Source organism: Sabulicella rubraurantiaca (genome assembly GCF_017355885.1).
Classification (GTDB): domain Bacteria; phylum Pseudomonadota; class Alphaproteobacteria; order Acetobacterales; family Acetobacteraceae; genus Roseococcus; species Roseococcus rubraurantiacus.
Genome location: NZ_JAFEUU010000020.1, coordinates 1 through 53,475, shown reverse-complemented (window position 1 = coordinate 53,475; position 53,475 = coordinate 1). Strand labels below are relative to the sequence as shown.

General features: G+C 69.9%; 58 protein-coding genes, 2 tRNA genes and 1 pseudogene (1 of these 61 only partly in view). 15 read left to right on the top strand and 46 right to left on the bottom strand.

What is annotated here, in order from left to right:
• The 5 genes from JTJ31_RS21750 to JTJ31_RS21730 form a co-directional block, all read right to left on the bottom strand.
• A protein-coding gene (locus JTJ31_RS21750) for a tripartite tricarboxylate transporter permease (protein WP_207540849.1) crosses the window boundary here: on the bottom strand, positions 1–1,446 show its 5' portion. It extends 54 nt beyond the left edge of the window; only the first 1,446 of its 1,500 coding nucleotides appear in the window; its start codon is at positions 1,444–1,446; its stop codon lies off the left edge, out of view.
• Position 1,447: 1 nt separating this feature from the next.
• Positions 1,448–1,912 (bottom strand): tripartite tricarboxylate transporter TctB family protein, encoded by a 465-nt coding sequence (locus tag JTJ31_RS21745; protein WP_207540848.1) that lies wholly within the window; start codon positions 1,910–1,912, stop codon positions 1,448–1,450.
• Between the two features lie 10 nt (positions 1,913–1,922).
• The gene (locus JTJ31_RS21740; protein ID WP_207540847.1) at positions 1,923–2,903 is read right to left on the bottom strand and encodes a Bug family tripartite tricarboxylate transporter substrate binding protein; all 981 of its coding nucleotides are present in this window, start codon (positions 2,901–2,903) and stop codon (positions 1,923–1,925) included.
• Positions 2,904–3,068: 165 nt separating this feature from the next.
• Complete coding sequence (locus tag JTJ31_RS21735; RefSeq protein WP_207540846.1) at positions 3,069–4,661, bottom strand: 2-isopropylmalate synthase; 1,593 nt, start codon at positions 4,659–4,661, stop codon at positions 3,069–3,071.
• A 226-nt stretch (positions 4,662–4,887) separates the two neighbouring features.
• Complete coding sequence (locus JTJ31_RS21730) at positions 4,888–5,265, bottom strand: hypothetical protein (RefSeq protein WP_207540845.1); 378 nt, start codon at positions 5,263–5,265, stop codon at positions 4,888–4,890.
• Between the two features lie 126 nt (positions 5,266–5,391).
• On the opposite strand from JTJ31_RS21730, the gene JTJ31_RS21725 reads away from it, so the two are divergent.
• From JTJ31_RS21725 to JTJ31_RS21715, 3 genes are read left to right on the top strand one after another with little or no spacing between them, the layout of a single operon-like run.
• On the top strand, positions 5,392–6,360 hold the full coding sequence (locus JTJ31_RS21725; RefSeq protein ID WP_207540844.1) for a Bug family tripartite tricarboxylate transporter substrate binding protein: 969 nt from the start codon (positions 5,392–5,394) through the stop codon (positions 6,358–6,360).
• A 2-nt stretch (positions 6,361–6,362) separates the two neighbouring features.
• The gene (locus JTJ31_RS21720) at positions 6,363–7,343 is read left to right on the top strand and encodes a hydroxyacid dehydrogenase (protein WP_236020524.1); all 981 of its coding nucleotides are present in this window, start codon (positions 6,363–6,365) and stop codon (positions 7,341–7,343) included.
• Between the two features lie 27 nt (positions 7,344–7,370).
• The gene (locus tag JTJ31_RS21715; protein ID WP_207540842.1) at positions 7,371–8,030 is read left to right on the top strand and encodes a cytochrome b/b6 domain-containing protein; all 660 of its coding nucleotides are present in this window, start codon (positions 7,371–7,373) and stop codon (positions 8,028–8,030) included.
• A gap of 4 nt (positions 8,031–8,034) precedes the next feature.
• Here JTJ31_RS21715 and JTJ31_RS21710 read toward each other — a convergent pair whose 3' ends face one another.
• Positions 8,035–8,490 (bottom strand): cytochrome c, encoded by a 456-nt coding sequence (locus JTJ31_RS21710; protein ID WP_207540841.1) that lies wholly within the window; start codon positions 8,488–8,490, stop codon positions 8,035–8,037.
• Positions 8,491–8,551: 61 nt separating this feature from the next.
• Positions 8,552–9,469, bottom strand: a complete 918-nt coding sequence (puuE, locus tag JTJ31_RS21705; protein ID WP_207540840.1) for an allantoinase PuuE — start codon at positions 9,467–9,469, stop codon at positions 8,552–8,554.
• A gap of 93 nt (positions 9,470–9,562) precedes the next feature.
• On the opposite strand from puuE, the gene JTJ31_RS21700 reads away from it, so the two are divergent.
• Together JTJ31_RS21700 and JTJ31_RS21695 are read left to right on the top strand one after the other, a co-directional pair.
• Entirely contained in the window at positions 9,563–10,036 is a 474-nt protein-coding gene (locus tag JTJ31_RS21700) for an OmpA family protein (RefSeq protein WP_207540839.1), read from the top strand.
• Between the two features lie 71 nt (positions 10,037–10,107).
• A complete protein-coding gene (locus tag JTJ31_RS21695) occupies positions 10,108–10,536 on the top strand; it encodes an OmpA family protein (RefSeq protein WP_207540838.1) in 429 nt (142 codons plus the stop codon).
• Between the two features lie 49 nt (positions 10,537–10,585).
• Here JTJ31_RS21695 and ilvC read toward each other — a convergent pair whose 3' ends face one another.
• From ilvC to miaA, 5 genes are all read right to left on the bottom strand, one after another.
• Positions 10,586–11,602 (bottom strand): ketol-acid reductoisomerase, encoded by a 1,017-nt coding sequence (gene ilvC, locus JTJ31_RS21690; protein WP_207540837.1) that lies wholly within the window; start codon positions 11,600–11,602, stop codon positions 10,586–10,588.
• Positions 11,603–11,646: 44 nt separating this feature from the next.
• Positions 11,647–12,669 carry a zinc-binding metallopeptidase family protein gene (locus JTJ31_RS21685; protein ID WP_207540836.1) on the bottom strand — a complete coding sequence of 341 codons (1,023 nt, stop codon included), beginning with the start codon at positions 12,667–12,669 and terminating at the stop codon, positions 11,647–11,649.
• Positions 12,670–12,724: 55 nt separating this feature from the next.
• On the bottom strand, positions 12,725–13,228 hold the full coding sequence (ilvN, locus tag JTJ31_RS21680) for an acetolactate synthase small subunit (protein ID WP_207540835.1): 504 nt from the start codon (positions 13,226–13,228) through the stop codon (positions 12,725–12,727).
• Positions 13,228–15,030, bottom strand: coding sequence for an acetolactate synthase 3 large subunit (locus tag JTJ31_RS21675; protein ID WP_207540834.1), 1,803 nt, complete (start codon positions 15,028–15,030; stop codon positions 13,228–13,230). The genes ilvN and JTJ31_RS21675 overlap by 1 nt, the downstream gene beginning before the upstream one ends.
• 61 nt (positions 15,031–15,091) lie before the next feature.
• Positions 15,092–16,033: a tRNA (adenosine(37)-N6)-dimethylallyltransferase MiaA gene (gene miaA, locus JTJ31_RS21670; RefSeq protein ID WP_207540833.1), complete on the bottom strand. Its 942-nt coding sequence runs from the start codon at positions 16,031–16,033 to the stop codon at positions 15,092–15,094.
• Between the two features lie 29 nt (positions 16,034–16,062).
• Here miaA and serB point away from each other — a divergent pair, with 29 nt between their 5' ends.
• Positions 16,063–16,956 (top strand): phosphoserine phosphatase SerB, encoded by an 894-nt coding sequence (gene serB, locus JTJ31_RS21665; protein WP_207540832.1) that lies wholly within the window; start codon positions 16,063–16,065, stop codon positions 16,954–16,956.
• Here serB and JTJ31_RS21660 read toward each other — a convergent pair whose 3' ends face one another.
• The 3 genes from JTJ31_RS21660 to hflK all read right to left on the bottom strand — a co-directional run bounded on the left by JTJ31_RS21660 (position 16,957) and on the right by hflK (position 20,895).
• A complete protein-coding gene (locus JTJ31_RS21660) occupies positions 16,957–18,528 on the bottom strand; it encodes a DegQ family serine endoprotease (RefSeq protein ID WP_207540831.1) in 1,572 nt (523 codons plus the stop codon).
• A gap of 148 nt (positions 18,529–18,676) precedes the next feature.
• Entirely contained in the window at positions 18,677–19,681 is a 1,005-nt protein-coding gene (gene hflC / locus JTJ31_RS21655; protein ID WP_328805796.1) for a protease modulator HflC, read from the bottom strand.
• A gap of 5 nt (positions 19,682–19,686) precedes the next feature.
• Positions 19,687–20,895, bottom strand: coding sequence for an FtsH protease activity modulator HflK (gene hflK, locus JTJ31_RS21650; RefSeq protein ID WP_207540829.1), 1,209 nt, complete (start codon positions 20,893–20,895; stop codon positions 19,687–19,689).
• A 127-nt stretch (positions 20,896–21,022) separates the two neighbouring features.
• On the opposite strand from hflK, the gene JTJ31_RS21645 reads away from it, so the two are divergent.
• Positions 21,023–22,123: an Mrp/NBP35 family ATP-binding protein gene (locus JTJ31_RS21645; protein WP_207540828.1), complete on the top strand. Its 1,101-nt coding sequence runs from the start codon at positions 21,023–21,025 to the stop codon at positions 22,121–22,123.
• Here the strand turns inward: JTJ31_RS21645 and JTJ31_RS21640 are convergent.
• The 12 genes from JTJ31_RS21640 to sppA all read right to left on the bottom strand — a co-directional run bounded on the left by JTJ31_RS21640 (position 22,113) and on the right by sppA (position 30,335).
• Positions 22,113–22,622, bottom strand: coding sequence for a 2'-5' RNA ligase family protein (locus JTJ31_RS21640; RefSeq protein WP_328805795.1), 510 nt, complete (start codon positions 22,620–22,622; stop codon positions 22,113–22,115). The genes JTJ31_RS21645 and JTJ31_RS21640 overlap by 11 nt on opposite strands.
• Positions 22,619–23,491, bottom strand: a complete 873-nt coding sequence (locus JTJ31_RS21635) for a PfkB family carbohydrate kinase (RefSeq protein ID WP_207540827.1) — start codon at positions 23,489–23,491, stop codon at positions 22,619–22,621. The genes JTJ31_RS21640 and JTJ31_RS21635 overlap by 4 nt, the downstream gene beginning before the upstream one ends.
• Positions 23,488–24,075 (bottom strand): HD domain-containing protein, encoded by a 588-nt coding sequence (locus JTJ31_RS21630; RefSeq protein WP_207540826.1) that lies wholly within the window; start codon positions 24,073–24,075, stop codon positions 23,488–23,490. The genes JTJ31_RS21635 and JTJ31_RS21630 overlap by 4 nt, the downstream gene beginning before the upstream one ends.
• On the bottom strand, positions 24,075–24,377 hold the full coding sequence (locus tag JTJ31_RS21625) for a YciI family protein (RefSeq protein WP_207540825.1): 303 nt from the start codon (positions 24,375–24,377) through the stop codon (positions 24,075–24,077). The genes JTJ31_RS21630 and JTJ31_RS21625 overlap by 1 nt, the downstream gene beginning before the upstream one ends.
• Before the next feature lie 10 nt (positions 24,378–24,387).
• Positions 24,388–25,326 carry an FAD-dependent thymidylate synthase gene (gene thyX, locus JTJ31_RS21620; protein ID WP_457852419.1) on the bottom strand — a complete coding sequence of 313 codons (939 nt, stop codon included), beginning with the start codon at positions 25,324–25,326 and terminating at the stop codon, positions 24,388–24,390.
• The gene (gene trpA / locus JTJ31_RS21615; RefSeq protein ID WP_207540823.1) at positions 25,323–26,153 is read right to left on the bottom strand and encodes a tryptophan synthase subunit alpha; all 831 of its coding nucleotides are present in this window, start codon (positions 26,151–26,153) and stop codon (positions 25,323–25,325) included. The genes thyX and trpA overlap by 4 nt, the downstream gene beginning before the upstream one ends.
• An 8-nt stretch (positions 26,154–26,161) precedes the next feature.
• A complete protein-coding gene (gene trpB / locus JTJ31_RS21610; RefSeq protein ID WP_207540822.1) occupies positions 26,162–27,400 on the bottom strand; it encodes a tryptophan synthase subunit beta in 1,239 nt (412 codons plus the stop codon).
• Between the two features lie 58 nt (positions 27,401–27,458).
• A complete protein-coding gene (locus JTJ31_RS21605) occupies positions 27,459–28,082 on the bottom strand; it encodes a phosphoribosylanthranilate isomerase (RefSeq protein ID WP_207540821.1) in 624 nt (207 codons plus the stop codon).
• Entirely contained in the window at positions 28,079–28,792 is a 714-nt protein-coding gene (gene pyrF, locus JTJ31_RS21600; protein ID WP_207540820.1) for an orotidine-5'-phosphate decarboxylase, read from the bottom strand. Before pyrF ends, JTJ31_RS21605 begins: the two co-directional genes overlap by 4 nt.
• Positions 28,789–29,067, bottom strand: coding sequence for a lipopolysaccharide assembly protein LapA domain-containing protein (locus tag JTJ31_RS21595; protein ID WP_207540819.1), 279 nt, complete (start codon positions 29,065–29,067; stop codon positions 28,789–28,791). Before JTJ31_RS21595 ends, pyrF begins: the two co-directional genes overlap by 4 nt.
• Entirely contained in the window at positions 29,068–29,370 is a 303-nt protein-coding gene (ihfB, locus tag JTJ31_RS21590) for an integration host factor subunit beta (protein WP_207540818.1), read from the bottom strand.
• 74 nt (positions 29,371–29,444) lie between these two features.
• Positions 29,445–30,335 carry a signal peptide peptidase SppA gene (gene sppA, locus JTJ31_RS21585; RefSeq protein WP_207540817.1) on the bottom strand — a complete coding sequence of 297 codons (891 nt, stop codon included), beginning with the start codon at positions 30,333–30,335 and terminating at the stop codon, positions 29,445–29,447.
• 74 nt (positions 30,336–30,409) lie between these two features.
• On the opposite strand from sppA, the gene JTJ31_RS21580 reads away from it, so the two are divergent.
• Positions 30,410–30,484, top strand: a tRNA-Thr gene (locus tag JTJ31_RS21580).
• 8 nt (positions 30,485–30,492) lie between these two features.
• Here JTJ31_RS21580 and JTJ31_RS21575 read toward each other — a convergent pair.
• From JTJ31_RS21575 to JTJ31_RS21550, 6 genes are all read right to left on the bottom strand, one after another.
• Positions 30,493–31,200, bottom strand: coding sequence for an ABC transporter ATP-binding protein (locus JTJ31_RS21575; protein WP_207540816.1), 708 nt, complete (start codon positions 31,198–31,200; stop codon positions 30,493–30,495).
• A complete protein-coding gene (locus JTJ31_RS21570; protein WP_207540815.1) occupies positions 31,197–31,943 on the bottom strand; it encodes an ABC transporter ATP-binding protein in 747 nt (248 codons plus the stop codon). Before JTJ31_RS21570 ends, JTJ31_RS21575 begins: the two co-directional genes overlap by 4 nt.
• Positions 31,940–32,812 (bottom strand): branched-chain amino acid ABC transporter permease, encoded by an 873-nt coding sequence (locus tag JTJ31_RS21565; protein WP_207540814.1) that lies wholly within the window; start codon positions 32,810–32,812, stop codon positions 31,940–31,942. Before JTJ31_RS21565 ends, JTJ31_RS21570 begins: the two co-directional genes overlap by 4 nt.
• Positions 32,809–33,681: a branched-chain amino acid ABC transporter permease gene (locus tag JTJ31_RS21560; protein ID WP_236020516.1), complete on the bottom strand. Its 873-nt coding sequence runs from the start codon at positions 33,679–33,681 to the stop codon at positions 32,809–32,811. The genes JTJ31_RS21565 and JTJ31_RS21560 overlap by 4 nt, the downstream gene beginning before the upstream one ends.
• On the bottom strand, positions 33,678–34,793 hold the full coding sequence (locus tag JTJ31_RS21555) for an ABC transporter substrate-binding protein (protein ID WP_207540813.1): 1,116 nt from the start codon (positions 34,791–34,793) through the stop codon (positions 33,678–33,680). The genes JTJ31_RS21560 and JTJ31_RS21555 overlap by 4 nt, the downstream gene beginning before the upstream one ends.
• Before the next feature lie 76 nt (positions 34,794–34,869).
• On the bottom strand, positions 34,870–36,534 hold the full coding sequence (locus tag JTJ31_RS21550; protein WP_207540812.1) for a catalase family protein: 1,665 nt from the start codon (positions 36,532–36,534) through the stop codon (positions 34,870–34,872).
• Between the two features lie 148 nt (positions 36,535–36,682).
• Here JTJ31_RS21550 and JTJ31_RS21545 point away from each other — a divergent pair, with 148 nt between their 5' ends.
• From JTJ31_RS21545 to JTJ31_RS21525, 5 genes are read left to right on the top strand one after another with little or no spacing between them, the layout of a single operon-like run.
• Complete coding sequence (locus JTJ31_RS21545) at positions 36,683–37,987, top strand: ABC transporter substrate-binding protein (protein ID WP_207540811.1); 1,305 nt, start codon at positions 36,683–36,685, stop codon at positions 37,985–37,987.
• The gene (locus tag JTJ31_RS21540) at positions 37,987–38,922 is read left to right on the top strand and encodes a branched-chain amino acid ABC transporter permease (protein WP_207540810.1); all 936 of its coding nucleotides are present in this window, start codon (positions 37,987–37,989) and stop codon (positions 38,920–38,922) included. Before JTJ31_RS21545 ends, JTJ31_RS21540 begins: the two co-directional genes overlap by 1 nt.
• Positions 38,919–39,845: a branched-chain amino acid ABC transporter permease gene (locus JTJ31_RS21535; RefSeq protein ID WP_207540809.1), complete on the top strand. Its 927-nt coding sequence runs from the start codon at positions 38,919–38,921 to the stop codon at positions 39,843–39,845. The genes JTJ31_RS21540 and JTJ31_RS21535 overlap by 4 nt, the downstream gene beginning before the upstream one ends.
• Positions 39,842–40,603 (top strand): ABC transporter ATP-binding protein, encoded by a 762-nt coding sequence (locus tag JTJ31_RS21530; protein WP_207540808.1) that lies wholly within the window; start codon positions 39,842–39,844, stop codon positions 40,601–40,603. Before JTJ31_RS21535 ends, JTJ31_RS21530 begins: the two co-directional genes overlap by 4 nt.
• Positions 40,590–41,243, top strand: coding sequence for an ABC transporter ATP-binding protein (locus JTJ31_RS21525; RefSeq protein ID WP_207540807.1), 654 nt, complete (start codon positions 40,590–40,592; stop codon positions 41,241–41,243). Before JTJ31_RS21530 ends, JTJ31_RS21525 begins: the two co-directional genes overlap by 14 nt.
• An 89-nt stretch (positions 41,244–41,332) precedes the next feature.
• On the opposite strand, the gene alaS is transcribed toward JTJ31_RS21525, so the two are convergent.
• From alaS to JTJ31_RS21475, 8 genes and pseudogenes are all read right to left on the bottom strand, one after another.
• Complete coding sequence (gene alaS / locus JTJ31_RS21520) at positions 41,333–43,978, bottom strand: alanine--tRNA ligase (protein WP_207540806.1); 2,646 nt, start codon at positions 43,976–43,978, stop codon at positions 41,333–41,335.
• A gap of 93 nt (positions 43,979–44,071) precedes the next feature.
• Positions 44,072–44,275, bottom strand: coding sequence for a hypothetical protein (locus JTJ31_RS21515; RefSeq protein ID WP_207540805.1), 204 nt, complete (start codon positions 44,273–44,275; stop codon positions 44,072–44,074).
• Between the two features lie 169 nt (positions 44,276–44,444).
• A complete protein-coding gene (gene recA, locus JTJ31_RS21510; RefSeq protein ID WP_207540804.1) occupies positions 44,445–45,473 on the bottom strand; it encodes a recombinase RecA in 1,029 nt (342 codons plus the stop codon).
• A gap of 317 nt (positions 45,474–45,790) precedes the next feature.
• Positions 45,791–46,842: pseudogene (locus JTJ31_RS24810) on the bottom strand (EscU/YscU/HrcU family type III secretion system export apparatus switch protein).
• 3 nt (positions 46,843–46,845) lie between these two features.
• Positions 46,846–47,613: a flagellar biosynthetic protein FliR gene (locus tag JTJ31_RS21495; protein ID WP_207540801.1), complete on the bottom strand. Its 768-nt coding sequence runs from the start codon at positions 47,611–47,613 to the stop codon at positions 46,846–46,848.
• Complete coding sequence (locus tag JTJ31_RS21490; protein WP_207540800.1) at positions 47,610–47,882, bottom strand: flagellar biosynthetic protein FliQ; 273 nt, start codon at positions 47,880–47,882, stop codon at positions 47,610–47,612. The genes JTJ31_RS21495 and JTJ31_RS21490 overlap by 4 nt, the downstream gene beginning before the upstream one ends.
• Before the next feature lie 19 nt (positions 47,883–47,901).
• Entirely contained in the window at positions 47,902–48,606 is a 705-nt protein-coding gene (flgC, locus tag JTJ31_RS25505; protein WP_457852418.1) for a flagellar basal body rod protein FlgC, read from the bottom strand.
• 19 nt (positions 48,607–48,625) lie between these two features.
• Entirely contained in the window at positions 48,626–48,964 is a 339-nt protein-coding gene (locus tag JTJ31_RS21475; protein ID WP_207540798.1) for a hypothetical protein, read from the bottom strand.
• 463 nt (positions 48,965–49,427) lie between these two features.
• On the opposite strand from JTJ31_RS21475, the gene gltX reads away from it, so the two are divergent.
• Together gltX and JTJ31_RS21465 are read left to right on the top strand one after the other, a co-directional pair.
• A complete protein-coding gene (gene gltX, locus JTJ31_RS21470; protein WP_207540797.1) occupies positions 49,428–50,828 on the top strand; it encodes a glutamate--tRNA ligase in 1,401 nt (466 codons plus the stop codon).
• 38 nt (positions 50,829–50,866) lie between these two features.
• A complete protein-coding gene (locus JTJ31_RS21465) occupies positions 50,867–51,613 on the top strand; it encodes an EAL domain-containing protein (protein ID WP_328805794.1) in 747 nt (248 codons plus the stop codon).
• Here the strand turns inward: JTJ31_RS21465 and JTJ31_RS21460 are convergent.
• The 5 genes from JTJ31_RS21460 to JTJ31_RS21440 all read right to left on the bottom strand — a co-directional run.
• Entirely contained in the window at positions 51,604–52,134 is a 531-nt protein-coding gene (locus tag JTJ31_RS21460) for a gamma carbonic anhydrase family protein (protein WP_207540796.1), read from the bottom strand. The genes JTJ31_RS21465 and JTJ31_RS21460 overlap by 10 nt on opposite strands.
• Positions 52,135–52,391: 257 nt before the next feature.
• Positions 52,392–52,928, bottom strand: a complete 537-nt coding sequence (nusG, locus tag JTJ31_RS21455) for a transcription termination/antitermination protein NusG (protein WP_207540795.1) — start codon at positions 52,926–52,928, stop codon at positions 52,392–52,394.
• A gap of 17 nt (positions 52,929–52,945) precedes the next feature.
• The gene (secE, locus tag JTJ31_RS21450; RefSeq protein ID WP_207540794.1) at positions 52,946–53,137 is read right to left on the bottom strand and encodes a preprotein translocase subunit SecE; all 192 of its coding nucleotides are present in this window, start codon (positions 53,135–53,137) and stop codon (positions 52,946–52,948) included.
• Positions 53,138–53,230: 93 nt separating this feature from the next.
• Positions 53,231–53,307: transfer RNA gene (locus tag JTJ31_RS21445), tRNA-Trp, on the bottom strand.
• 39 nt (positions 53,308–53,346) lie between these two features.
• Positions 53,347–53,475 (bottom strand): EF-Tu C-terminal domain-related protein (locus JTJ31_RS21440; RefSeq protein WP_457852414.1); only part of this gene is annotated, 129 nt, incomplete at its 5' end.

The following is a 53,475-nucleotide window of genomic DNA, read 5'->3' as shown; positions in this document are numbered from 1 at the left end:
CAACGCCCAGGTCACCAGCGTCGCCACGCCCAGCGTCCCTGCGATGGGCCGGCTGAAGAAGGCGAGCCAGTCGCCATCGGCCTTGATCATATTCTGCACGAAGGTCTGCTCCAGCATCTCGCCGAGCACGAGGCCGAGGATGAGCGGCGCGACCGGGATGCCGTGCTCCTCGAGGAACCATCCGAACAGCCCCATGGCGAGCATGAGCGACACGCCATAGAGGCTGTTGGTCATGGCGAAGGAGCCGACGATGCAGAACAGCAGGATCACGGGGAGCAGCAGCTCGCGCGGCGTCCGCAACACTTGCCGCGCCCCCTTGATCGCCGCCCAGCCCAGCGGAAGCAGCAGCAGGTTGGCCAGGATGAAGACGAGGAACACCGCGTAGATGAATTGCGGGTTCTCCAGGAACACGGTCGGCCCCGGGTTCATGCCCTTCATGTAGAGCACGCCGATGACGATGGCGGTGATCGAGTCCCCCGGGATGCCGAAGACCAGCGCTGGGATCCAGGCGCCGGCCAGGGCGGAGTTGTTTGCCGCGGTCGCGTCCACCACCCCTTCCACATGACCGGTGCCGAACTTCTCCTTCTCACGGGAGAAACGCTTGGACACGGCGTAGGAGATCCAGGCCGCGATATCCGCCCCCGCGCCCGGCAGCGCCCCAATCAACGTGCCAATCCCGCTGCCGCGCAGGAAGTTGAACCAGTAGCGGCGCCACACCGGGCCCAGGCCGCGAAACACGTCGCCCACCTGCTCCACCACCGCGCCTCCGGCGCTGCGCACCGTCACCGCGTTGCGCAGCAATTCCGAGATAGCGAACATGCCGATCATGGTGGCGACGAAGTTGACCCCCTGCATCAGCTCCACCTCGCCAAAGGTGAAGCGCGGCACGCCCGCCGAAGGGTCGATGCCGACCGTGGCGAGAAGCAAGCCGATCAGCAGCGAAAGCACGCCCTTCACCGGATCCGCGTTGGACAGGAACACGGCGCAGGTCAGGCCCAGGCACGCGAGCCAGAAATATTCGTAGGAGGAGAAGTTGATCGCCACCTCGGCCAACAGGGGCGCGCAGAGCACCAGCACCGCGACACCGATCAACCCGCCCGCGACCGAGAAAACGAGGTTCACCCCCATGTTGAGATTGAGCTGGCCGCGCCGCGTCATGGCGTAGGATTCGTCGGCATAGGCGGCCGAGGCCGGTGTGCCCGGCATGCGCAGCATCGCGCCCGGGATGTCGCCCGCGAAGATCGCCATGGCGGTGGCGGTGACGATCGCCGCCAGCGCCGGCACGGGCGGCATGAAGAAGGTGACGGGCACCAGCAGCGCCGTCGCCATGGTCGCGGTCAGGCCGGGCATGGCGCCTACGAAGAGTCCGAACACCGCCGAGGCCAGGATCACCCCCAGCACAAAGGGGTCGAAGACCAGCGCGAAGGCCTGCAGGATCGCTTCCATGCTACAGCACCGCGTCCAGCCAGCCGCGCGGCAATGGCACGCGCATCATCCCAGCGAAGAACCAGTGGACGGCCAGGGTGACGCCGGCCGCCACGGGCAGCGCCACGATGGCCCGCGCCCGGAACCACAGGAACAGCCCCAGCAGCAGCGCGAAGGCGATTGGGATGAACCCCACTTGCTCCGACAGGAAGATGTAGACCAGCGTCGCCCCCGGCACGGCCAGGAAGGAGACGAGGCGCGTCGGGTCGCGCATCCAGTCCTCGACGAGCAGGAAAGGCGCACGCTCCCGCAAGCCGCGCAGAAGGAGCACCGCGCCGCACAGCGCGATGCCGGTGGCGAGGATGCGCGGGAAGAGACGCGGCCCGTAGGCCTGGCCGGGGAAGTCCGGGAAGAACCCGGTCATCCACCAGACCCATGCTGCGAGGCCGAGAAGCAGCGCCCCCAGCACCGCGTCGTTCAGGCGCAACGCCGCGCCCTCAGCCGCGCGCCAAGCCGGCGGCGCGCATTGCCTCGCCCATGCTGCGGTCGGATTCGGCCATGAAGCTGCCGAAGCCCTCGGCGTCGCGCCAGACCGTGCCGAAGCCGCGGCTCGCCATGAACTCCTTGTATTCGTTGCTGTCGTAGGCGCGCTTCAGCGCCTCGCCGAGACGCGTGACGACCGGGGCGGGCATGTTGCGCGGCCCCGCGATGCCGCGCCACGCGCCGGTGGAGTAGTTGATGCCCAGCGTCTCGTTCAGAGTCGGCACTTGGGCGAATTGCGGGTTGCGCTCCGGTGCCATGATGGCCAGGGACCGGGCGCGGCCAGCATCCAGCATCGCCCGCGCCTCGGGCACGGAGCAGGTGACGATCTCAATGCCGCCCGCCGCAAGTTCCTGCATCGCCGGCGCCGCGCCGTTGGAAGGAACCCAGCGCACGTGGTCACCTCGCAGTCCCATGGCCTGCAGCCAGCCCACCAGGGCGAGGTGCCAGATGCCTCCCTGCCCGGTGCCGCTTGCGCGGAACGTGCCGGCAGGGCGCGACTTGATGGCCTCGGCCAGGGCGCGGATATCCGCATAGGGCGCGTTCTGCGCCACCTGCACCCCGGGCGGGTCCTGGTTCAGCAGCGCGACGGGGGTGTAGGAGCTCGGCTTGAGTTCCGTCAGCCCCTGCCAGTGCATCATCGCGATCTCGACGGTGAGCATGCCGATGGTGTGGCCATCGGGCGGCGCGGTGGCGATGGCGGAATGGCCGACCACCCCGGACCCGCCGGTGCGGTTCACCACGTTCACCGGCTGTCCCAGGTCGCGCTCCAGCAGGGAGCCGATGATGCGCGCGGTGGCGTCGGTTCCGCCCCCTGCGCCCCAGGGCACGATCAGCTGGACCGGACGGGACGGGTAGCGGCCCTGCGCGAGGGCAGGCGTGGCAAGCCCGACGCCGGCAATGGCGGCAAGCAGGGCGCGGCGGCGCGTGGGCACCATGGCGTTTCTTCCTCCCTGGCGCGGCTTGGCGCCGCGTCCAGGGGGAAGGCTAGGCCCTCCGATGCCGCCGCATCAAGCGCGCCGAGCCTGATCCACCGAGGTGAGATCATCGAGGCGGTGAATCAGACTCGCAAATCGCTTGGCGCGGTCAGCACGCTGACTGCGCTAGGCGCTGGCCTTCTGCGGCAGGACCGAGGGCGGCTCCGTCCGCTCGCGCTTCACCAGCAGCTTGTTCAGCGCATGCACATAGGCGCGGGCCGAGGCGACGACGGTGCAGGTATCGGCCCCCTGCCCATCCACCAGCTTGCCCTTCTCCTCGAAGCGCACGGTGACGCGCGCCTGGGCGTCGGTGCCGCCGGTGATGCTCTGCACGGCATAGAGCTTCAGGTTGATCTCGTGCGGCCAGGCCTGGCGCAGCGCGTTGAAGGTGGCGTCCACCGCCCCGTCCCCGATCGCCATTCCGTCGCGCCGCTCGCCATCCACCTCCAGGGTGATGGTCGCCATCGGCTTGGTGCCCATGCCGGTGGAGACGTTCAGCCCCGTCAGCACGATGCGCTCCGAGCCGCGATGGACCTCCTCGTCTACCAGGGCCGCGATGTCCTCGTCGTAGACGACCTTCTTGCGGTCGGCGAGGTCCTTGAAGCGCTTGAAGGCGTCGTTCAGCTGGTTGTCGCCGACCTCGTAGCCCAGCGCCTTCAGCCGGTCGCGGAAGGCGGCGCGGCCGGAATGCTTGCCCAGGATCAGCGAGTTGGTGGTCCAGCCCACGCTCTCGGGCGTCATGATCTCGTAGGTGGAGGCGTCCTTCAGCACGCCATCCTGGTGGATGCCGGATTCATGCGCGAAGGCGTTGCGGCCGACGATGGCCTTGTTGGGCTGCACGTCGAAGCCCGTGGTGGCGGCCAGCAGCTTCGACACCTTGAGCAGCTTCGTGGTCACGATGTTGTTCTGCACCGGCACGGCGTCGTGGCGCGTGCGCAGCGCCATCACCGCCTCCTCCAGCGACGCGTTGCCCGCGCGCTCGCCGATGCCGTTGATGGTGCATTCCACCTGTCGCGCCCCGGCGCGGATCGCCGCCAGGGTGTTGGCGACGGCCAGGCCGAGGTCGTTGTGGTTGTGGGTGGAGAAGATCACCTTGTCGGCGCCCGGCACGCGCTCGCGCAGCATGGTGAAGATGTGCGCCATGTCCTCCGGCACGGCGTAGCCCACCGTGTCGGGGATATTGACGGTGGTCGCGCCGGCCTTGATCGCGGCCTCGACGCAGCGGCACAGGAACTCGTGCTCGGTGCGGGTGCCGTCCTCGGCCGACCACTCCACGTCATCCGTCGCGTTGCGCGCCATGGTCACGGAGGCGGTGACCAGGGCCAGCACCTCATCTGGCTCCATGCGCAGCTTCACCCGCATGTGCAGGGGCGAGGTGGAGACGAAGGTGTGGATGCGCTTGCGGGCGGCGGGCTTGATGGCCTCGGCGGCGCGCTGGATGTCGGCGGGGGCGGTGCGGGCCAGGCCGCAGACCACCGGGCCGTCCTTGCTGAAGCGCTTCGCGATGGCCTCGACGCTCTCGAAGTCGCCGATCGAGGCGATGGGGAAGCCCGCCTCCATGACGTCCACGCCCAGATCGGCCAGGGCCTCGGCCATGCGGATCTTCTCCTCCAGATTCATGGAGAAGCCGGGCGATTGCTCGCCGTCACGCAGCGTGGTGTCGAAGATGATGATACGGTCGTCGGCCAGGGTGCCGAAGGAAGGATGGGTGATGGGCATGGGCTCAGCTCTCGTTGGGGTTTCCGCTTGTGTCTCCCCCGGGTGGAGCGGGCCGCCGCACGCGGCTTCGCGTCACGCCCGGGGGCGGAGAAGTCGAAGCGGAAGAAGGGCGAGCGCGAGCGACCGGGTGAAAGCCCCGGCGGGAAGCACGGAATGTGCGGTCCGCATCGCCATTCCGGCAGCCTAACGGGCCGGCGCTGGGCAATCAACCCCGCTTGCGAAGGGCCTAGCCGGGCAGGCAGGCAATCACCACCGCTCCACCCACCGCCTCGGCCGCCGGGTAAGGGCGGCGCTCGGCCGTGCCTGCCCGAAAGCTGCTGGATTGCCCGTGCTGAAGCATGTGGACGCGGTTGTTCAGCAGGCCGTTATCCGGCTGGAAACCCGTCACGCTCCCCGCCAGCCGGAGCCGGTAATAAACGCCTCGCCCGCTCGTATTGGCGAAGGGGACGAAATACACCTGCCGGGAGAAATCCTGCGGGTCCATCTGGCGCACCACCGGCCCGGCGGAAACGCCTTGCGGGCAGTTCTCCAGCCGCTGGGCCAAAGCCGGCGTGGCGGTGACGAGGGATGCGGCGGCGGCCGCCAGCAAGAGCAAACGTGACATGGCCGCACCATGCCATCGTGTCCAAGCACCGCCCAGGCATCTCGGCCGAAGAGCGTGATCGGCCCCAGCGATGGACAGGGGCGGCGATCGCCCGGCAAGCTTTCCCCAACGACAACGGAGGAAACCATGCGCCGCTTCGCGCTCGCGCTCTGCGCGCTGATGCTCGCACTTCCAGCCGCTGCCCAGAACTGGCAGCCCGACCGCCCGGTGCGGATCATCGTCCCCTTCCCGCCCGGTGGCGCAACCGACCTGATCGCCCGCGTCTTCGCCGAGCGCGCCTCCCGCGACCTGCCGCATCGCTGGGTGGTGGAGAACCGCTCGGGTGCGAATGGAAATATCGGCATGGATGCCGTGGCGAAATCCACGCCCGACGGCTACACGCTCGGCGCCTGCACCATCGGCAATTGCGCGATCAACGCCGCCATATACGCGCGCATGCCCTATGACATCGAGCGCGACCTCGTTCCCGTCTTCTGGTCCGGCTCGGTCATGAACGCGCTGGCCGTGCGGCCCGACCACCCGGCGCAGAACTTCCAACAATTCGCGGAGTGGGCGCGGCGCGAGAACACCCGCGTCAACTTCTCCTCCTCCGGCTTCGGCGCCTCCAACCACCTGCTCGGCGAGTTCCTGAACGGGCGCCTCGGCCTCCGCATGACGCATGTGCCGTTCCGCGGCGGTGCGCCGGGGATGCAGGCGGTGATCGCCGGCAATACGCATTTCTTCTTCGAGAACACCCCGACCCTGATTGGGGCGATCCGCGGCGGGCAGTTGCGTGCCCTCGCCGTCAGCGGACGCACCCGCGACCCCGCCCTGCCAGACGTCCCGACCCTCGAGGAATCGGGTCTGTCCGATGCGGTGATCGAGCCCTGGTTCGGCTACATGGCGCCGCGCGGCACACCGCCCGAGGTGGTGGCGCGGCTCAACGCCCTATTCAACGAGGCCAACAACGATCCGACGGTGCAGGAACGCCTCCGCAGCCTCGGCACAAGGCCGGAAGGCGGACCGCCCGAGCGCTTCGCCCAGCATGTCCGCAGCGAAGTCGCGCGCTGGCGCGAGGTGGTGGAGCGCAACAACATCGAGCGGATCACCGAGTGACCATGCGCCAGGTCCTGCTCTGCCGCGATCTTCATCCCGCCGGCCGCGCCCTGCTGGAAGCGCGGGCCGACATCGCCCTCACCACGCTGCACGACCCGCCCGTGCCGCAATTCCACGCGGCGCTGCGCGAGGCGGAGGCCGTGCTGTGCTGGCTGGAGCGCGTGGACACCGCGACGCTGGAGGCAGCGCCCGCACTGCGCTGCGTCTCACGCTACGGCGTCGGCTTCGACACGGTGGATATTCCCGCCTGCACCGCGCGGGGCGTGGCGGTCATGGTGGCCAATGGCTCCAACGACCTGTCCGTGGCCGAGCACGCCTTGATGCTCATGCTCGCCCTGGCGAAGCGCGTGGTGCAGTTCGACACGCGGGTGAAGTCGGGCGGGTGGTGGCCGGAATCGCTCGGCAAGGGCGGGCCGCTAGCTATGGCTGACCTGCACGGCCGCACCGTGCTGGTGGTGGGATATGGGCGCATCGGCACGCGGGTCGCGCGCTATTGCCAGGCCTTCGGCATGAAGGTGATGGTGCTGGACCCCGGCTACACCCCTGCGCGGCTGGCGGCGGATGGCATGATTCCGGCGCGCGATCTCCACGCCGCCCTCGCGGAAGCCGATGTGGTGACGCTACACTGCCCGCTGACCCCCGCGACGCGCCACCTGATGAATGCGGGGGCCTTCGCCGCGCTCAAGCCTGGCGCGATGCTCGTGAACACGGCACGAGGTCCGGTGGTGGATGAAAACGCATTGCTGGCGGCGCTGGAGGCCGGGCGGCTGCACGGATTCGGGGCCGACGTGCTGGAGGTGGAGCCCTGCTTGCCCGACAACCCGCTGCTGAAGCGGCCCGACGTGATCCTTTCCCCTCACCTCGCCGCCTCGACGGAGGAAGGGCTGGCGCGCATGGCGCGGATCGCGGCGCAGAACATCCTGGACGTGCTGGATGGACGCCCCGACCCTGCGATGATGGTGAACCCCGAACTGGCACGCTAGCATCGACGCGTCACCGAGGGTGCAGGCATGGAAGCAGAACGGCGCGTGCGGATCTGGGATCCCTGGGTCCGCCTGGTTCACTGGGGGCTGGCCCTGCTGGTGCCGCTGGCCTGGGTGACGATCACCCAGCACTGGTTCCGCCTGCACACGATGATCGGCTACGCGGTGCTGACGCTCGTGGTATTCCGCCTGCTCTGGGGCCTCTTCGGCAGCGAGAGCGCGCAGTTCCGTTCCTTCCTCAAGCCCCCGCTGGAGGGGCTGCGCCACCTGTCGCAGCTGCACCGGCGCGAGGCGGATCTCTACGTGACGCACAATGCCGCTGGCGGCTGGGTGGTGGTGGCGTTCCTGTTGCTGCTCGGCGCGCAGGCGTCGCTCGGACTGTTCAGCAACGATGACAGCTTCCAGGCCGGGCCGCTCCGCTTCCTGGTGAGCAAGGAGACGAGCGATTGGCTCACCTCCTGGCACCACTCGATCTACTGGTGGATCGTCGGGCTGATCGCGCTGCACGTCCTGGCGGTGCTGGCGTATCGCGTGCTGAAGGGCCAGGACCTGATCCGCGCGATGATCACCGGAACCAAGACGCTGCCGAAGGAGGTGCGGGGTCCGCGCATCGCGCACCCCGTCCTCGGCGCCGCGCTGCTGGCTCTCAGCGCGGCGCTGGTGACGGCAGCGTCCTACCTGGGCTGACCGCTCAGCGCGCCGGGGCGCGGAAGGGCCGGTGGCAATTGCCGCAAGCCTGACCCGCCGCCTGGAAGGCTGTGGCCGTGGCCGCCCGGTCGCCCGAGGCCGCGGCATCCCGGAGCGCGGCCAGCGCCGCAATCGCCACCTGCTCCGCCCGCTGGAAGCTGGCGAAATCCGACCAGATCGCCGGCAAGGCGCGAGTCTCCAGCCCCGGCGCACCCTGTTGGGTGCCGGCGTGGAACCGCGACGAGAAATCCTTCGAGAAGAATTCCTGCACCTCCGCGACGCGCGGCACGATGGCCTGAGGATCGCCCCGCCCCTGCACGTTCTGCTGGATCGCCTCCATCGCCGCGCCCGCGCGGCGCAGCCCCTCGCGCCGTTCCTGCACGATCTGCGCTGGCGTCTGCGCCATCGCCGCCCCGGCGGCCAGGCCCAGCATCACGAGGCCGATTCCCCACTTCACCATCAGTTCTGCTCTCCCTTGGAGGAGGGAATGATGGAACGGCTTTGCAATGAAAGGAAAGGCCTTAGCGCGGGGGATGCGTCGCCCACCAATGGCGCGCGATCTCCTCGCGCGTCGCCACCCAGACATCGGGGCAGGACCGCACGTGGTCCAGGAAGCGCGACAGGGCACGGGCGCGGCCAGGGCGGCCGACGATGCGGCAATGCAGTCCGACGCTCATCATGCGTCCGCCTTCTTCGCGCAACTGCTCCAGGGCGTCGCGCAGGTGGCGCTCGAATCCGTCCGGGTCACCGAAGCCGGGCGGCACGGCGAACTTCATGTCGTTGTTGTCGAGCGTGTAGGGAATGATGAGCTCGGGATTGCCCGCGACATCCACGTAGTGCGGCAGGTCATCGTCATAAGCGTCGGACTGGTAGAGGAAGCCGCCATGCGCGGCGACGAGGCGGCGCGTGTTGGGGCTGATTCGTCCCGTGTACCAACCCACTGGCCGCTTGCCGCAAAGACGCTCGATCATTTCGACGCAACGGGTGATCTCCTCGCGCTCCATCGCCTCGGGCATGTTGTGATAGTCGATCCAGCGCCAGCCATGGCTCGCCACCTCGTGCCCCGCCTCGGCGAAGGCACGGGCTGCGGCAGGATTGAGTTCCAGGGCGCGTCCGACGCCATAGACGGTGAAGCGCATGCTCCGCTGCGCGAAGAGGCGCAACACGCGCCACACCCCGGCGCGGGCGCCGTAGTCGAACTGGCTTTCCACCGTCCGGTTCCGCGCGCCCAGGAGCGGCTGCCCGCCCGGAACCTCGTGCAGGTAGATCTCGCTGCCCGCATCCCCGTTCAGGACGGTGTTCTCGCCCCCTTCCTCGTAGTTGAGCACGAAGGACAGGGCGACCCGCGCGCCGTTCGGCCAGCGCGGATCGGGAGGGTTCGGCCCATAACCCGCGAAGTCGCGAGGGAAGAAGCTGTTGTCGTCGCCGATGCGGGTCATGGTGGGAGAGTTCCGGCCGCGCGCGCCGGGGTCAAGCGTGACAAGGCGGCGGAAGCGACGCAAAATCCGTGACACATCGGAAAAGAATCCATCATGCGCCTTGCACTCGCCCTGCTCGCTGTGACCGGCCTCGCCGCCTGCGCCCCGGGGGGCGAGGCGCCGGTCGCCGCACCACCTGTCCCGGACGCGGTCGCCGCGGCACCGGCCGCACCGGCGCCCGCTGCGGTTACCCCTGTCCCCGCGCGCCCTGCGGCACTGCCGATCTTCTTCCAGCCCTGGTCGGCCGACATCGACGATCAGGCGGAGGAGGCGCTCCGGGAGTTGGCGGCGCGGGCCAAGGCGCATCCTTCGGGGCGGCTTCTCATCGCCGGATACGCCTCGCCGCGGGGCACGGGAGAGGCCAACGTGCTGCTGTCCCGCCTCCGCGCCCGTGTGGTCTATGACTTCTTGGTGGAGCAGGGCCTGCCGGCCAGCCGCCTGCGCCGTGTGAGCCGCGGCCCGACGCCTGGCATGGAGGACCTGCAAAGCCGCCGTGTCGAGGTGCGCCTCGACGGCGCGAGGAACTGAGGGCGAGTACAACCTTGCCCCTGGCCTCCGTGTTGGAGTTGGGGCAACCCTGACCCAACCGGAGGCCGCCAATGATCCAGAAGCCGCTTTTCGCCGCTCTCGCCGTCACGGCGCTGCTCGCCGCCTGTGCCAACCCGGCGCCGCCCGCGCGTCCTGTGACGTATGCGCCGCCGGTTGCTGCCGCACCCCCGCCGCCCGCCGCACCCACGGGCGATGGCCGGGTGACGCATCTGCGCTTCGATCCGCGGTCGGGCACCCTGCCCGATGAGGCAATGGTCAATCTGGGCCCGGCGGTGGATCGGCTGAACGACAATCCCCGCGCGCGCGTGACAATCACGACTTATGCGAACCGGGATGGGACGCAGGTCGCCCGCTCCCGGGCCCAGGCGATCCGCCAGGCGATGATCGAGCGCGGCATCGCGGCAAATCGCATCCGCATCGTCAATGCGGGCATGGCGCGCGGGGCGGATCCGGAGATGGTGCAGGTCGCGGTCCGCTGAAACGAAAAAAGGCCCGGCGGGTGGTCCCGCCGGGCCTCCTTGCGCCGGATCAGTTCCGGCTCTTGTCTACCAGCGCGCCCTTGGTGATCCAGGGCATCATGGCGCGGAGCTTCTCGCCCACTTCCTCGATGGAGTGCTCGGCCAGGCGGCGGCGGGTCGCCTTGAAGCTGGCCTGGTTCACCTTGTTCTCCAGCATCCAGTCGCGGGTGAACTTGCCGCTCTGGATGTCATGCAGGACGCGCTTCATCTCGGCCTTGGTCTCGGCGGTGATGATGCGCGGGCCGGTGACGTACTCGCCATACTCGGCCGTGTTGGAGATCGAGTAGTTCATGTTGGCAATGCCGCCCTCGTAGATCAGATCCACGATCAGCTTCACCTCGTGCAGGCACTCGAAATACGCCATCTCGGGGGCGTAGCCAGCCTCGACCAGCGTCTCGAACCCGGCCTTGATGAGTTCCACGAGGCCGCCGCACAGCACCACCTGCTCGCCGAACAGGTCGGTTTCGCACTCTTCCTTGAAGGTGGTCTCGATGATGCCAGAGCGGCCGCCGCCGACGGCGGAGGCGTAGGAGAGCGCGATCTCCAGCGCGTTGCCCGAGGGGTTCTGGTGCACGGCCACGAGGCAGGGCACGCCGCCGCCCTTCTGGTACTCGCCGCGCACCGTGTGGCCGGGGCCCTTCGGCGCGATCATGAACACGTCGATGTCTGGGCGCGGCTCGATCAGGTTGAAGTGCACGTTCAGCCCGTGTGCGAAGGCGATCGCGGCGCCTTCCTTCAGGTTGTCGTGCAGGTGCTCGCGATACAGGTCGCCCTGGAGCTCGTCGGGGGTGAGGATCATGACGATGTCGGCCCACTTCGCCGCATCGGCCGGGGACATCACCTTGAAGCCCGCCGCCTCAGCCTTGCGCCAGGAACCGCCGGGGCGCACGCCGATCACGACGTCCTTCACGCCGCTGTCGCGCATGTTCATGGCATGGGCATGGCCCTGGCTGCCGAAGCCAATGACCGCGACCTTCTTCGCCTTGATCAGGTTCACATCCGCGTCGCGGTCATAATACACACGCATTGTCGTTCTCTCTCTCTCCGGTGGTCCGGCGCCGCTTCCTTCACCTATTGAAGGGGCGGTCGCTCCTGAATGATCCGATGGATGAAGCCGAGCTTCTCGGCAACCTTGTCGCTGAGCACGAAGGGGTAGAGGTCGGGCGTGCCCATGCAGCGATTCATCGCGTTCATCGCGACGGTGAGCGGTGTCCAGGCGAGGAGGATGTCCTCCATGCTCGCCTTGTAGGGGTTGAAGTCCACCTCGGCCTCCATCACCCCTTCCTTGTCCAGGCGGGGGCGGACGCGCATGCCGAAGCTCGCCGCCATCTCCAGGCTGTCCACCATATGGAGGTAGTGGGCGAAGGTTTCGGCCCAATCCTCGTGCGGGTGGGCGGCGGCGTAGTTGCTGATGAACTCGCCGCGCCAGTCATCGGACGGGGGCTTGTCGTAATGTGCCTTCAGCGCCGCGGCGTAGTCCTGCGCCTCGTCGCCGAACAGGGTACGGAACTCCTCCGTGCGCCCTTCCCGCTCGACGATGACGGTGTGGTAGTAATGGCCGACCTCGTGCCGCATATGGCCCAGCAGGGTGCGGTAGGGCTCGCGCAGCTCGTTGCGGCGCTTCTCGCGCTCGGCATCGTCGGCCTCGGCCAGGGCGATTGTGACGAGTCCATCGGCATGGCCTGTCATCACCCGGTGCTCCGGCGTGTCGGCCAGGAATTCGAAGTGAAGCTCCGCGGGGTCATGGGGAAGGCGCAGCCGGTCCAGCGTGTAGATCAGGCGGCGCTTGGCGATCTCGATCTTCTGCCAGAGCGGCAGATTGCCCTCGACCGAGATGTCGGGGACGACACTGTTGTGCCGGCAGGCGGTGCAGAACTCGCTCTCGTCCTCCACCGGCAGCATCCAGTTGCAGACCCCGTGGACGGAATTGGCGCAATTCTTCCAGGCCTGGCCATCGGCCATGGCCTTGCCGTCCTTGAAAGCGGACAGCACCCCGCGGTCCGGCAGGTAGCCGAGCGCGGAGCTGCAGGACGCGCAGACGACATTCTCGAAGTGCAGCAGATTGCGGCACTCCTGGCAGGCGAAGAGACGCATGGCGGGCGGTTCCGATGGGGTGCAAGCCGCGAAGTGCGCCATGCCGCCCAAGGTTTCAGGCCGCGAGCGCGGAGCTGCCCCGCGCGATCGCCACCGCCCCCGTCCGCGACACCTCGGCGAGGCCCAAGGGCCGCATCAGCGCCAGGAAGGCGTCGATCTTCTCGGCATTGCCCGTCATCTCGAAGACGAAGCTCTCCGTGGTGGCGTCCACCACCCGCGCCCGGAAGGCATCGGCGAGGCGCAGCGCCTCCACCCGGTGCTCGCCCTTGCCCATGACCTTGATGAGGGCGAGCTCGCGCGTCAGGTGAGGGCCTTCCAGCGTCAGGTCGCTGACCCGGTGCACCGGCACCAGCCGGTCAAGCTGGGCCTTGATCTGCTCGATCACCATCTCGGTGCCCGAGGTGACAATGGTGATGCGCGACAGCTTCCCCGCCTCGTCCACCGGAGCGACGGTCAGGCTGTCGATGTTGTAGCCGCGGCCGGAGAACAGGCCGATGACGCGGGCGAGAACACCGGCCTCGTTCTCCACGAGGACGGCGATGGTGGCGCTGCGCTGCATCAGACCAGCACCTTGCCTTCGTCGGTCACGGACTTGGCGTTGCCCTCGCTGTCCGGCCCCAGGATCATCTCGTTATGGGCCGCGCCGCTCGGGATCATCGGGAAGCAGTTCTCGTCCTTGGCGACGCAGATATCGGCGATGACGGGGCCGGGATGGGCCAGCATCTCGCGAATCACGTCATCGAGCTGGTCCGCCGACTCGGCGCGCAGCCCCTTGGCGTGGAAGGCCTCGGCGAGCCTCACGAAATCCGGCAGGGCGTCGCTGTAGGACTCGGAGTAGCGGCCGCCATGCAGCAATTCCTGCCACTGGCGCACCATCCCCATATATTCGTTGTTGAGGATGAACACCTTCACCGGCAGGCGATACTGCGCCAGCGTGCCCATCTCCTGGATGTTCATCAGGATGGAGGCCTCGCCCGCGATGTCGATGCACAGCGCGTCCGGGTGGGCGATCTGCACGCCCATCGCGGCGGGCAGCCCGTAGCCCATAGTGCCGAGCCCGCCCGAGGTCATCCAGCGATTGGGCTTCTCGAAGCCGAAATATTGGGCCGCCCACATCTGGTGCTGGCCCACCTCGGTCGAGATGAAGGTGTCGCGCCCATCCTGCTTGGTCATTTCGTAGAGGCGGCGGACGGCATGCTGCGGCTTGATGATCGAGCCGGACTGGACGTAGCGGAGGCAGTCGCGCCCGCGCCATTCCTCGATGCGCTTCCACCAAGCGGCCTGCGCCTCCTTGGCGACCGGCGTCTCGTCGGCCTTCCAGGCCTCGATCAGCGCGGCGATCACGCGGCCGGCATCGCCCACGATCGCCACGTCCACCTTCACGTTCTTGTTAATCGAGGAGGGGTCGATGTCGGCGTGGATCTTCTTCGAGCCGGGCGAGAAGGCGTCGAGCCGCCCGGTCACGCGGTCATCGAAGCGCGCACCCAGGTTCAGCATGACGTCGCAGCCATGCATGACGAGGTTGGCCTCGACCGTCCCGTGCATCCCCAGCATCCCGAGGAAGAGCGGGTCGCTCGACGGAAAGGCGCCGAGGCCCATCAGCGTCGAGGTGCAGGGCATGCCAGTGAGGCGCACGAACTCGCCCAGCAAGCGCGACGCCTCGGGGCCGGAATTGATGACGCCGCCGCCGGTGTAGATCACCGGGCGCTCGGCGCGCTTGAGCATCCGCACCGCTTCCAGGATCGTCTCGCGATCCGGCTCGGTCCGGGGGCGGTAGGAGCGGTGTGGCTCCTCCTTGCTCGGCGCCTCCGCATAGGGGGCCGGCTTGATCAGGATGTCCTTGGGCAGGTCCACCACCACCGGGCCGGGGCGGCCCGACTTCGCCACGTAGAAGGCGTCGTGGATGGTGTTGGCGAGGTCCTCGGAGCGCTTCACCAAATAGTTGTGCTTGGTGGCGGGGCGGGTGATGCCCGTCGTGTCGGCTTCCTGGAAGGCGTCGTTGCCGATCAGGTGCGTCGGCACCTGCCCGGTCAGGCAGACCACCGGGATGCTGTCCATCAGCGCGTCCACGAGGCCGGTCACGGCATTGGTCGCGCCGGGGCCGGAGGTGACGAGCACCACACCGACCTTGCCGGTGGAGCGGGCATAGCCCTCGGCAGCATGCACGGCCGCCTGCTCATGACGCACCAGGATGTGGCGGATGGCGTTCTGCTGGAACAGCGCATCGTAGATCGGCAGGACCGCGCCGCCCGGATAGCCGAAGATGACATCCACGCCCTGGTCCTTCAGCGCGCGAAGGACGACCTCCGCGCCCGGACGATGCTCCGTGGCGGCAGGGGTGTGGGCTTGGGTGGCAGACATGGCGGCTCCGGTTCCTTTCACGGCTCCAATGACCGCCAACTAGGCTTCATGCTGCGGCGCGTCAACCGCCTTCGTCAACAAAAGCGAAGATTCTGTCCCGTTCGCTTTGCGAAAATTGCGAGAGACCCGCGACGCGCGCATTGATGCTATGCACCGCCTCGGCGGGTGCCAGGACCTGATGGCGGAACCACGTCGCCTGACGCCTCGTGTAGGCGTTGGTGTTGGCAATGGCGCGCTGGCTCGCCTCCCCCAGGGTCGCCGTGCCGCGCAGCATGGCGGCAAGTTCCGGCACGCCATGGGCGCGCATCGCCGGCAAGGCGGGGTCCAGCCCCTGGGCAAGCAGCCCCCTCACCTCCTCCACAGCGCCCCCGTCCAGCATCGCCACCCATCGCGCCGCGATGGCCTCGCGCAGCAAGGGACGCGGCGGGTCGAGCAGAAGCACACGAAAATCGAAGGGAGCCAGCGGAAGCGCGGGCGCCTCGCGCTGCCAGGCGGCGAGCGGCTTGCCGGAACTCCGCCAGATTTCGAAGGCGCGGGCGATGCGCTGGCTGTCGGAAGGGCGCAGCATCGCCGCATCCTCCGGATGCAGCCGGGCATGCAGGCCCGGCGCGCCCAGCGCAGCCAGCAGCGAGCGCGCCTCCTCCCGAGCCTCGGGCAAAACATCAGGCAGGGCGGCGATGCCCTGGGTAAGGGCGCGCAGATACATCCCGGTGCCGCCACAGAGGATGGGCAGCCGTGCCCTGGCCATGATGTCCAGTGCCGCCTCGCGCCACCACGCCACGCTGCCCGGCGTCGCGGCCGGCAGGACGCCATAGAGCGCGTGCGGCACCCGCGCCTCATCCTCCGGCGTCGGGCGCGCGGTCAGGACCCGGAGCTCGCGGTAGCACTGCATGGCATCGGCGTTGATCACCGTGCCGCCCAGCGCTTCCGCGAGGCCCAGGGCCAGGGCGGATTTTCCCGAAGCCGTCGGACCGGCGACGATAATCGCGCGGGGTTGCCTCATGCCGGGGGCGCCGCCATGGTCCGGCCGCCATGCCGCATGTCCTGACCCTGATCGCGCCCGCGGGCGCCCTCGCCCCCGCTCACCTCGCCGCCGCGCGCGGCGCACTTTGCGCGCTCGGCGCCGCGCTGGAGGCGCCGGAGTGGCTGGCGGAGGGCGAGGCGGCCGACCTGCCCTTCGAGGAATTGTCGCCCGACCAGGCCGTGGCCGCCGCCCGCGCCGCGCTGAACGGCGCACCTGTGGACCTGGTCGCACAGCCCACGGAAGGGCGGCGCAAGAAGCTGCTCCTCGCCGACATGGACAGCACCATCGTCACCAGCGAGACGCTCGACGAGCTGGCCGCGGCGGCCGGGCTCAAGGAGCGCGTCTCCGCCATCACCGCCCGCGCCATGAATGGCGAGCTGGATTTCAAGGCGGCGCTGCGGGAGCGCGTGGCGATGCTGGAAGGCCTGCCCGAATCCGCGCTGGAGGAAACCTGGCAGGCGACCGAGGCGATGCCTGGCGCCACCACGCTGGTCGCCACCATGCGGGCGCATGGCGCACACACGGCACTGGTTTCCGGTGGCTTCACCTACTTCACGGGACGCGTGGCGGAGCGAATGGGCTTCCATGAGCACCATTCCAATACGCTGCTGCTGGAAGGCGGCCAACTCACCGGCCGCGTGGCGGAGCCAATCCTGGACAAGGATGCGAAGCTGGCGGCGCTGAAGCGCCTGGCGGCGGAGCGTGGGCTGAGCCTCGCGGAAAGCTGCGCCGTGGGGGATGGGGCGAATGACCTGCCGATGATCCAGGCGGCGGGGCTTGGCGTAGCCTTCCGAGCCAAGCCCGCCGTCCAGGCCGCCGCGCGCCATATTGTGACGCATGGCGACCTTTCGGCGCTGCTCTTCGCGCAGGGTTACCGGCGCGAAGAGTTCAGCGTGGGCTGATCAGCCAGGGCTGCCCTGGCGCGGGGCCGCGAGGCGCAGCGGTACGAAGCGCTGGCCCTGCTGGCTTTCCACCAGGAACAGGGCGGTGGCGCGGTTCTGCCGGCGCAGGCGCTCGACCCGTTCCTGGATCTCCTGCGGCGTCGTCACCCGCTCCTGCTGCACCTCGACGATCACGTCGCCGGGACGGATCTCCCGCTCCGCGCCGGGGGAGTTGGGCGAGACCTCGACCACCACGACACCACGCTGCTCGGGACGCAGGCGGAAGCGCTCGCGCAGTTCCGGCGTCACCCCCGCGACCCGCATGCCGAGGCCGGAAAGCTCCACCGCCCGGTCGCCGCGCGGCGTCGGCTGCTGCGGCGTGGCGGAGGCCTGCTGCTGTTCGGCGGGCAATTCGCCAAGGGTGACGGTGACCGTCTCCTCCTTGCCGTCGCGCCAGATCACCACGGGCACCTGCGTGCCCACATTGGTATCGGCCACGATGCGCGGCAGGGTCCGCATCTCGCGCACTTCCTGGTTGTTGAAGCGCAGGATCACGTCGCCGCTGCGGATGCCGGCGGCGGCGGCGGGCGCCCCCTCCTGCGCGCGGGCGATCAGCGCGCCGCGCGCGCCGTTTCGCAGGCCGAGGGACTCCGCGATCTCATCCGTCACCTGCTGGATGTTCACGCCGAGCCAGCCGCGGCGCACGCGGCCATTCTCCGCCAGCTGCCGGGCAATGCCCTGCGCGAGGTTGGACGGGATGGAGAAGCCGATGCCGATGGAGCCACCCGTCGGCGAGTAGATGGCGGTGTTGATGCCCACCACCTCGCCCCGCAGGTTGAAGAGCGGCCCGCCGGAATTGCCGCGGTTGATGGCGGCATCGGTCTGGATGAAGTCGTCGAAGGGCCCCTGGCGGATGTCGCGGCCGCGCGCCGAGACGATGCCCGCCGTCACCGTGCCGCCCAGGCCGAACGGGTTGCCGATGGCCAGCACCCAGTCACCCACATCGGCCGTGTCGCTGTTGCCCCAGGGAACGGAGGGAAGCGGCTGGGCCGGGCGGACGCGCAGAACCGCGATGTCGGTGCGCGGGTCGGTGCCCACCAGCTCGGCGCGGAGGCTCGTATTGTCCTGCAGGATCACGTTGATCTCGTCCGCGCCGTCGATCACGTGGTTGTTCGTGATCACGATGCCCGAGGAGTCCACGATGAAGCCGGAGCCGAGCGACTGGGCGCGGCGTTGCGGCTGCTGCGGTCGCTGCGGCTGGACGTCGCCGCCCTGGCCGGGCGGGCGGTTCCGGTTGAAGAAGTCGCGGAAGAATTCCTCGAAGGGAGAACCGGGGGGTGCCTGCGGCGGCTCCGGCGCATCCGGCCGCGTGGTGGAGCGGCCCTGCGGGTTCTGGGTGGTGGAGATGTTCACCACCGCCGGCAGCAGCGAGCGAACCAGGGGGGCGAAGCTCTCGGGGGCGCCACGCGGCGTGACCACCACATTGGGCGTCGGCGGCTGCGCGGCGGCGGTGGCCGGCGGCTCGGGCCGGGGCTGCGCCAGGGCGGGCAAGGCCGCGAAGGCCAGGATGAAGGCGGGAACGACACGTCGCATCGCGTGACCTCGAATGGGGGATCGGGCGTGAGCCCGCCCGAGAGGGAAATAAACCCGCATTGCGGGAGGCACCAGCGGGGGGGGCCCCCCGGGGGGGGGGGGGCCCCCGGCGGGCGCCCCCGTGCGGGGGGGCCGGCCCGGCGAGGGGTCAACGCCCCTCGGCAGGAGTCCCGGCCGGGGCGGGCGAGGCCGGCTCCGGCTGGACGGAAGGCGCGGCGGGGGGTGCCGCCGGCTGAGGGGCAGAGCCAGCGGGAGCGGTACCCCCCCGCGGAAGCGTCGCCGCCGCGGCAGGCGAGGCGACGTTCGGGATCTCCCGGAAAAAGCGGAAGAAATCGCTTTCCGGGGTCAGCACCATGCGGCTCTCGCCATTGGAGAAGACCTCGCGATAGGCCTGCATGGTGCGCCAGAACTGGAAGAACTCCGGGTCGCGGCGGAATGCCTCCGCGAAGACGCGGATCGCCTCCTGCTCACCCGAGCCGCGCAGGATGGCGGCGTTGGCTTCCGCCTCCGCCAGCAGCACCGTGCGGTCGCGGTCGGCCTGGGCGCGGACGCGGGCCGCCACCTCGGCACCCTCGGCACGGGCCTCGCGCGCTACGCGCTCGCGCTCGGACTGCATCCGGTTGAGGATGGCCTGGGTGTTCTCGTCAGGCAGATCGGCGCGGCGGATGCGGACATCCACCACCTCGATCCCGAAGCGCCTCGCCTCCTCGTCCACCTGGCGGCGGATCTCGCCCATCACGCGGCCACGCTCGGCGGACAGCACGTTGACGAGGCCCTCGCTGCCCAGCACGCGTCGCAGCGAGGAGGAGACGATGGAGGAAAGCCGCCCACGGATGCCCTGCTCGGCCGCGCCGACCGTTTGGTAGAACAGCAGCGGGTCGGTGATGCGGTAGCGGGTGAAGCTATCCACGATGAGGCGGCGCTGGTCGCCCAGGATCACCTCCTCGCCCGGCGCGTCGTAGTCCAGGAGACGCCGGTCAAAGGGGATCACCGTCTGCACCAGCGGCACCTTCACGTTCAGCCCCGGCGTCCGCACCACCCGGATCGGCTCACCGAACTGGGTGATCAGTACCTGCTGCGTCTGATGCACGGTGAAGAAGGCGGAGGCCGCAATGAAGAGGACGAGCGCGAGCCCGCCCAGGAGGATGGCCATGCGGTTCATCGCGGCTGCACCCCCGGGCGTGCCTGGTTCAGGACTGGCGCGACGGCGGGCGCCGGCACTGGGGCACGCTGGCCCTGACCCTGCGCGCCGGCGCGGTTCTGCCCCTCGCCGAGCGGCAGGAAGGGCACGAGACCCTGCAGGCGGTCATCCACGAGGATCATGTTGTTGCGGCGGAGGATGTCTTCCATGGTCTCCAGATAAAGGCGGCGCACCGTCACGTCCTGCGCCTGCGAATAGGCCGCGAGCACGGCGTTGAAGCGCCCTGCCTCGCCTCGGGCACGGGCGATCTGGCTGTCGCGGAAGCCGGTGGCCTCCTGCACCATGCGCTCCGCCTCGCCTCGGGCGCGGGGGATGATGTCGTTGCGGTAGCTCTCGGCCTCGTTGCGGAGGCGCTCACGATCCGCATTCGCGCGCTGCACGTCGCGGAAGGCGTCGATCACCGCCGCCGGCGGGTCCACCTTCTGCATCTGCACCTGGGTGATCTCCACCCCTGCGCCATACTGGTCCATGATGGCCTGGGTGCCGCGGCGCACATCCTGCTCGATCTGGGCGCGCGCCTCGGTCAGCGCCGCCTGGATGGGCGTGCGGCCGATGATCTCGCGCATCACGGATTCGGCGGCGGACTTCACCGTGTCCTCCGGATTGCGGGTGTTGAACAGGAACTCGCCTGCATCACGGATGCGCCAGAACACCGCGAAATCGATATCCACGATGTTCTCGTCGCCCGTCAACATTAGGGATTCCGCCAGCACGTCACGCGCCGGGGTGATGCGGCCGCCCTGCACGGGTCCATCCACATTGGATCGGAAGCCCACATCGACGCGGTTGATGCGCGTGACGCGTGGCGTCGTCACCGCCTCGACCGGCCAGGGGATGCGGTAATTCAGGCCAGGCGGGGCGGTGCGATTGAAGGCGCCGAAGCGCATGACCACGCCCAGCTCGTCCGGTTGGACGCGATACACGCCGGACAGGCCCCAGAGTCCGAGCAGCACGACGGCCGCCAGCGCAAGGCCGCGCCCCCCGCCCATGCCGCCGCGCGGCAGCCAGCGTCGCACGGTCTGTTGCGCTTGGCGGATGATCTCGTCCACATCCGGGCCACCGCCGGGCGGTGGGCGGTTTCCGCCAGGGGGCGGATTGCCCCAGGGTCCGCCGCCACCAGGCCGCGGATTGCCCCAGGGGCTCGGTCCGCCGTTGTTCCACGCCATCTGAGTCGCCTACTCCCCTGCGTCTGGGCTTGAGCATAGGGTGCGGCACCTCCCCGGGCGAGGGGTGCGCCACACCGCGCAAGGATGCATATGTGGTGCCTAACGCGTGAAGGAAAGGTCATTTTCCATGCCGAGTCCCCTCCCCGAGGCCGTCCGCGCCGCGCTCCGCGCCGTGGTGGACCCCGCCACCGGGCGTGACGTCGTGTCCTCCGGCATGGTCGAGACGATCAGCGAGCGCGACGGGATGGTTCAGTTCGCCCTCGCCGTGCCGCGCGAAAGGGCGCGGGAGATGGAGCCCTTGCGCCTCACCGCGGAGCGCACGGCGGCCGCCGTGCCCGGCGTGATCTCGGCGACGGTGGTGCTGACGGCGCATCGCGCCGAGGCCCCGGCACAGCCTGCCGCGCCCAAGTCACCGGCCGGCCAGGGCGCGATGCTGCTGCCAGGGGTGAAGCGCATCGTCGCCGTCGCCTCCGGAAAAGGGGGCGTGGGCAAGAGCACGACCGCGGTGAACCTCGCCGTGGCGCTTGCGTCGCAGGGGCTGCGCGTCGGGCTGCTGGATGCCGACATCTACGGCCCCTCCCTGCCGCAGATGCTGGGCACCAACGAGCGCCCGCGCGCCGTGGGCCAGCGCATCATCCCCATCTCGCGCTGGGGGCTGAAGGCGATGAGCATCGGCTTCCTGGTGGATCAGGAGACGCCGATGGTCTGGCGCGGCCCCATGGTGATGGGCGCGCTGGAGCAGATGATGGGCCAGGTGGAGTGGGGCGAACTGGACACCATGCTGGTGGACATGCCGCCCGGGACCGGTGACGCGCAGCTGACCATGTCGCAGCGCGTGCCGCTGGCCGGTGCGGTCATCGTCTCCACCCCACAGGACGTGGCGTTGATCGATGCGCGGCGCGGCGTGCGGATGTTCGAGAAGGTGAACGTCCCCGTCCTTGGCCTCATCGAGAACATGTCCTTCTTCTGCTGCCCGAAATGCGGCGAGCGGACGGAGATCTTCGGCCATGGCGGCGCGCGCGAGGAAGCCACGCGCCTGGGTACCGAATTCCTGGGCGAGTTGCCGCTGAAGCTGGCGATCCGCCAGATGGCCGATGCCGGCACTCCCGTGGTGCTGGCCGCGCCCGACAGCCACGAGGCCCAGGCCTACCAGTCCATCGCTGCACGCCTCTGGGAGAAGCTGGAATCGCCCGCTGCCGCGTCCGGCCCGCGCATCGTCATGGAGTAGCGAAAGGGAATTCGCGGCGGAGTTCCCAGGGCCCGCCGCGATACCACCACAGGCGCAGCGCCACGACGCGCACAGGGCGCGGCGCCCACTCCGTCAGGAGGCGCGCATGCAGCGCCCGCGCCACCTCCGGCGTCGCCTTGTTCTGGATCGTCGCATGCGGCCGCCATCCCTGCTGGTCCTGCGGCGAGAGCCAGGGCGCCCATTCCCACGCCAGGCGCGCGCGCAGCGCCACCAAAGCCTCTGAACGCAATTCCAGCGCCACGCCGCGTCCGAGGAAGCGCGGCACGCCGAGCGTCGCTTCCGGCACGGCTTCGGCAGCGGTGGCTGCGCCCAGTGCCGCTTCGACCGCCGCGAGTTCCGCGCCCGGCAGCGCATGGAACAGCGTGACATGCGCCGGGACGATGTTGCGCTCTGGCGGGAAATGCGCGTCGCGCAGCGTCTGAAGCGCGGATTGCGCCGCCGGGTCGAGCAGCGCCGTCAGGATCAGCGGGTCGCTCACCGGAGCAGCGCGTCGGTTTCCGCCGCTTGCGGCATGGCGGCGGCCGCGCCGGGACGGGTGCAGGCCAGTGCCGCGGCAGCATTGGCGCGCCGCATCGCCGCTGCCATGGGCAGGCCGCAATCGAGCGCGGCGGCCAGCACGCCGCACCACGCATCCCCGGCGCCCACCGTGTCCGCCACGCGCACCGCGAAGGGCGCGGCATGGATCACGCCTTCGGCCGTCGCCGCTTCCGCCCCGCGTTCGGCCAGCGTCACTGCGACATCCGTGCCGATCGCGGCGCGCAAGGCGACGGCATCCGCGCCACCGCCCAGATGGGCGGCCAGGGCAGCGGCCTCGGCCTCGTTCACCACGAGCAGGCGCAGCGCCGCGAGCGCGTCGCGCGGAAAGGCGGCGGCCGGGGCGAGGTTCAGGATGGCGCTCCCGCCCACCTCGCGCGCCAGCCGCAACTGGCGGAGATTTTCCTCCACCGCCACTTCCATCTGCATCAGCACCGTCTCGCCAGGGCGGCAGGGCACGGCGCGGGCCCGGAGATTGGCACCGGGCGAGACGGCGATCTGGTTCCGGCCCTCCGCATCCACCATGACGCAGGCCAAGCCGCTTGGCGCCTCGCCGGTTTCGGCGAGCAGCGCCGTGTCCACCCCGGCGGCCTCCAGCGCGCCGCGCAGCAGGGCGCCATTCGCATCCGTGCCGACGCAGCCGGCGAAGCGCGATGCGGCACCGTCCCGCGCGGCGGCGATGGCCTGGTTCAGCCCCTTTCCACCTGGAAGCGGCGCCCCCGCCTCGCCCAGAAGGGTCTCGCCCTCGCGTGGCAGGCGCTCCATCCGGAACAGCAGGTCTGCGACGGCGGAGCCGAAGACCAGCAGGCTCATGGCAGCAACAGTCCTTCGGCCATGGCGAGGTCGTAGAGCGCCTCGATCATCGGGGCGAAGGGCGCGCCCAGCGCGATGGCCGGCGCCATGCGGACGAGGCTGCGCGCCTTGGTCAGCCCCACTTCCTTCCAGGCCGGCGCGCCACATTCCACCTGCTGCGCGAAGCCCTGCAGCCGGTCGCAGCCCATGGCGAAGGCGGCCTCCGCCGTGGAGCCCGCCTCGAACTCGACCCACAGCGCCGCGACCCGCTCCGCGAGGTCGGAAGGGAGGAGCCTGAAGATGCGGCCCGCCGCCTCCGCCTCGCGCGCCGCCTGGTTGGCGAGGCCCTTGTCGTCGAAGGCGAAGGTGTCGCCGGCTTCGATCTCCACGAGGTCGTGCACGGCGATCATCGCCAGCACGCGGGCGAGGTCGGGCCTGGGCTCCGGCGCCTCGCCATGCAGCAGAACGGCGATCAGGGCGACCTGCCAGGCATGCTCGCCGCTATTCTCGCGTCGCTGCCCGGTCATGGCTGCGCGCTCGACATGCTTCAGCCGGTCGGACAGGGCGAGGAAGCCCAGCAGGGCGTCGCGCCGGGAGGCGTCCATCAGGCGCGCGCGGGCTGGTTCCAGCCGATGAAGCGGTGCAGCACCGAGCCGAAGCAAAGCCCGTCCGCCAGCACCGGGTCTGCCGCGATCACCGCCTCGGCGGCCGCGTCGTCCGGTGCCTCGAATACCGCGAGGCCATAGACCCCCTCATTGCCGGCGACCGGCCCGAAGCCGGAGACGCGCCCCTCCCCCATCAGCCGCGTCCAATAGGCCATGTGGGCCTGCATCGCCTCCGCCTCGCGCGGGGTCATGTCGGAGGGAAAGGTGTCGCGCGGAGGCAGGAGGCGGAAGAGGTAGTGCATGGCGTGGCCCTCAGGCGGTGCGTCCCAGCGCCTCCATCAACTCACGCCATTCCCGCTTGGACAAGCCGCTCGCCGCCTGGCTCGCATCCTGGCCGTCCAGCATGGCGCGCAGCACCTTCATGGCCGGGCCGCTGAAGGACACGGCGTCGCGCATGTAGTCGGCGAAGGCCTCGTGGACCAGCGGAACCCAGGCCTCGACGATGGCAAGCATCGCCTCGGCATAGGCGCGGATCTCCATCTGCGCATGCGGGTCGGCGCGCAGCTTCAGGAAATGCAGCAGGTTCCAGAGATTCGCCTGCCAGTAGAACTGCGTCATCACGTTGATGGGCAGGTTCATCCGCGCCAACTCGCGCGCCAGGCCGGTGCGGGATTCGTCCAGCACCTGCCCTTCCTCGTCCTCGTTCAGCAGGTGCAGGTAGTGGTCGTAGCAGCGCGAGGCGTCGTCGCGCAGCAGCGCGAGCGCGGCTTCGGCTTGGTCGGGCGGCAGGGATTCGGCGCGACCCTGGCGGTTGGTGGCGCTCTGCGCCGCCATGTCCTCCGGGCGGGGGAAGTAGAACTCGCGCTCCAGCACCGAATACCGGGCAGAGTATTCGTTGATGCTGGCGGTGCGGTGGCGGAACCATTGCCGTGTCACGAAGATCGGCGCGCGGACATGGAACTTTGCGATGCACAGCTCGAAGGGCGTCGTGTGCTTGTGCCGCATCAGGTAGCGGATCAGGTTCCGGTCATCCGAGACCGACTTCGTCCCCTTGCCGTAGGAGACGCGCGCGCCCTGCACCACCGAGCCGTCATCGCCCATATAGTCCACGAGGCGCACGAAGCCGGTTTCGAGCACCGGCCGCGCCTCGTACAGCGCGGCCTCGGCGCCCGGGGCAACGGGGCGCAGCGTAGGGGACGCGGCCGCGCGCGTCGCCGCGATCTCGGCCCGTTGCGCTTCGGTGAGCATCAGCGCCGCGCCGCGCGCACAGCATCCGCCAGGCCGCGCACCTGGTCCAGCACCTTGCGGACCGTGTCCGACCGCGCCCGTCCCTGCTCGTCCAGGGTGGAGGCCAGCGTGTCGATCAGCGCCGAGGCGACCACGGCGCCATCGGCGACGCGCGAGGCATGCGCCGCCTGGTCCGGAGTGCGGATGCCGAAGCCAATCGCGACCGGCAGGTCGGTCACCGCGCGGATGGGCGGGATCGCCGCCTCCAGCGCCGCCGGATCGGCGGAACGCGTACCGGTGATGCCGGTGATGGCCACGTAATAGACAAAGCCGGAGGAGGCGTTCAGCACCACCTCCAGCCGCTTCGCGTCCGAGGTCGGCGCGACGAGGCGGATGATGTCCAGCCCCTCCTTCTCGCAGAAAGGCGCGAGTTCCTGGGCTTCCTCGGGCGGCATGTCCACCACGATCAGCCCGTCCACGCCGCTCGCCGCCGCGTCGGTGCAGAAGCGCTCCGCGCCGTAGGAGAGGATGGGATTCAGGTAGCCCATGAGGATGACCGGCGTCGCGTCGTCCTCCTCGCGGAAGTCGCGCACCATCGCGAGCGCACCGGCCAGCGTCGCACCGGCCTTCAGCCCGCGCTGACCGGCGAGCTGGATGGTCGGCCCGTCCGCCATCGGGTCGGTGAAGGGCACGCCGATCTCGATCAGGTCGGCCCCCGCCCCCGGCATGCCGCGCAGGATCGCCATGGAGGTGGCGGGGTCCGGGTCATAGGCCTCGAGGAAGGGGATCAGCGCGCCGCGCCCTTCCGCCTTCAGCGCCGCGAAGCGCGCCTTGATGCGCGACCGGGTCATGACCTCGCTCACAGCTTCACCCCCAGGTGAGAAGCGACGGCGAAGATGTCCTTGTCGCCGCGCCCGCAGAGATTCATCACGATGATCTTATCCGCCGGCAGGGTGGGCGCCAGCTTCAGCACATGCGCCAGCGCGTGCGACGGCTCCAGCGCCGGGATGATCCCCTCCAGGCGCGAGCAGAGCTGGAAGGCCTCCAGCGCCTCGTCATCCGTCGCGTTCACGTATTGCACGCGGCCGATCTCGTGCAGCCACGAATGCTCCGGCCCCACGCCCGGGTAGTCGAGCCCGGCGCTGATGGAATGGCCTTCCAGGATCTGGCCGTGTTCGTCCTGCAACAGGTAGGTGCGGTTGCCATGCAGCACGCCGGGCCGCCCGCCGGTGAGCGAGGCGGCATGGCCGGTCTTGGTGTGGACGCCGTGGCCGCCAGCCTCGACGCCGTACATCGCCACGTCCCCGTCATCCAGGAAGGGGTAGAACAGCCCCATGGCGTTCGAGCCGCCGCCGATAGCGGCCACCAGCGCATCCGGCAGCCGGCCTTCCGCCGCCATCATCTGGCCGCGCAGCTCCTCGCCGATGATGCTCTGGAAGTCGCGAACCATGACGGGATAGGGGTGCGGACCGGCCACGGTGCCGATGCAGTAATAGGTATCCTGCACATTCGCGACCCAGTGGCGCAGCGCCTCGTTCATCGCGTCCTTCAGGGTGGCGGCGCCGCTCTCCACGGCCACCACCTCCGCGCCCAGCAGCTTCATGCGGAACACGTTGGGCTGCTGCCGCGCCACGTCGGTCGCACCCATGAAGACGGTGCAGGGCAGGTCGAACAGGGCGCAGGCGGTGGCGGTGGCGACGCCGTGCTGCCCTGCCCCGGTCTCCGCGATGATGCGCTTCTTGCCCATGCGCTTGGCCAGCAGGATCTGGCCGAGCACGGCGTTGATCTTGTGCGCGCCGGTGTGGTTCAGCTCGTCGCGCTTGAAATAGACCTTGGCTCCCTTGTCCGGCCGGCCTGCGGCCTGGGCGCAATGCTGCGTGATGCGCTCGGCGAACCAGAGCGGGCTCGGGCGGCCGACGTAATGCGTCAGCAGGCGGCGCCATTCCGCATCGAAGGCGGGGTCGCTCTTCGCGGCGGCATAGGCGGCCTCCACCTCCAGGATCAGGGGCATCAGCGTCTCGGCGACGTAGCGGCCGCCGAAGCCGCCGAACTTGCCCGAGGCGTCGGGGCCGTTCTTCAAGGTGTTCGGAAGGGTCACAGCAAGGTTTCCGTGTCGCGGCGTCAGCCGGGGGTGATAGCCCGGCCAGCCCCGAGAGTCAGCCGCCCCGCGCCGCCTTCACGAAGGCCGCGATCAGGGCGGGGTCCTTCACCCCCCGTGACACCTCCACACCGGAGGAGACATCCACCCCCGGCGCCCCGCTCTCCGCCAGGGCAGCAGCGACGTTGGCGGCGTCCAGCCCGCCTGCCAGAAGCCACGGGCGCGGGATGGCGGCGCGGCGCGGCAGGGACCAGTCGAAGCGCGTGCCGTTCCCGCCTGGCAGCTCCGCCGGCTTGGCATCCAGTAGAAGGTAGTCCGCGACCGGGACGAAGTCGGCGATGGCGCGGAGGTCCGCCTCGCTGCCGATGCCGATCGCCTTCATCACTGGCTTGCCGAAGTGGGAGCGGATCTCGGCCACGCGGGCCGGGTCTTCATTCCCGTGAAGCTGGATCACGTCCAGCGCTGGCAGGGCGGCGGCGATCAGCGCGTCTGTCGCGTCCACGAACAGGCCGACGCGCTTCGGCCCGGCGGGCGCAACCGCGGCCAGGGCGATGGCCTGGTCCGGCGACAGGGAACGGGGCGAGGCCGGGTAGAAGACGAAGCCGACGAAATCCGCCTCGCGCGCCGCTTCCAGTGCTTGGGCGTCGCGCAGCCCACAGATCTTGACCAGGGGGCTCGTCACCGCGGCAGGGCGGCCGCGATGGCACGCGCCGCCTCCCCAGGGTTTCCGGCACCGCTCACCGGGCGCCCGACCACGATCCAGTCCGCGCCATCGCGCACCGCCTCTTCCGGCGTCGCCACGCGGGACTGGTCGCCCGTCGCGGCCCCGGCGGGACGGATGCCGGGGACGACGAGGCATGGCGCCTCGCCCAGCGCATAGCGGATGGCGGCGATCTCGTGCGGTGAGCAGACCAGCCCGTCCGCTCCGGAGGCCACGGCCATTCGCGCCAGCCGCACCACCTGCGCCGCCGCGCCGCCGCTCACCCCCGTCGCTTCCAGCGCCCCCTCGTCCAGGGAAGTCAGCACCGTCACGGCCAGGAGGAGCGGCCGCGTGCCGCCCGCCTTCTCCGCCGCCTCGCGCGCCGCCGCGATCATGGCGGGGCCGCCCCCGGCATGAAGGGTGAGCATGGCGGTGCCCAGCGGCGCGAGCGAGCGCACCGCGCCGGCCACAGTGTTCGGAATGTCGTGCAGCTTTAGGTCCAGGAAGACCGGCGCGGCCTTTGCCAGCCGCCCGAGCACACCCGGTCCTTCCGCGCAGAATAGCTCGAGGCCCAGCTTCACCAGCCCCGCATGGGGCGCGACCTCATGGGCCAGAGCCTCGGCCCGCGCCGCCTCCGGCACGTCGAGCGCCACGATCAACCGGCCGCCAGGGCCGGATGGGCGGGGGATCATGCGCGGCGGGGCTTGTCGCGCGCCGCCAGCTCCGCCTCCATCAGCCGCGAGGCCTGCTCCAACTGGGCAAGGCGGCGGCGATGCCGCAGCCCGGCACCCGAGGCCACCAGCGCCCCGGCCAGGAAGGCCAGCGCGGCCGGAACCAGGATGGCCTGCCAGAGCGGCATCTCGGCCACCCAGCCACGCGGCCACAGATTCACATCCACCGCCTGCGGATTGCCCAGCGCGAAGACGGCGACCAATACCGCCAGGATCAGGGTAACAACGATGCCCATTCAGTGTTCCTCGCCGGGGTCCTTGCCGCCATTCACCCGCACGCGCAACTCCTTGCCCGGCCGGAAATGCGGCATCCCCTTGCCCGACACGGCAACGGCCTCTCCGGTGCGGGGGTTTCGCCCCGTGCGGGCGGCGCGGCGGCGCGTGGTGAAGGCGCCGAAGCCACGCAGCTCAATCCGGCCGCCTTCGGCCAGCGTGGCGGAGATGCGGTCGAAGATCGTGGCGACCACGACCTCCACGTCCCGGGCGCGCAGATGCGGATATTCCACCGCCAGCCTCGCGATCAGTTCGCTTCTCGTCACCCTGACCCCCTCGGCGCAACCGGCGCCATTGCGGGCGAAGCTATCGCCCCTGTCCAGCCTCCCTGCCCTGCCGCTCAGCGCGGCGCCAGCAGGGCGGCAAGCGACTCGACGGCAGCGCCCCAGACCAGCGCCGCGCCACGGCTGAAGACACGCTCCGCCGGGTTGCGGGGGTCTATATCCCGAATTGGCAGGGATTCGGAAACGTTATGCTGCTGCGCCAGCCAGCGCCGCGCCTCCGCCTCGCCGCCGATCGCATCCACGAGACCGGCGCCCAGCGCCTGCCGCCCCGTCATCACGCGGCCATCGGCCAGTTCGCGCACCCGTGCGGGCTCCATCCGGCGCCCGGTGGCGACCATGGCAACGAACTGCTCGTGCATGTCGCCGACGACGGCGGTGAGCGCGGCCCGGCCCTCCTCTGTCAGGGGGCGGAAGGGGCTCGGCTGGTCCTTCAGCGGGCCAGAGGCGATAGTGTGGGCGCGCACGCCCAGCGTCGCCATCAGCTCCGAGGCCTCGAAGCTGTGCAGGATCACGCCGATGGAGCCGGTGAGCGTCGCCTCGCGCGCGAAGACGCGTTCCGCCGGCAGGGCCACCATGTAGCCGGCCGAGGTGGCGGTGCCGCCCATGGCGGCGACCACCGGCTTGCCCGCGGCACGCATCCGGGCGAGCGCGCCGTGCAGCGCCTCGCCACCCGACACGCTGCCGCCGGGGCTGTCGATCGTCACCACGACAGCCCGCAGCGCCGGGTTGCGGGCGGCCTCGTCCAGGGCGCGGATCAGCCGCGCATCGTCGCCAATGAAGCCGCGCACCGGCAGGCGGGCGACATGCGCGCCCCCCGGCAGGGACAGGCGCGGCGCAAAGGCGACAAAGACGCCGAGCAGGAGCAGCAGCACGGCGGCACCGCGCCACCAGCCCAGGCGGCGCTTCAGCCGGCGGCGTTCGAGCAGGAGGTCGGTGTCAGGAGGCATCCATGAGGTCTATCAGGCAGGCGGGGCGGTTGCCAGCCGCCCGCCCTTGGAGTAGGAGCCAGCCCACGGCTTGGGCCGACGTAGCACAGCGGTAGTGCAACCGATTCGTAATCGGTAGGTCGGGAGTTCGATTCTCCCCGTCGGCACCAGCCTTTCCTCAGAACAGCTCCATCAGCGCGGAATGGTCACGGAAGCGGTCCGGCGTCCCTTCCTGGATCACCCGGCCCGACTTCATCACGAGCACCCGGTCGCTGATCGCCAGCGCCTCGCGGATCTGCTGCTCCACCAGCAGCAGCGCCACCCCGTGCTCCCGCCGCAGCCTTGCGATGGGCTCCAGCAGGTCCTGGAACAGCTTGGGGGCGAGGCCAATGGAAGGCTCGTCCAGCAGCAGCGCGCGCGGCTTCAGCAGGAGGGCGCGGGCAATGGAGACCATCTGCTGCTGTCCGCCGGACAGCGTTCCCGCCCGCCTCGTGAGGAATTCCCGGATGCGCGGCAGCACGTCCAGTACCTCCTCCACCCGCCGCGGCTGCTCGGGCTTCGGCACGCCGCCCGCCCAGAGCGCGAGGCCGAAGATCTCCGTCACCGTCAGGTCGGGGAAGACGCCGCGCCCCTCGGGCACCAGCGCGACCCCGGCGGCGTTCAGTGCCGCCGGGATATGCGAAGGAAGCTCCTGCCCGAAGACGCGGATGCGCCCGGCATCGGGCCGGTGCAGCCCGAAGAGCACGCGCAGCAAGGTGGACTTGCCGGCGCCGTTATGTCCGATCAGGCACAGCGCCTCCCCTTCCGCCAGGGTGAGGGAAACATCCTCGACCACCGCATTGCCGCCATAGCCGGCGGTCAGCCCCGTCGCCTCGATGGCGTTCACGCCACGCGCTCCCCGAAATAGATGGCGGCCAGCGCCTTGTCGCGCAGGATGGCCTGCGGCTCGCCCACCGCCAGCACGACGCCGCGGTCCAGGAAGGCGATCTCGTCCGCCAGCTCCGCCACCACGTCGAGATTGTGCTCGATCAGGCAGATGGTCACACTCCGCGCGGTCGCCGCGCGCAGTAGCGCCGCGAAGCGAATCCGCGAGGCGAGGTCGAGGCCCGAGGCCGGCTCGTCCAGCAGCCAGATCCGCGCCTCGGCGGCCAGGATGCGCGCCATGGAGAGGAACTTACGCTCGGCATAGGCGAGGTCCACGGCGCGGCTTTCCGCCAGGGAGGAAAGCCCCGTCGCCTCCAGCGCCGCCTCGACCCGCGCCGCGCGCGCCTTGGCATCGCCCGTCTGCCAGAACCAGGAGCCGCGCTCCGTCGCCGCGAGCGCATTCTCGCGCACCGTCATGTGGGTGAAGAGGCGTAGGTCCTGGAAGGAGCGCGCGACGCCACGCCGCGCCACCTGCCAGGGCTTCAGCCCGATCAGGCTCTCGTCATCCAGCGTGGCCTCGCCCGCATCGGCGCGGAGATTGCCGGTGATGAGGTTGAACAGCGTGGTCTTGCCTGCGCCGTTCGGCCCCACCAGCGCCAGTACCTTGCCCGTCGGCAGGGCGAGGGACACGCCCTGTACCGCCTTCACGCCGCCGAAGGAGATGGACAGGTCCCGGCAGACCAGGGGATGCGTCGCGCCGCTCATGCCTTCCTCCCGGTTCGCATGTCGCCCAACAAGCCGGCCGGGCGGAAGATCATCAGCAGCGTCATGGCGGCCCCGTAGATGATCTGCTGCACCGCCCCGATCTCGGTCGGCGGGATGAAGGGCAGGAAGGACAGGCCGGCCGGCAGGGAGAGCAGCAGCACCGCCCCCAGCAGTGGCCCCCACAGCGTCCCCGTGCCGCCCACAATCACCATGGCCATGACCAGCACGGACTGATCGAGCGTGAAGCTCTCCACGTTCACGAAGCTCATGTGCAGGGCGAAGAGCGCGCCGGCCACGCCCGCCCCGGCGCACGCGAACGCGACAGCCAGCGCCTTGGCGGCGTTGATGTTCTTGCCCAGCGCCTCCGCCGCGCTCTCCGCGTCGCGGATGGCGCGCAGCGTGCGGCCGAAGGAGCCGCGCGCCATCAGCCAGGTGGCAAGCAGGATCAGCACCAGCGCCGCCAGCGCGAGCGCCAGAGTCGGCACCTCGAAGCCCAGTACCATGGGGCGCGGGATGCCCACGAGTCCGCCCATGCCGCCGGTCAGCCCCTTGGCCTCGGTGAACAGGGTGGTCGCCATCATCTGCAGACCCAGGCTGGCGGCGACGAAATATTCGCCGCGCACCCGCAGCGCTGGCAGGGCGAGGCAGAGCGAGAGCCCGCCTGCCACCAGCGCTGCCACCAGCATGGCCAGCAGCGCGTCCGGCACCAGCAGCAGCGCCAACTGCGCCCCGGCATAGGCGCCCAGCCCGAAGAACACCGCATGGGCGACGGAAAAGATGCCGGCATATCCCACGGCGACGTTCAGCGTCGCCGCCAGGATGCCGAAGATCGCGGCCAGCGTGGCGAGGTTGGCGAGATAGGCGGTCATCGCGCCACCGCATGGCCGAACAGGCCCGAGGGCCGGAACAGGATGAAGCCGAACAGCACGACGAAGCTCGCCGCCTCGGCCCATTGCGGGTCGGCGAAGTTCAGCACCACGCTTTCCGCGACACCGAGCGAGAGGCCCGCCAGCGCCGCGCCCTTCAGCGAGCCGACGCCGCCCACGATGGTGGCGGCCATGGAGATCAGCATGACGTGATGGCCCACCGCCTCGTTCATGCCGGTGGTGATGGCGGTCAGCACCGCCGCCGGCGCCGCCAGCGCCGAGCCGAGCGCGAAGGCGAGCAGCGAGAGCCGGTGCGAGGACAGACCATAGGCGCGGATCAGGTCACTGTTCTGCGCCAGGGCCCGCAGCGCCACCCCCGCCGGGTGCCGCGTCAGGAACAGGCCAAGCGCGAGGAACAGCACCGCCGCGACGGCGAGCGACACCCAGAAGACCGGGGCCAGGAAGACCTCCGGCAGCACCTCGGTCGCTCGGGACAGGGTGCTGTCGGCCACGACGAAGCCGCGCCCCGCCCACATCCCCACCAGGTTCTGCACCACGAGGGACACGCCGAAGGCGGCGACGAAGACGGTGAAGAACCCGCCCTCGTGCCGCTGGATGGGTCGGTAGACGAAGCGTTCCATCGCCACGCCGAAGCCGGTGGCGACCAGGATCGCCGCCAGCACGCCGAGCCAGGCCGGGTAGCCGTTGTTCCACATCAGGAGGAACAGGTAGCCGGCCAGGGTGAAGGACGCGCCATGGGCAAAGTGGAACACCTTGGTGGCGCCGAAGATGAGGGCGAAGCCGCAGGCCGTGAGCGCGTAGAGCGCCCCGGTCTGCAGACCACCCAGCAGCAGCTGAAGGAAGAGCATCATCCGGTGACGGTGTTGACGCGGCCGCCACGCACCTCGTTGATCTGGATGGCGGCCGTCATGCTGCCCTGCTCGTCGAAGGAGGCGCGGCCGCCCACCAGATCGAATTCCTTCTGCTCCAGCAACGCGGCGCGCAGCGTGTCGCCGTTCACCTCCTTGTTCTCCCGCTCCAGCTTCTGGGCCAGCAGGCAGAACAGGCGCGTCGCGTTGTAGTAGTTGGTGTTGTAGGTGCCCGGGTCGCTGCCGAAGCGCGCCTTGAAGTCGGCAGCATAGCGCCGCGTCAGCTCGTCGCCCGCGGCGAAGTCGGTCTGTTGCGAGGTGAAGAGCAGCCCTTCAGCCTCGGCGAGGTTGCGGATGCTCTCCAGATTCATCGCCGAGTAGGAGGTGAGCGGCACGGTGACGCCGTTGTCGCGCAGCCCCTTGATGATCTGCCCCTGCTGCGCACCGAAGCTGGCGATATAGACCGTGTCCGGGCGCGTCTGCCGGATGCGGGCCGCGACGGGGCCGAACTGCTGCGCCGTGCGCGGGACGGAGAAGGAGCCGACCAGCTGCCCGCCCGCCCGCGGCAGGTCGTTGCGGAGGATGCCCAGGATCGCGTCGCCCAGCGGGTCGTCCACATAGACCAGCGCGACGCGCTTCAGGTTCCGCCGCATCATGAAGGGCAGCATCTCTCGCGTCTCGAGATGGGCGAGCGGGATAGTGTTCCAGAAATAGGGCGAGAGCCCGGCGAGGTCCGGCCCCACCGCGCCGCCATTCACCATGACGGTCTTGGCGCGGTCACCGACTGGCGCCACGGCCTTGGAGACGGCGGTGAAGCCGACCATCACGTAGCTCGCGCGGTCCACGTTCACCAGCTTGGTCATGCCCACCACGGCCTGCTGCGGCAGGGCCTGGGTGTCCTCCGCCTGAAGCCGGAGCGGGCGGCGCAGCATCCCTTCCGACTGGGCGTGCTGCATGGCCAGCTGCACGCCCTCGGTGAAGACCTTGCCGTATTCCGCATTGGGGCCGGAGAGTGGGAACAGAGTCCCGATCACGTAAGGATCGCCGCCCTGGGCGCGCGCCAGGGTCGGTGCGGCGATCGCGCTGCCCAGCAGGGCGCGGCGGGAAAGGCGCATGGGGCTTCCTCCGAATATTCCGTCGTTGGAAGGAAGCCTAGCCTTGCCCGCGCGCGGGACGCAAACCCCGGCCGCGCTACATGCGCCGCGCCACGCGCTCCGCCACCACGCCGGTCATGACGCCGTACAGCACGTGCAGACCGGCATGCTTCGCCTGCGAGCCCACGCTGTCGCGCCAGGGCGGTGGGGTCAGGCCCAGCGCCGGCCCCACGACCCCGAAGGCCAGGGCATGGAAACCGAGCCCGAAGGCCAGCCCGGCCATGAGGGGCGAATGCTCGTCCTTCACCGTCGCGCCATAGGCGGCGCCCGCCACGGTCGAGAGGGCGAGGTGCCCGCCATGGCCGGCCAGCTCCTCAAGCACGCTCGGGCTCTCCTCCTCTCCGCGATAGTCGAGCCCGGCGCGATCCGCCGCCTTGCGCTGCAGCTTGACGAGATCCGAGGGCTCCCGTCTGACCGCCTCCGTGCCAAGGAACAGCGCGGAAACCACGGCGCCTGCCGCCAGCCCGCCCGCCGCGCCGGCAAGCGCGTGGCGCAGTGTGGGGCTCATGGGCTGCGTCCAGGCACCAGGGCGCGCATCGGGGGTGTTGGGTCGCCGCCCTTCACGCCCCGGCGCGGTGCCGTAGGTCTGGGGCGCCGTGTCGGGCAGGACGAGGCGGGTCTGCGGCGCGTGGAGCGGGCAACCATTGCGCGCAGAGCGGAACTGCGCAGCCTCGCGATAGGCGTTGCGGCGGGCGCGGTTCACCCCGCCCAAGGGCTGGTGCGCAGCGATGCCGTTCCACGGGCTGAAGGACAGCCCGTCATCCGCGATGCGCGCCCGCGCCTCGCTCCAGGCCGGCTGCGGTGGAACGGTGATGCGCGCGACCGGCAGGTAGGGGCTATCCTCCTCCGGCCAGGTGACGGAGGCGTCCTCGATCGGCATGGTGGCCGCGTTGGTGCGAAGCTGGACGCGCACCTCCCACTCGCCGCCCTGCTGGCGGAAGAACTCGATCGCCTCCTCGCGCAGCCCGTTCGGGCGGCCGCTCAGATCCACCTTCTTGTTCTTCAGCGCGACCAATTCGCGCGAGACCGGAACGATGGAGAGCTTCGCCACGAACTCGCCGTGGCGGAATGGGGACTGGGTGTAGAAGGTCTCGCCGAGCAGGTGGGTCAGCGGGTGGCCGCCCATCATGGTCAGCATCATGCTCTTGCCGCCCACCGCCTCCACCGCGCCCTCGGCAGCACGCGCCACAGCGGAGAAGGCCTTCTTCCAGGCCTGCCCGGTATCGGTGCTGGCCGCCAGCAGCGACAGATTGCCCGCGAAGGCCTTGGGTCCGGGCGCGCCGAAGGCCGGCGCATTCGCCATAACGAAATCCTGCGTCGCCCCGCCCTCGGATCCCTCCAGCCGCTCGCCCTCGACACCGATCACCTTCACGGCGAGGCCGCGCGGCGAGGAGATGTCGTCATCCAGGATGTCGCCCGGATTGGTGGAAAGCCGCAGGATGACGGGATAGGTCGCGCGACGGGCAAAGATTCCCTGCGCCAGGGCCGGCGGCAGGTTGCCCAGGACCCGAAGCTCACCTTCCAGCAAAGCGTGGCTCTTGGCGTGGACGGAGCGGAGCGCGTGGCCGTAATCCTTGAAGGTCGTCTCCTGGATGCCGCGCATTGTTTCGATCAGCGACTGTTCAGTTTCCTTCTCCCCGGCCTCGATCTCCTCCACCGATGGCTCGTAGCGAAGCGGGGAAAGGGCAGCGCGGCTGGACATGGGCGGAGACTCCGGTGCGGGAGGGTTCCGGCGGCCAACGCGACCCGGGAGGCGCGGTTTCCCGCCTGGCCGGTTTGCAAAGCGCCATCCGCTTTGCCAAGCTTGCCGGGCAATGCGGCGCCAAGCCGCGCGATGGAGGAATCCAGACATGGGCATCACGCGGCGCGACGCCGTGCTCGGCACGGCTTTCGGCGGGCTTCTCCTTCCATCCACGCTGCGGGCGCAGCCGGTGCAGCGTCCGCAGGAGCTTCGCATCGGCATCACCACCTTCCTGTCCGGCCCGGCCAGCGTCTTCGGCGTGCCGGGACGTCAGGCCGCGGAGATGCTGATCGACGAGATCAACCGCGGCGGCGGCATCGGCGGCGTGCCCATCCGCCCCTATTTCGTGGATGAAGGCCCCGGCGTGGAGCACCTGCTGGGCGAGTTCCGGCGCCTCGTCCTGAATGAGCGTGTGGAGGTGATGCTGGCCTCCATCTCCTCCGGCTCCTGCCTCGCCTGCACCCCGCTGGCGGAGGAGCTTCGTCGCGTCACCCTGCTGTGGGATTGCGGCACGCAGCGCATCTTCGAGGAGAAGCGCTACCAATACGCCTTCCGCACCCAGGCCAATGCGACGCCCGAGGTGCTGGCGCCGCTCCTGTACCTCCTGAAGCGCAAGCCCGACTTCCGCACCATCGCCGTGCTGAACCAGGACTATGCCTGGGGCCGCGATTCCTGGGAGCTGTGGCGCGCGGGGATGCAGGCGCTGAAGCCCGATGCCCGCGTGGTGGCGGAACTCTTCCCGCGCTTTGGCGCCACCGACTTCTCCACCGAAGTGACGCGCCTGCTGGCGCTGCGGCCGGACGTCATCCTCTCCACCTCCTGGGGCGGTGAGCTGGACACCTTCATTCGTCAGGCAGCGGAGCGGCGCCTCTTCGAGCGCTCGACCTTCGTCATGCCGCTGGCGGAATCCTCGCTGGAGCGCGTTGGGCGGTCGCTTCCCGCCGGGCACATCGTCGGCTCGCGCGGCGACCACTGGTTCCAGCATCCGGCCCCGGCGGACAAGGCGCGGCTCGACCGCTTCGTGAACAATTACCGCCAGCGCTTCAACAGCTACCCGATCTACCCGACCTACCACATGTACCAGGCGCTCTCCGCGCTCCAGGCCGCCTATGCCAAGGCGATGGCGGGCAATGGCGGCAACTGGCCGAATGAGCAGCAACTGGCCGCCGCCTTCCCCGGCCTTGAGTTCGACAGCCCGACGGCCCGCATGACGATCCGCGAGGACGGCCAGGGACTGGAGCCGCAGCTGATCGGCACGTCGCGCCACACCGACGCCCTGCCCTTCGCCACGCTCTCCGACATGATCGTTTTCCCGCCCGAGCTGGTGACGGCGCCTGTCGGCCGGAACAGCGTCGAGTGGCTGCGCGGCCTGTCGCGCGACATCCTGGACCGCGTGCCGGCCCCGGCCGGCTGATGGGCGCGTGGTTCGCCGATAACGGTCTGCTGCTGGGGCTGGCCCTGCTGGACGGGCTGGCCTCTGCGGCGCTCATCTTCCTGGTGGCGGTGGGGCTGAACCTCGTCTTCGGCGTGCTGCGCGTCCTGAACATCGCCCATGGCAGCCTTTTCGCCATCGGGGCGTATACGGCGGCGGGGCTGGGTGCGGCGCTGGGCTCCGGCGCCCTGCCCGCCTGGGCGGCGCTGGGTGTGCTGATCCTGGCGGCGGCGCTGGTCGGCGCCGTGCTCGGCCCGCTGATCGAACGCCTCCTCCTGCGCCGCATCTATGCCGAGGAGAACGTGCTTCAGCTTCTCGTCACCTTTGCATTGTTCATGATGCTGGAGGACGTGCAGAAGCTGGTCTGGGGGGTGCAGCCTGTGCACCACGACGCGGCGATGCGCCTCTTCGGCACCTTCGACGTGCCCTTCGGCAGCGACTTCATCCCCTTCACCGCCTACCAGCTCTTCGTGCTGCCCGGCATCGCGGTGCTGGTGCTGGTGGGCCTCGTCTGGTTCCTGCGCTCCACCCTCTCTGGCCGGATGATCGTGGCGGTGACGACGGATCGCGAGGCGGCGACCGCCATCGGCATCAACGCCGACCGCGTCTATCTGCTGACCTTCACCGCTGGAGCGGTACTGGCTGCGCTGGGCGGCGCGCTCGCCTCGCCCACTGCCGCCATCGTGCCCGGCGTCGGCGCCTCCACCATCGTGCTGTCCTTCGCCGTGGTCGCGACGGCGGGGCTGGGCCGCATCGAGGGCGCGGCGCTGACCGCGCTGATGATCGGGCTCGGCCGCTCCGTCGCCGTGTATTTCTTCCCGGAGGCGGAGGTGCTGATCCCCTACCTCATCATGGTCGCCGTGCTCCTCGTGAAGCCGCAGGGGCTGTTCGGCACGCTGGAGACGCGGCGGATATGACGCACCGGCGCGAAGCCCTGCTGGCCCTGCTTTTCGCCCTTGCCGTGCTGGCAGCGGCCTTCGCCGCGCCCTGGCTGCGCTTCGTGCTGACGCTGGCGCTGGCGAAGGGCATCGCGGCGCTTGGTGTCATGCTGCTGCTGCGCGCCGGGCAGGTGTCCTTCGGCCATGCGATGTTCGTCGCCTTCGCCGCCTATGCCGTGGCCTTCCTGGCCGGGCGCGTGGGCGATGCGCTGCTGCTCCTGCCGCTTGCAATGCTGCTGACCTCGCTGCTCGGCCTCGTCATCGGCCTCTTCGTCGCGCGCTACCGCGAGATCTTTTTCGGCATGCTGAACCTGGCGCTGTCCATGGTCTTCTATTCGCTGCTGGAGAAGTTCTACAGCATCACCCACGGCACGGACGGGATGCGCGTCCCCGCCGTCACCTGGGCCGGCATGGCGACGGAGCGCGTGGGCGGCGAATGGGCCGTGCTGGTCGCCGCGCTGGTGCTCGCCATCGGCTTCGCGCTGCTGGCGCGTCTCTACCTCGCCAGTCCGCTCGGCGAGGCGCTGCAAGGCATCAAGACGCGCGAGGCACGGCTGGAGTTCATGGGGCTGCCGCCGCGCCGCGTCCTCCTCGTCGCCTATGTGCTGTCCGCCGCCATGGCCGGCACGGCGGGGGCGCTGATCGCGCTCACCACACGGCACGTCACGCCGCTGATGGGCTACTGGACCGCGAGCGGCGAGCTCGTGTTCATCGTCATCCTCGGGGGCGCGGGTGGCGTGCTCGGCCCCTTCCTTGGCGCCGTGGCCTATGAGCTGGTGCGGGTCTACGCTGCCGCCTCCGTCGCCGATGCGTGGCAGCTCATCCTCGGCGCGGTGCTGCTGGCGGTGATCCTCTTCGCGCGGGGCGGGCTGTTCAGCCTTCTGCGCGGGAGGCGCGCATGAAGCCCATCCTCCAGGCCCAGGGGCTTCGCCTCGCCTTCGGCGGCGTAAAGGCAGCCGATGGCATCGACCTCGACGTGGGCGAGGGCGAGTTTCTCGCCATCATCGGGCCAAATGGCGCGGGCAAGACCACCTTCATCAACATGTGCACCGGCTGGCTGAAGCCCCAGGCGGGGCGCATCCTGTGGCGGGGCCAGGACATCGCCGGGCTGCCGCCGCGTCGGATTACCGCGAAGGGAATCGCCCGGTCCTTCCAGCTTCCCCAGCTCTTCACCGAGCACACGGTGCTGCGGAACCTCGCCCTCGCCATCGCGGCGCGGGAGGGGGCCTTCTCGCTGCTGCGGCCCCTGCTCCGTCCCGGCTGGACAGAGGAGGCGATGGAGATCATGCGCGGCTTCGGGCTGGAATTCCTGGCCGACACGCGCGCCGATGCGCTGAACGAGGGGTCGCGCAAGCTGGCCGACATCGCCATGGCGGTCGCGCTCAAGCCGCGCCTCCTCCTGATGGACGAGCCCACCAGCGGCGTCGCCGCCTCCGAGAAGCTGGGCATCGTCGAGACCCTGGCGCGGGTGCTACGCGAGACGGGCGTCTCAGCCGTCTTCGTGGAGCATGACATGGAGGTGGTGTCCCGCTTCGCCGACCGCGTCGCCGTCTGGTCGCAGGGGCGCATCGTCGCCAATGGGCCGCCGCAGGCGGTGCTGGCCGATCCCGACGTGCGGCGCGAGGTGATCGGCATCGAGGACGCCCATGCTGCGCCTTGAGGATGTGCAGGTCTCCATCGCCGGCGCGCCAGTGCTGCGTGGGGTGCGGATGTACGTGCCGCCCGGCGGGCGCGTCGCGCTGATCGGGCGCAACGGCGCGGGCAAGACCACGACCTTCCGCGCCATCATGGGCCTCCTGCCCATCGAGGGCGGGCGCATCCTCCTGGCCGGCGCCGACGCCTCCGGCATCGCGGCGCATGAGCGCGCCCGCCACGGCATTGGCTATGCGCCGGAGGAGCGGCGCCTCTTCGGCGGCTTCACGGTGGAGGAGAATATCCGCCTGCCTGCCGAGGTGCTGCGCCTCCCCGCCGTCGAGACGCGGCGCCGGCTGGAGCAGGTCTATTCGTTGCTGCCGGAACTCTCCGGCCTCGCGACGCGCAAGGCGGCGGGGCTATCGGGCGGACAGGGCAAGATGGTGGCGCTGGGACGAGCGCTCATGGTCGGCACCCGCGCCGTGCTGCTGGACGAGCCCTTCCAGGGCCTCGCCCCGGCTCTCGCGCAGCGCTACGCCGAGGCGCTGAAGCGGCTGCGCGACGCCCTGCCGGACGTCGCCATCCTGATCAGCGAAAGCAATCCGGAACTGCTCCGGCCCTTGGTGGACCGGAGCTTCGTGATCGAGCGCGGCGAAGTGTCTTCCTGACCGCACGAAGCTGCCGCTTCGCACACTTCACCTGACCCCGCTTCGCGGCATCAGCGGCGGCGGCCATTCGGCCCAGAGGGCCGCTGACTTCAGGCTGAAATCGCCGCGCGGATCGCCGCCAGGGCCTCCGCCGCCTTCGCCGCCTCGGGACCACCGGCCTGGGCCATGTCGGGACGGCCGCCGCCGCCCTTGCCGCCCACCGCCGCCGCACCCGCCCGCACCAGCGCCACGGCATCGGCCTTGCCCTTCGCCGCCTCGCCCACGCCGACGACGATGGAGGCCTTGCCCCCCTCGCCCGAGACCAGAGCCGCGACATCGGCGGTGCCGGATTTCAGGATGGCTTCCGCCAAGCCCTTGAGGTCGCGCGCCGGCACCTCGCCCACGTCGCGCAGGGCGACGCGCAGCCCGGCCAGCGTCTCGACCTCGGCGGCCGCGCCGCCGGTCGCCAGCTTCTTGCGCGTCTCGGCCAGCTCGCGCTCCAGCTTGCGGCGCTCCTCGATCAGCGCGGAAACGCGCGCCGGGATCTCGGCGGGGCTGGCCTTGAGCGCGGCCGCCGCCTCGCGCAGCAGGCGCGCCTCCTCGGCGGCGACGGCCAGGGCCGCCTCGCCGGTTACAGCCTCGATGCGGCGCACGCCCGCGCTCACCGCGCCCTCGCCGACCAGGCGGAACAGCCCGATATCGCCGGTGCGGCGCACATGCGTGCCGCCGCACAGCTCGATGGAATAATGGCCCTGGCGGTCTGTCGCCGCCTCGTCGCGGCCCATGGCGACGACCCGCACCTCTTCGCCATACTTCTCGCCGAACAGCGCCATGGCGCCTTCGGCCACCGCGGCCTCGGGGGTCATCAGCCGGGTCGTCACCTCGGCATTCTCGCGGATGCGGGTGTTCACCTCCGCCTCCACCGCGTCCAGGTCGGCTTGGGCGATGGGGGTGGGCTGGGACACGTCGAAGCGCAGCCGCTCCGGCGCGACCAGCGAGCCCTTCTGCGCCACATGCGTGCCCAGGCGGCGGCGGAGCGCCTCGTGCAGCAGGTGCGTCGCGCTGTGATGGGCGCGGATGGCGGAGCGGCGGGCGTGGTCCACCTCAGCCACCACGGCCATGCCCACCTCCACGTCGCCCTTCTCCACCGTGCCGAGATGCACGAAGAGGTCACCCAGCTTCTTCTGCGTGTCGCGCACGCGGATCACGGCGTCGCCAGCGCGGATCACGCCCGCATCACCGACCTGGCCGCCGCTCTCGCCATAGAAGGGAGTCTGGTTCAGCACCACTGCGACCTCTCGGCCCTCGGCGGCGCTGTTAATGGAGGCGCCATCGGCGACCAGCGCGGTGATCGTGCCCTCGGCGCTCTCGGTCGAGTAGCCGAGGAACTCGGTGGCGCCGATCTTTTCCTTCAGGTCGAACCACAGCGTCTCGGTCGCGGCTTCGCCGGAGCCGGCCCAGGCGGCACGGGCGCGCTTCTTCTGCTCGGCCATGGCGGCCTCGAAGCCGGCCACGTCCACGGTCCGGCCCTCGGCCCGCAGCGCGTCCTGCGTCAGGTCGAGCGGGAAGCCATAGGTGTCGTAGAGGCGGAAGGCCACGTCGCCCGGCAGGGGCTGGCCCTCGCCCAGCTTCGCCTTCTCCGCTTCGAGCAGGCCCAGGCCGCGATCGAGTAGCGAGCGGAAGCGCGTCTCCTCCAGCTTCAGCGTCTCGGTAATCAGGGAGGCGGCGCGGGAAAGCTCCGGATAGGCCGCGGCCATCTGCCGCTCCAGCGCAGGGAAGAGGCGGTGCAGCAGCGGCTCCTGCGCGCCCATCATGTGGGCGTGACGCATGGCGCGGCGCAGGATGCGGCGCAGCACGTAGCCGCGTCCCTCGTTCGACGGCATCACCCCGTCCGCCACCAGGAAGGATCCGGCGCGCAGATGATCGGCCACGACGCGGTGCGAGGCGCGGAACGGGCCATCCGGGTCCTGACCGGTCAGGTTGGCGCTCTCGGTGATGATCGCGCGGAACGTGTCCGTGTCGTAGTTGTCGTGCTTGCCCTGGAGGATGGCGGCGAAGCGCTCCAGCCCCATGCCGGTGTCGATGGAGGGGCGGGGCAGCGGGTTCCGCACCCCAGCCGGCTCCTCCAGATATTGCATGAAGACGAGGTTCCAGATCTCGATGAACCGGTCGCCATCCTCGTCCGGCGACCCGGGCGGGCCGCCGGGGATGGAAGGCCCGTGATCGTAGAAGATCTCGGAGCAAGGGCCGCAGGGGCCGGTGTCGCCCATACGCCAGAAATTGTCGCTGGTGGCGATGCGGATGATCTTCTCGTCCGGCAGGCCGGCGATCTTGCGCCACAGCGCGGCGGCGTCCTCATCCTCGGAGAAGACGGTGACGAGAAGCTTGTCCTTCGGGAGAGCGAAGTCCTTGGTGATCAGCTCCCAGGCATGGCTGATCGCCTGCTCCTTGAAGTAATCGCCAAAGGAGAAATTCCCCAGCATCTCGAAGAAGGTGTGGTGGCGGGCGGTATAGCCCACATTGTCCAGGTCGTTGTGCTTGCCGCCGGCGCGCACGCATTTCTGGGCGGTGGTGGCGCGGGAATAGGGGCGCCGCTCCTGGCCGGTGAAGACGTTCTTGAACTGCACCATGCCCGAATTCGCGAACATCAGCGTCGGATCGTTCCGCGGCACGAGGGGGCTGCTCTCGACCACGGTGTGGCCGTTCCGGGCGAAATACCCCAGGAAGGTGGCGCGGATGTCGTTGCTGCTGCTCATGAAGCGGGCATTACCGCGCGCCGCGCCCCCTCTCAATAGGCAGGGAGGCGGCGCGTGGGTGGGGCGGCGCCCGGCGGCGCCGCCCCTAAGGCGTTAGCGGTTCTGCTTCAGCCGCCCGTCATGCTCCGGGTCTGTGACGCGGCCCTGGCCGCCCTGCTGGTGCTGCTGCCCGCCGGGCTGCGACTGGGAATGCTGCTGATCCCGATTCTGCTTCAGGCGCGCATCATGGGCCGGGTCCTTCACCTGACCCTGACCGTTGTCCTGATGGCGGCGATCGCCCTGCTGCTGATTGGCCATGTTGTGTCTCCTCTGCGTTTAGTGTGCCGCTTCGGTGATGGCACGGGCAAGAAACGCGAGGAAAATCGGGATCGTTGGCGGGAAGGACCACAAATAAAAAGGGCGATACCGTTTCGGTATCGCCCTTGCAGGATAATCATTCCACCCCAGAGGGCAGAATAACATTCCGTCACTCGTCGTCGTCAGCTTCTGGCGTGGTGGCCATGGCTTCCGCAACCACGGAGCCCTGGCCGCGGATACGGGCCTCGATGCTTGCGGCCATTTCCTTGTTGTCACGCAGGAACTGCTTCGCGTTCTCGCGCCCCTGGCCGATGCGCTGCCCGTCGCAAGAGAACCAGGCGCCCGACTTCTCGACGATGCCGGCCTTCACGCCCAGGTCGATCAGCTCGCCGACCTTGGAGATGCCCTCGCCATACATGATGTCAAACTCGACCTGCCGGAACGGCGGGGCCATCTTGTTCTTCACCACCTTCACGCGGGTCTGGTTGCCCACCGCCTCGTCCCGCTCCTTGATCGCGCCGATGCGGCGGATGTCCATGCGGATGGAGGCGTAGAACTTCAGCGCGTTGCCGCCCGTCGTCGTCTCCGGGTTGCCGAACATGACGCCAATCTTGAGCCGGATCTGGTTCAGGAAGATCAGCAGGCAATTGGAGCGAGACACCGTGCCGGTCAGCTTGCGCAGCGCCTGGGACATGAGGCGGGCATGCAGGCCGACATGGCTGTCGCCCATCTCGCCCTCCAGCTCCGCCTTCGGCACCAGCGCGGCCACGCTGTCCACCACCAGCACGTCCACGGCGCCGGAGCGCACCAGCGTGTCGGCGATCTCGAGCGCCTGCTCGCCCGCGTCGGGCTGGGAGATCAGCAGGTTGTCCACGTCCACGCCCAGCTTGCGGGCATAGCCGGGGTCCAGCGCATGCTCGGCGTCGATGAAGGCGCAGGTGCCGCCCTTCTTCTGTGCCTCGGCGATGGCGTGCAAGGCGAGCGTCGTCTTGCCCGAGGATTCGGGACCGTAGATCTCGACGATGCGTCCCTTGGGCAGGCCCCCGATGCCGAGCGCGAGGTCAAGGCCGAGCGACCCGGTCGAGACAGCCTCCACATCCTCCATCGGATGCTTCGCGCCCATGCGCATGATCGAGCCCTTGCCGAAGGCCCGCTCGATCTGGGAGAGCGCCGCGTCGAGCGCCTTGTTCTTTTCCATCCTGGAACCTCTTGGAAGGCTGCAACCCAGGGATGAATCCTCCCCCGGACCGCTCGCAGATAACACGGGCGCCGGGCCGCGTAAGCGGGCCACGGGCGTCGCCGTCGTGTTCCTTATATGTTCTTTCGCGCCCCGTTTCGCAAGCAAATTCGTCGCGACCAGCGCAGGAAAATGACCAGAAAAAATCCTTATTCTTCAATTGCTTGTCAGATTGCTTCCCACGCAATTTCTGCCCCGCCATCGAGAGTGGACCGGAAGCCTCAGCGAAGCTCGCGAAGCACCGGATGCAATCCAGCGCACCTGGCGATTCGTGACTGTCAGGAGCGGCCGCGCAGCTTCATCACATAGGCAATCAGCCGCGCCACCGCATCCCAATGCTCGGCAGGAATCTCGGTATCGAGCTCCAGCCGGTAAAGGGCGCGGGCGAGCGGCGGGTCGGGCATGACCGGCAGCCCCGCTTCGCGCGCTAGCTCGCGGATGCGGGCCGCCATGGCGTCCACCCCCTTGGCCTCGACGCGCGGCGCCGCAGCTTGGCCTGGCTCGTAGGCCAGCGCGACGGCGTAATGCGTGGGGTTGGTGACGACCACGGCCGCCTTGGGGATTTCCGCCAGCATGCGGCGCCCCAACACCTCCCGCATCTGGCGCTGACGCCCCTTCACCTCAGGGCTGCCTTCGCTGTCCTTCATCTCGTCGCGCAATTCCTTGCGCGTCATGCGCAAGCGCTGGAGGAAGCGATGATTCGTGAGCAGCACATCGCCCAGCGCCAGTAAGAAGAACACGCCAGCGCGACCGCAAGCAACCGCAGCACGCCGGACCCGGCCGCGTCGAACAGCGCGGCGGCTGGCGCCTCCAGCAGCCCACCCGGTTCGGTCAGCCCACGCGCCGCGAGCCAGAGCGCTGCCCCCACGCCGCCCAGCTTGAGCAGCGTGCGACCGGATTCCAGCCACGCCTCGCCGCCAAATAGCCGCTTGAACCCGGCCAGCGGCGACAGCTTGGCCAGATCGAAGGAGAAGGCGCGCAGCGTGACCACGCCGCGCGTCTGCGCCAGCGTCGCCAGGACTGCGGCCATGACGGCCGCCCCAGCCACTGGCCACAGCATGCCGAGGAACAGGTGCAGCCACTCCCGCGCCGCAGCCATTGCCTCCCACTCATGCGACCTGCCCAGCGCGCCACGCAGCGCGGCCTGGAACTGCGCAACCTGGCCCGGCAGGGTTAGTGCCGCCGTGGCGGAGGCCGCGAGCAGTGTGGCGAAGCCCACCGCCTCCTTGGATAAGGGGGCGTCGCCGTCATCGCGGGCCTTCTGGATGCGCCGCGGGGTGGCTGACTCAGTGCCTTCCTCCCGTTCGTCGTCATCGGCTTCCTCGGCCATGGCTCAGGGCAGCGCGGCGAAGGCGTCCGCAAGGTCGCGCCCCCAGATGGCGAGCATCGGCGGCAGCAGCAGGACCAGGAGCAGCATCCCGCCCAGAAGCTGCGCCGGCGCCCCTAGCACGAAGATTTGGGCTTGCGGCGCCAGGCGCGCCAGCAGCCCGAGCGCGGCGTTGAACAACACCGCCCCTAGCACGAAGGGCGCCGCAAGCCGCAGCGACAAGGAAAGGGACGCCACGGCAGCCCCGGCCAGCGCCTCCGCCGCGCTGCCGGCGGGAAAACCGCCCGGCGGCACCGCAGCGTAGCTGGAGGCCAAGGCGCGCAGAGGCACCTCGTACAGCCCGGATGAGAGGGTCAGCGCGGCAGCAAGCACGGCGAAGATTCGCGCCGGCGCCGTCGCCGTGCCGCCCAGCAGCGCATCGCCCTGCAAGGGCGAAGAAAGGCCGATCATCAACGCGATCACCTGTCCCGCCTGGGCGAGCGCGAGGGCCAGCACGCGCGTCAGCATCCCGAACCACAGCCCCGCCACGCATTCCCCGGCCACCAGCGCAGCGAGCAGGACAGGGGATTCCGGCAGGGGTGGCAGGGCAGGAGACACGGCGGGCAGCAGTGCCATCGTCACACCCATCCCGAAGGCGAGGCGCTGCGTGGCGGGAATCTCCGCCTCTCCCAGTCCGGGCAACAGCATCGCCGCGGCGCCCAGCCGCGCGAAGCAGAGGATCGCGTGGAAGCCCAGCCCAGGCAGCGCGGCGAGAAGCGCAGCCTCCGCCGTCATGGCATGCCGCCCAGCAGGACGACCTGATCGAAGAGCCGTGCGGCCCAGGCCTGCATCACCCCGCCCATCCAGGGGCCGAGGGCGAGCAGCGCAAGTCCCACGGAAGCGACCTTGGGCAGGAAGGCCAGCGTCGCCTCCTGGATCTGCGTCAGCGCCTGCAGCAGAGAGATGGTGAAGCCGATTCCCAGCACGATCAGCAGCGGTGGCCCCGCCAGCTGCGTCGCGGTCCAGAGCGCGTCACGCAGGGCCATGGCGGTGGGGTGGTCCATCCTGGTCCTCTCCCCCGCCTCAGATCGGCATCCGCATCACGTCCTGATAGGCGGAGACCACGCGGTCGCGCACCGCGGTGGCGGTTTGCAGCGCGAGTTCGGCGCGGGAGATGGCCAGCACCACCTCTGTCACGTTGCCCTGCCCGGTCAGCGCGGCCCCCGAGGCGGCATCCGCCTCGCGCCCCGCCCCAATCGCCCCTTCCACGGCGCGGCGCAGGGCTGCCCCGAACCCCGCGCCCTCGGTGGCTGCCTCGGCCAGCCCGGTCGCCGCCCGGTAGGCAGCCGCTGCGCCCGCGACGCCGATCGCCGGCAGGGCCATCAGCGCAGCGCCTCGATGGCGCGGGTCAGCATGCCGCGCGTGGTTTCCAGCACCGCGAGATTGGCGGAAGGAGCGGTTGGCCTCGCGCATGTCCATGTTCTCCACCAGGGAATCGATGTTGGGCGTCTTCACGTAGCCATTGGCGTCGGCGGCGGGGTGGGACGGATCGAAGCGCTGCGGGAACTCACCGGGTGCGCGGCCGATGGCGCGCACCCGCACCGTTTCGACGCCTGCCGCACGATCCATGCGGGCCGCGAAGGTGGTGGTCTTGCGCCGGAACGGGTCGGCGCCCGGCGCACCGCCAGTCGATTCAAGATTGGCGATATTCTCCGCCACCACGCGCAGGCGGGCGGATTGAACGTTCATCCCGGCAGCGGAGATGCGCAGCGCCCGATCGAGTTCCATGTGGGGCTTCCCTTTCGCGTTAGCTGCGGCCCAGCGCCGCGCGGAACAGGCCGAGATACTTCCGATGCAGACCCATCGCGAGGGCGTGCTGCCCATCCGTCTCGGCGATGCGCAGCGCCTGCTCCTCCAGCGAGACGGCGTTGCCGTTGGGCGCGCGTTCCGCGGCACGGTCCTGCCGGATTCCTTCCCCGCCGCGCGGCGCCAGGTGACGCGGGTCGGTGCGGAAAGGGCGAGATGCCGCGGCCTCACGCGACAGCAGCGCGGAGAAGGGCGCAAGGTCGCGTGCGACCCCGGGCTGCGGCCGCGAAGTGTCGCGAGGCTGAAGCCGGATGCGGAGGTCCCGGCGCGGGGCCGGCATCTCTCCATCCAGCGCGCCCCGCGCAGGGTGATGCGCGCCCCGCCGGGCAGCGGGTCCAGCTCCGCCACCGTGCCGGTCAGCACCAGGGCGGTCCGCGGCAGGTCCGGCAGGGGCGGCGCGGCGGCGACGTGCCAAGCGGTGACGGCGAAGCCCAGCCCGGCCGCGCCCAGCAGCCCTGCGAGCCATGCCGCGAAGGGGAAGCGCCGTGACAGGGCAAGGGCCGCGAGGACTGGCAGCGGCGCGACCCAGGGCAGCCAGGCGGGTGGGTCGGCGCGTGGCAGAAGGAAGGCCAGCACCCCGGCTCCCATGGCCACCGGCATCCAGAGGGCGAGCCGCCCGATCTCCGCCGCGAGGGCGCGCTGGACGAAGGAAAGCGGCGCCGGCGGCATGCCTGCCCTGAGTGGCGCAAGCCGGGGCCACGGGCAAGTTCCTCCGCCGGGGGGTTTGCGCTATCGGGGGCGGCATGACCGTCCGCACCCGTTTCGCCCCCTCGCCCACCGGCTTCCTGCATATTGGCGGCGCCCGCACCGCGCTGTTCAACAAGCTCTTCGCGCGGCGGCACGGCGGGCAGTACCTGCTGCGGATCGAGGACACGGACAAGGCGCGCTCCACGCAGCAGGCCGTGCAGCAGATCTTGGACAGCCTCGCCTGGCTAGGCCTTTCCCCGGACGAGGAGCCGGTCTTCCAGTCGCAGCGCGAGGAGCGCCATGCCGAGGTGGCGCACGCCCTTCTCGCCGCCGGCAAGGCCTATCGCGCCTACGAGACGCCGGAGGAGCTGACGGCGATGCGCGAGAAGGCGATCGCGGAGAAGCGCCCGCCCCGCTACGAGGGTTACTGGCGCGACCGCGAGCCGGGCGCGGAGCAGGCGGGCAAGCCCTTCGCCATCCGCCTCAAGGCCCCGCGCGAGGGCGACACGGTGGTGGAGGACCTCGTTCAGGGCACGGTGCGCGTGGCCAACACCGAGCTGGACGACATGATCATCCTCCGCTCGGACGGGACGCCCACCTACCTGCATGCGGTGGTGGTGGATGACCGCGACATGGCGATCACCCACGTCATCCGCGGCGATGACCACCTGACCAACACCTTCCGCCAGTGCATGGTCTATGATGCGATGGGCTGGACGCGGCCGCGCTTCGCCCACATCCCGCTGATCCATGGCGCGGACGGGGCCAAGCTGTCCAAACGCCACGGCGCGGTCAGCGTGCTGGAGTTCCGCGAGCAGGGGCTGCTGCCTGAAGCGGTATGCAACTACCTGCTTCGCCTCGGCTGGGGCCATGGCGACGAGGAGATCATTCCGCGTGAGCGCGCCGAGAAGATCTTCGACCTGAAGGATGTCGGCCGCGCCGCCTCGCGCATGGACTATGCGAAGCTGTCGCACCTGAATGGCGTGTATCTGCGCCAGGCCAAGCCGGATGCGCTGCTGCCGGAGGTGCTGTCGCGCCTCACCGCCATGGGCCATGGCTTCGGCACGGACAAGATCGCGCGGCTGCGCCTCCTGCTTCCTGCCCTGCAGGAGCGGGCGCGCACGCTGAACGACCTCGCCGCCTCGGCGGCCTTTGCGGTGGCGGACGAGGCACCGGTGCCCGACGCCAAGGCCGCCGCCCTGCTGACCCCCGAAGCGAAGGAGCGCCTCGCTGACCTCGCGGAGTTCCTGTCCGCCGCTCCCTGGGAGCGTGCCGATCTGGAGCACTGGCTGCGCGACTATGGCGAGGTAAAGGGCCTCAAGCTGAAGGATGTGGCCCAGCCCCTGCGCGTGGCCCTGACCGGCAGCACCATGTCGCCGCCGATCGACCTGACCTTGGCGGCGCTGGGCAAGGAGGAGGCTTTGCGCCGCATCCTCCTCGCCTCGAACTCGGATTGAATGTTGTCGCGCGGACAATCCCTGGTAGCTTGCCCGGCGTGAATCGCGTCTGCCCCGGCTGCGAGGCGCGCGAAGCCTTCCTTCCCGCCATTGCCTTCGCCTTCCAGCCCATCCTAGATCTGGAGGCGAAGCGCATCTTCGCCTTCGAGGCCTTGGTGCGGGGTGCCGGGGGCGAGGGCGCCGGCACCGTGCTGGCCGCCGTCACGCCCGAGTCGCGCTACAGCTTCGACCAAGCCTGCCGCACCACCGCCATTGTCGAGGCGGCGCGCCTGGGCCTCGCGGAAACCGGCGCGCTGCTGTCCATCAACTTCCTGCCCAACGCCGTCTATGAGCCGCGCAACTGCCTGCGCGCCACTCTAAGCGCGGCGGAACGGACGCGCTTTCCCCTGGCTTCCCTCATGTTCGAGGTGACGGAGGGCGAAAGGCTGGACGACCCGGCCCATCTTCGCCGCGTCGTCGAGGCCTATCAGGAGATGGGCTTCACCGTCGCCATCGACGATTTCGGCGCCGGCCATTCCGGCTTGTCGCTGCTGGCCGATTTCCAACCCGACGTCATCAAGCTGGACATGGGCCTCGTCCGCGACATCGAGGCCAGCCGCCCCCGCCGCGTGATCGTCGAGGGCATGGTCAGGATCTGCGCCGAGCTGGGCATCCGCCTTGTGGCGGAGGGGGTGGAGACGCGCGCGGAATACGATGCGCTGCGCGGCTGCGGCGTCTCCTTGTTCCAAGGCTACCTGTTCGCGCGGCCCGAGTTCCGCGCCTTGCCCGTCCCCGCTTACGTCTGATCCACGCGGCGCAGGCCGCGGGCGAAGCGGCGGGCGTTGTTGACGTAGCCCAGGGCCGAATCGCGCAGGCGCTGCGCTGCGGCCTCATCCAGCGTCCGTACCGCCCGCGCCGGGCTGCCGACGATCAGCGAGTTGTCCGGGAACTCCTTGCCCTCGGTCACCAGCGCATTGGCGCCGACGATGCAGTTGCGGCCGATGCGGGCGTTGTTCAGCACGGTCGCGCCCATGCCGATCAGCGATTCGTCGCCCACCGTGCAGCCATGGAGGATGGCGTGGTGCCCGACCGTCACGTCGCTGCCGATTGTCAGCGGGCTGCCGCGGTCGGAATGCAGCATCGCCCCTTCCTGGATGTTGGTGCGGGCGCCGATCCGCATTTCCTCGTTGTCCGCGCGGATCACCGCGCCGAACCACACGCCGACGCCGTCGCCCAGCACGGCGCGGCCGATGACGTGCGCGTCGGGGGCCACCCAGACCTCGCCTTCGATGACGGGCTCATGTTCATCCAGCGCGTAGATCGGCATCCGCTTCCTCCCGGAACACCTCGCGATTGTGCTGGCCCGGGCGCGGAAGGTCCAGCCGCACCCCAGTCGCGGAGAGCGCCTCGATCAGCGCGATCTTGTCTGCGGTGGGGATAGGGCAGGGCTCGATCCGGAAGGCCTCGCTCGGCCCTCCTCCGTGATCTCGACCCGGCTGGGAAGGTCGCTCAGGGCCAGTCCTCGGCGAAAGCAACGAGGCGCCGAGACTGGTCCGGAACGGGACGCGTGTCGCGCCCCGGGGGTCAGAGCTTCTCGACCTGCCCGTATTCCAGCTCCACCGGAGTGGAGCGGCCGAAGATGGAGACGCTGACCTTCACGCGGCCCTTCTCCTCGTCCACCTCCTCGACCGTCCCGTTGAAGGAGGTGAAGGGGCCGTCGGAGACGCGCACCTGCTCGCCCACCTCGAAAGTGATGGCGGGGCGCTTCGGCTTCTCGGCCGATTCGGTGAGCTGCTGCACCATCCGCATCGCCTCGGATTCGGGGATGGGCTGGGGCTTGTTGCGGGCGCCGAGGAAGCCGGTGACCTTGGGCGTGTCGCGCACTAGGTGCCAGGTCTCGTCGTCCATCTCCATCTTCACCAGCACGTAGCCGGGGAAGAACTTGCGCTCCGCCTCGCGCTTCTGGCCGCGGCGGACCTCGGTCACCTGCTCGGTCGGGACGAGGATGTCCTCGATCCGGTCGGCGAGGCCGATCTTCTCCGCCTGATGCCGGATCTGCTCGGCGATCTTCTTCTCGAAGCCCGAATAGACATGGACAACATACCACCGCTTCGCGGCCATGGCCCGAACCTCGCTCCTCAGAACCCGAACACCAGGCGCATCACGAACTGGATGATCTGGTCCACCACCAGGAAGAAAACCGCCGCGAGCGAGGACAGGGCCAGGACGAGCCCGGTGGTCACCAGCGTCTCCTTGCGCGACGGCCAGGTGACCCTCGCGACTTCCTGGCGCACCTCCCGGGCGAACTGGACGGGCTCGAGCTTGGGCAAGTTCCTGCTTCCTGAATGCGCGCGACGGCGCGCTGAACCTGAAAAAGCACGGTGGCGGCCGTTGTGCAACGGGCCGCCACCGTTCCTCACATCTGGCAGGGGCGGAGGGTCTCGAACCCCCAACCTCCGGTTTTGGAGACCGGCGCTCTAGCCAATTGAGCTACGCCCCTGTACCGCGCCGCCTGCCTTGCGGAGGGCGGCGCGGAAGATCAGTTCGCGATGGAGGCGACGACGCCGGCGCCGACGGTGCGGCCGCCCTCGCGGATGGCGAAGCGCAGCCCCTCGTCCATGGCGATGGGGGCGATCAGCTCGACATCCATCGACACGTTGTCGCCCGG

Excerpts from the sequence above, each read along its gene's own strand:
- JTJ31_RS21715 (WP_207540842.1), top strand. The coding sequence starts at position 7,371 with ATGGAAGCAGAACGGCGCGTGCGGATCTGGGATCCCTGGGTCCGCCTG.
- hflC (WP_328805796.1), bottom strand. The coding sequence starts at position 19,681 with ATGGCCATCCTCCTGGGCGGGCTCGCGCTCGTCCTCTTCATTGCGGCC.
- JTJ31_RS21630 (WP_207540826.1), bottom strand. The coding sequence starts at position 24,075 with ATGGACGCCTCCCGGCGCGACGCCCTGCTGGGCTTCCTCGCCCTGTCC.
- JTJ31_RS21495 (WP_207540801.1), bottom strand. The coding sequence starts at position 47,613 with ATGACGGCGGAGGCTGCGCTTCTCGCCGCGCTGCCTGGGCTGGGCTTC.
- JTJ31_RS21565 (WP_207540814.1), bottom strand. The coding sequence starts at position 32,812 with ATGACCGCCTATCTCGCCAACCTCGCCACGCTGGCCGCGATCTTCGGC.
- JTJ31_RS21525 (WP_207540807.1), top strand. The coding sequence starts at position 40,590 with ATGCTGCGCCTTGAGGATGTGCAGGTCTCCATCGCCGGCGCGCCAGTG.
- JTJ31_RS21460 (WP_207540796.1), bottom strand. The coding sequence starts at position 52,134 with ATGCCGATCTACGCGCTGGATGAACATGAGCCCGTCATCGAAGGCGAG.
- JTJ31_RS21730 (WP_207540845.1), bottom strand. The coding sequence starts at position 5,265 with ATGTCACGTTTGCTCTTGCTGGCGGCCGCCGCCGCATCCCTCGTCACC.
- serB (WP_207540832.1), top strand. The coding sequence starts at position 16,063 with ATGCCGCATGTCCTGACCCTGATCGCGCCCGCGGGCGCCCTCGCCCCC.
- JTJ31_RS21560 (WP_236020516.1), bottom strand. The coding sequence starts at position 33,681 with ATGATGCTCTTCCTTCAGCTGCTGCTGGGTGGTCTGCAGACCGGGGCG.
- JTJ31_RS21660 (WP_207540831.1), bottom strand. The coding sequence starts at position 18,528 with ATGCGACGTGTCGTTCCCGCCTTCATCCTGGCCTTCGCGGCCTTGCCC.
- JTJ31_RS21570 (WP_207540815.1), bottom strand. The coding sequence starts at position 31,943 with ATGAGCGGCGCGACGCATCCCCTGGTCTGCCGGGACCTGTCCATCTCC.
- JTJ31_RS21710 (WP_207540841.1), bottom strand. The coding sequence starts at position 8,490 with ATGGTGAAGTGGGGAATCGGCCTCGTGATGCTGGGCCTGGCCGCCGGG.
- sppA (WP_207540817.1), bottom strand. The coding sequence starts at position 30,335 with ATGCCTCCTGACACCGACCTCCTGCTCGAACGCCGCCGGCTGAAGCGC.
- JTJ31_RS21695 (WP_207540838.1), top strand. The coding sequence starts at position 10,108 with ATGATCCAGAAGCCGCTTTTCGCCGCTCTCGCCGTCACGGCGCTGCTC.
- JTJ31_RS21490 (WP_207540800.1), bottom strand. The coding sequence starts at position 47,882 with ATGGACCACCCCACCGCCATGGCCCTGCGTGACGCGCTCTGGACCGCG.
- JTJ31_RS21725 (WP_207540844.1), top strand. The coding sequence starts at position 5,392 with ATGCGCCGCTTCGCGCTCGCGCTCTGCGCGCTGATGCTCGCACTTCCA.
- JTJ31_RS21475 (WP_207540798.1), bottom strand. The coding sequence starts at position 48,964 with ATGCCGGCCCCGCGCCGGGACCTCCGCATCCGGCTTCAGCCTCGCGAC.
- hflK (WP_207540829.1), bottom strand. The coding sequence starts at position 20,895 with ATGGCGTGGAACAACGGCGGACCGAGCCCCTGGGGCAATCCGCGGCCT.
- JTJ31_RS21625 (WP_207540825.1), bottom strand. The coding sequence starts at position 24,377 with ATGCACTACCTCTTCCGCCTCCTGCCTCCGCGCGACACCTTTCCCTCC.
- JTJ31_RS21535 (WP_207540809.1), top strand. The coding sequence starts at position 38,919 with ATGACGCACCGGCGCGAAGCCCTGCTGGCCCTGCTTTTCGCCCTTGCC.
- nusG (WP_207540795.1), bottom strand. The coding sequence starts at position 52,928 with ATGGCCGCGAAGCGGTGGTATGTTGTCCATGTCTATTCGGGCTTCGAG.
- ilvC (WP_207540837.1), bottom strand. The coding sequence starts at position 11,602 with ATGCGTGTGTATTATGACCGCGACGCGGATGTGAACCTGATCAAGGCG.
- ilvN (WP_207540835.1), bottom strand. The coding sequence starts at position 13,228 with ATGCAGCGCAGCGCCACCATCGCCGTCCTCGTGGAGAACGAGGCCGGT.
- JTJ31_RS21540 (WP_207540810.1), top strand. The coding sequence starts at position 37,987 with ATGGGCGCGTGGTTCGCCGATAACGGTCTGCTGCTGGGGCTGGCCCTG.
- JTJ31_RS21700 (WP_207540839.1), top strand. The coding sequence starts at position 9,563 with ATGCGCCTTGCACTCGCCCTGCTCGCTGTGACCGGCCTCGCCGCCTGC.
- JTJ31_RS21645 (WP_207540828.1), top strand. The coding sequence starts at position 21,023 with ATGCCGAGTCCCCTCCCCGAGGCCGTCCGCGCCGCGCTCCGCGCCGTG.
- JTJ31_RS21720 (WP_236020524.1), top strand. The coding sequence starts at position 6,363 with ATGCGCCAGGTCCTGCTCTGCCGCGATCTTCATCCCGCCGGCCGCGCC.
- JTJ31_RS21635 (WP_207540827.1), bottom strand. The coding sequence starts at position 23,491 with ATGAGCCTGCTGGTCTTCGGCTCCGCCGTCGCAGACCTGCTGTTCCGG.
- flgC (WP_457852418.1), bottom strand. The coding sequence starts at position 48,606 with ATGGAACTCGATCGGGCGCTGCGCATCTCCGCTGCCGGGATGAACGTT.
- pyrF (WP_207540820.1), bottom strand. The coding sequence starts at position 28,792 with ATGATCCCCCGCCCATCCGGCCCTGGCGGCCGGTTGATCGTGGCGCTC.
- JTJ31_RS21595 (WP_207540819.1), bottom strand. The coding sequence starts at position 29,067 with ATGGGCATCGTTGTTACCCTGATCCTGGCGGTATTGGTCGCCGTCTTC.
- JTJ31_RS21555 (WP_207540813.1), bottom strand. The coding sequence starts at position 34,793 with ATGCGCCTTTCCCGCCGCGCCCTGCTGGGCAGCGCGATCGCCGCACCG.
- recA (WP_207540804.1), bottom strand. The coding sequence starts at position 45,473 with ATGGAAAAGAACAAGGCGCTCGACGCGGCGCTCTCCCAGATCGAGCGG.
- JTJ31_RS21685 (WP_207540836.1), bottom strand. The coding sequence starts at position 12,669 with ATGCGTCTCTTCGCCTGCCAGGAGTGCCGCAATCTGCTGCACTTCGAG.
- JTJ31_RS21515 (WP_207540805.1), bottom strand. The coding sequence starts at position 44,275 with ATGGCCAATCAGCAGCAGGGCGATCGCCGCCATCAGGACAACGGTCAG.
- JTJ31_RS21735 (WP_207540846.1), bottom strand. The coding sequence starts at position 4,661 with ATGCCCATCACCCATCCTTCCTTCGGCACCCTGGCCGACGACCGTATC.
- JTJ31_RS21545 (WP_207540811.1), top strand. The coding sequence starts at position 36,683 with ATGGGCATCACGCGGCGCGACGCCGTGCTCGGCACGGCTTTCGGCGGG.
- JTJ31_RS21550 (WP_207540812.1), bottom strand. The coding sequence starts at position 36,534 with ATGTCCAGCCGCGCTGCCCTTTCCCCGCTTCGCTACGAGCCATCGGTG.
- JTJ31_RS21740 (WP_207540847.1), bottom strand. The coding sequence starts at position 2,903 with ATGGTGCCCACGCGCCGCCGCGCCCTGCTTGCCGCCATTGCCGGCGTC.
- JTJ31_RS21675 (WP_207540834.1), bottom strand. The coding sequence starts at position 15,030 with ATGTCTGCCACCCAAGCCCACACCCCTGCCGCCACGGAGCATCGTCCG.
- JTJ31_RS21530 (WP_207540808.1), top strand. The coding sequence starts at position 39,842 with ATGAAGCCCATCCTCCAGGCCCAGGGGCTTCGCCTCGCCTTCGGCGGC.
- miaA (WP_207540833.1), bottom strand. The coding sequence starts at position 16,033 with ATGAGGCAACCCCGCGCGATTATCGTCGCCGGTCCGACGGCTTCGGGA.
- puuE (WP_207540840.1), bottom strand. The coding sequence starts at position 9,469 with ATGACCCGCATCGGCGACGACAACAGCTTCTTCCCTCGCGACTTCGCG.
- trpA (WP_207540823.1), bottom strand. The coding sequence starts at position 26,153 with ATGACCCGGTCGCGCATCAAGGCGCGCTTCGCGGCGCTGAAGGCGGAA.
- alaS (WP_207540806.1), bottom strand. The coding sequence starts at position 43,978 with ATGAGCAGCAGCAACGACATCCGCGCCACCTTCCTGGGGTATTTCGCC.
- gltX (WP_207540797.1), top strand. The coding sequence starts at position 49,428 with ATGACCGTCCGCACCCGTTTCGCCCCCTCGCCCACCGGCTTCCTGCAT.